Here is a 57,052-nt window from a genome sequence, read left to right on the forward strand (position 1 = left end):
CGGCCGTCGGCCTCGACCGGCCCGCGCCGGCTCCAGCCGTCCGCCCGGGCCGGCGACTTGGCCCGGCTGCTCGACCTCGGGCCCACCGACGTCCCGGTCGACCCGGGCGAGGTGCGCTACCCGGCCAACAACGTGCTGGTCGCGGCGTACGGCGCGACCGGATCCGGTCCGCGCTCGGTGCTGTTCGTCGGGGTGGACGGGATGACCGGGACCGACGGCAAGCGGCTGGAGCACATGGTCCGCGGCATGGTCGACTACGTGAACGGGAACGGTGGCAGCGTCCCGGACGGGGTGACGATGAAGGGCTACGATGCCGGCCCGCTGGGCGGCACGCTGGAATGCATGCCGGCCTCGGTCGCGCAGCCGGCGGCGATCTGCGGGTGGGCGGACCGGTACTCGACGGCCGTGGCGTACTTCGAGCAGTTGTCGGCGGACCGGGCCGCGGCGAAGTTCAAGGCGATGCGCGCGGATCTGGAGCGGTAGCGGCGACGGGCCGGCGGTGGCCGTGGCAGTCGGCTGTGCTCGTGGGGCCGGCGACAGCCTCGGGATCGGCGGCTCGGGGTCGAACGCCGGTTCGTGCGTCGCCTCGCGGCCGGGTCGTCGTTGTACCGGGTACCGATGACGTTCGGCCGAACCGCGGGTGGTGGGGGCGATGGGCGACGGATATGGCGGGTGGCAGGGGCCCGGGACCGGCGGGGCGGGGTATCCGACCGGGCCGCCGGGTGCCGCGCCGCCGACGCAGAGCCGCTCGCGGGACCGGATCGCGATCCTGGTGGGCGTACTGGGCAGCGTGGCGGTGGTGGTCGCGGCGGTGGTGGTCGTGGTGCTGTTGCTCGACTCCGGCGGCGGTGCGCCCGAGCCGCGCGGGCTGCCGACCGCGCCGGCGGGCACCCGCGGCGCCGGACCGCTCGTCATGCCGGCCACGATCGAGGCCCGGGGCCCGATCGCCCGGACCGCGCTGCCCTCGACGGTCGCCGATCTGGACGCGACGATGGCACGTACCTTCGCGGACGTCCGCACCGAGGTCTTCGGCGGTGGGCAGAACGCCGAGACGGTGCTGCTGACCCTGGCCACCCGGCGCGACCGGGCACCCGCCGAGTACGTCAGGGGCTTCGTGCCGGCCGTCCCGGTGACCGAGGACCCGGCCGTCCCCGGCCCGCCGGGGCTGCTCCGCTGCTGGAGCAACCCCACCACGGCGATGTGTCTGTGGGGCGACGACCACGACCTCGTCTACGTCAGCGACGGGGCCGGCGTCGCACACGCCCGACTGGTGATCGCGAACGTGTACGCGGGCAGTGCCCGCTAACGGAACCGACACGCCCGCCGGCCGGAACGTGGCCGACGCGCCGCCCGCTCGACTCGGGCGCGCTTGCCGCTCGTCTCAGGCGCTCTTGTCGCGCCGCTCGCGCTTGACCACCTCGCGCGGCACGAGCGTGGGGTTGACGTGCTTGAGGACCACCTGGTCGGTGACCACGACGCGGGCCACGTCCTTGCGGGACGGAACCTCGTACATCACCGACTGGAGCACCTCTTCGAGGATCGCCCGCAGACCGCGCGCACCGGTGCCGCGCATGATCGCCTGGTCGGCGATCGCCTCCAGCGCCTCCATCTCGAAGTCCAACTCGACACCGTCGAGTTCGAACAGCCGGCGGTACTGCTTCACCAGCGCGTTCTTGGGCTCGGTCAGGATCTGGATGAGCGCCTCGCGGTCCAGGTTGTGCACCGAGGTGAGCACCGGAAGCCGACCGATGAACTCGGGGATCATGCCGAACTTGAGCAGGTCCTCGGGCATCACGTCGGCGAACGAGTCGGCGCTCTCGACATCGCGCTTGGAGCGGATCTGCGCGCCGAAGCCGATGCCCTTGCGGCCGACCCGGCCCTCGATGATCTTTTCCAGCCCGGCGAACGCACCGCCCACGATGAACAGCACGTTCGTCGTGTCGATCTGGATGAACTCCTGGTGCGGGTGCTTGCGCCCGCCCTGCGGCGGCACACTCGCGGTGGTGCCCTCGATGATCTTCAGCAGCGCCTGCTGGACACCCTCACCGGACACATCGCGGGTGATCGACGGGTTCTCGCTCTTGCGAGCGATCTTGTCGACCTCGTCGATGTAGATGATCCCGGTCTCGGCCTTCTTGACGTCGTAGTCGGCCGCCTGGATCAGCTTCAGCAGGATGTTCTCGACGTCCTCGCCGACGTAGCCCGCCTCGGTGAGCGCGGTCGCGTCGGCGATGGCGAACGGCACGTTCAGCATCCGGGCCAGGGTCTGCGCCAGGAGCGTCTTGCCGCAGCCGGTCGGCCCGAGCAGCAGGATGTTCGACTTGGCCAGCTCGACGCCGTCGTCGCGGGACGTCTTGGCCGACTCACCGGCCTGGACCCGCTTGTAGTGGTTGTACACGGCCACCGAAAGCGCCTTCTTGGCGACTTCCTGCCCGACCACGTAGCCGTCGAGGAACTCGTAGATCTCCCGTGGTTTGGGGAGCTCCTCGAACTTCAACTCGGAGGACTCGGAGAGTTCCTCCTCGATGATCTCGTTGCACAGGTCGATGCACTCGTCACAGATGTAGACACCCGGACCGGCAATGAGCTTCTTCACCTGCTTCTGGCTCTTTCCGCAGAACGAGCACTTGAGCAGGTCGCCACCGTCACCGATGCGTGCCACGAGGTGCATCTCCTTCGCCTGGGCCCCGGATGTCCCGGACCTGGTGCCTGGTCTTTCGACGGTACCCCGCCGGAATCTCCGATCCCCCGGTTTTGACCATCAACCGGTCACCGTTGTCCGGTCGGCGGCAAGCCGCCGACCGGGCGGGGACACTAGCCGATGACCTTCCGAGGTGCGGTGATCTCGTCGATGAGGCCGTACGCAAGCGCCTCTTCGGCCGTCAGAATCTTGTCGCGCTCGATATCGTCGCGCACCTGCTCGATCGGCCTCGTGCTGTGCTGCGCGAGCATGGTTTCCAGCATGGTGCGCATGCGCTGGATCTCACGAGCCTGGATCTCCAGGTCGCTGACTTGCGCGCGCCCGGTTTCACTGTACGGCTGGTGGATGAGAATGCGGGAGTTCGGCAGCGCCATTCGCTTGCCCGGAGTTCCGGCGGCGAGCAGAACGGCGGCGGCGGAGGCCGCCTGACCCATGCACACCGTCTGGATGTCGGGGCGCACGAACTGCATCGTGTCGTAGATGGCGGTAAGCGCCGTGAAGGAACCGCCGGGCGAGTTGATGTAGATCGAGATGTCCCGATCGGGGTCCATCGACTCGAGCGTCAGGAGCTGCGCCATCACGTCGTTCGCGGACGCGTCGTCGACCTGGACGCCCAGGAAGATGATGCGTTCCTCGAACAGCTTGGTGTACGGGTCCTGCTCACGGAAGCCCTGCGACGTGCGCTCGATGAAGCGCGGCAGGACGTAACGGCTCTCGGCGCTGCGCGAGGCCGACGGTGCCAGGCCCTCGGGCCGGTGGAACAGATTGTCATTCATGGAAATCTCAGCCCTCCGGGACTGCGGACTCGACTCAGTGGCTGGGCGACCGAAAGCTGGATCGGCTCTTTCCCAGCAGCTCTTTCGGCTGGGATCAGCTGTGTGCGGCCGCCGGTGTCAGCTGGTGCTGCCGGTGTTGGGAACCTCGGCCGCACTGCGAACCACGTGGTCCACCAGGCCGTATTCCTTGGCCTCCTCGGCGGAGAACCAGCGGTCGCGATCCGAGTCGTGCTCGATCTTCTCGGGGGCCTGCCCGGAATGGTGCGCGATCAGGCGAGTCATCTTGCGCTTGGTACGCAGGAGCTGCTCTGCCTGGATCTTGATGTCCGACGCCGAACCACCGAGACCGGCGGACGGCTGGTGCATCAGGATCTCGGAGTTGGCCAGCGCGATGCGCTTGCCGGGGGCCCCGGCGGTCAACAGGAACTGGCCCATGGAGGCGGCCAGGCCCATCGCGACGGTCGCGACATCGTTGCTGATCCACTGCATCGTGTCGTAGATCGCCATGCCGGCGGTGATGGAGCCACCGGGCGAGTTGACGTAGAGCCAGATGTCCTTTTCCGGGTCCTCTGCGTTCAGCAACAGGAGCTGGGCGGAAATCGCGTTGGCGATCTGGTCCTCGACCACCGAGCCGAGGAAAATGATCCGCTCGCGCAGCAACCGGTTGTAGACCTGGTCGTCGAGCCCCATCCCACCCGGCTGAGATGCACGCGAAGTGGGCACCGCGAGCCCCGGAGTCACGATCTGCGGATTCGTCACGTATCCACCTGCTCGTTTCCGACGGCAATCCCGAGCCGTCACGAAGTCGACCTTGGGAGGCACCTGCGTTCGTGGCGGGTGACCCCCTTCGTACAGCGACCCTAACGCGCAGATCGTCGCAGGCCATCCCAGACTCAGGACTGTTCGCCCAGAGCGCAGCAAGGCGGTATCCGGGCGGTATCGGGGTAGTCGCGTGGATCGAGCGAGGCCGCGGCAACGGCCCTCCGGGCCGGCGAGGCCGCGCAACGGGCGGTACGGGTGGGGGCCCGGCGCGCGGGAGGGCGGCGAATGCGCGGGCGGGCGGCACATGGGTCTGGGGTGTGCCGGTGGCGCAAGTCGATCGGAACCGGCCCGGGACCGGGGAGGTGAACGGGCGGCTCGGGGCGGGCCGCGTCGGGGCCGGTCGGCTCTGGGCGGGGCGGAGGAGGTGAACGAGCGGGTCGGTCGGCTCGCGTCGCCCGGCTCGGGGGGCGGGGGCGGGTGCGGGCCACGGCGAGCGGCCGGTGTGGGGCCGGGACCGGGACCGGGGCGAGGCCCCGGGCGGCCATGAGCCACATGCCCCCGCCGTACGAGGGCAGGCTCGCCGCCGGCGAGGGCAGGAACGGCTGCCGTGAGCCACTGATCCGACAAGCCCGACATCGGAACACCGACTCGGTTCGCGCGGAGGCTCCTCGGGGCCGTCGAAGGCGTCTCCGTACCCAGCCACATCCCGGCCCGCCGCCGACCACGAGACCGGCTCCGCTCGGCACTTCGCCCGCGCGAGCGGGTGCCCGCAGCCGGTGATCCGCCGAGCGCACCCCGTCGCCGGATAGAAGCTTGGCGCCCGTACCGACCGTGGGACCGGCTTCAGGCCCACCCCGAGCCTCGAAACGCCCTTCACATCGCACGCCGTGCCCGCGCCCGCCCGAAAGACACTCGACCGGTGGGACGTGGGACTCGACTCCCGGCCTTCTCCGGGCGTGGGAACCGCTCCCCCGCCCACACGTCCCGCGCCCGAAACGCACACGGGCCCGGTCCCCGCCGAAGCGGGGACCGGGCCCGATGTGTCAGGTCCTACGCGTACCGCGCGGGCCGCGGATCACCCCGGCCATCGCGGATCGCGCGGGTGTCGCGCGGGTGGGGATCAGGCCTCGGCCTTGTCCTCCGTGGCCTCGTCCGACGCGGCGACCTCTTCGGTCTCGGCGTGGTCGTGGCCCTCGTGGTCGTCCGCGCCGTCCGCGTGCAGGTCGACGCCGAGGCTGACCTCGTTGCCGGACGCGTCCTTGGCCTTGGCGCCCTTGGCGATGACCTCGAGCGCCTTGCCGCGAGCGACCTCGCCGACCAGGACCGGCACGTAGCCGGACTGCATGACCTGCTGCGCGAACTGGTCCGGGCTCATGCCGGACTGCTGCGCACGCTGGATGAGGTGCTGGGTCAGCTCTTCCTGGTTGACGGAGAGCTGCTCCTTCTTCACGACCTCGTCCAGCACGAACTGGGCGCGCATGCCCTTGCGGACGCTGTCCTGGAGCTCGGTCTCGTACTCCTCGGCGGTCTGGCCCTGGATCTCCAGCCACTTGGCCAGGTCCATGCCCATCATGCCGAGCTGCTGCTCCAGCTGACCGCGACGCTGCTCGATCTCCTCGGTGACGACGCTCTCCGGCAGCGGCACCTCGATCTGCTCGAGAAGGGCTTCCAGAACCTTGTCCCGACCCTCGTTCTGCTGGTCGTGCAGCTTCTGGTGGTCGAGCTTCTCGCGCAGGTCGGCCTTCAGCTCGTCCAGCGTGTCGAACTCGCTCGCCAGCTGCGCGAAGTCGTCGTCGAGCTCGGGGAGCTCCTTGGCCTTGACGGTGGTCACCAGAACCGACACCTCGGCCGTCTGCCCGGCGGCGCTGCCACCCTGGAGCTCGGTCTCGAAGGTCTTGGTCTCACCGGCCGACGCACCGATGACGGCGGCGTCGAGGCCGTCCAGCATCGTGTCGCCGCCGATCTGGTACGACATCGCCGTGGCGACGCCGTCCTCCAGCACCTCGCCGTCGACCTTGGCCTCGATGTCGATGACGACGGTGTCGCCCTCGGCTGCGGCCCGCTCGACGGTGTTCAGCGCACCGAAGCGGTCACGCAGCTCTTCGATCTTCTCGGCGACGTCCTCGTCGGTGACGGTGATGTCATCGACCTCGACCTCGATGCCGGCGTAGTCCGGCAGCTCGATCTCGGGCCGGGTGTCGACCTCTGCGGTGAACTTCAGATCGGCGCCGCCGGCCAGCTCGGTCACGTCGGTGACCTCGGTGACCTCGGGCTGGCCCAGGACGCGCAGCTCGTTCTCCTCGACGGCCTTGCCGTAGGAGGAGGAGAGGATGTCATCGAACGCCTCGACGAAGACGGCCTCACGGCCGAAGCGCTGGTCGATGATGCGAGCAGGGATCTTGCCCTTACGGAAGCCCGGGACCGTCACCTGCTTGCCGATCTTCTTGTACGCCGCGTCGAGGCTGGGCTTCAGCTCCTCGGAGGGAACCTCGACGGTGAGCCGAACCCGGGTCGGGTTCAGCGTCTCGACGGCGCTCTTCACGGTAAGGGTCTCCTTGCTGCGGGCTGTTCTTCCGGGCCTGTGCATCTTGCCTGACGGCACACTGAAGGTTCAGAACCGGTGGTACCGATCCATCCTGCAGCGAATCCATGATGTGGTGGTCGGGGCGGGGAGACTCGAACTCCCGATCTCCTGCTCCCAAAGCAGGCGCGCTAGCCACTACGCTACGCCCCGTGGCGCCCGATGAAGTCTAGAGGACGACACGCTAGAGTCTGCACTGGCCGCGCACCAATCCGCTAACCTAGGCGCCACGTGCACGCCACACCAGCTGCGGGTGTAGCTCAATGGTAGAGCCCTAGCCTTCCAAGCTAGTGGTGCGAGTTCGATCCTCGTCACCCGCTCCAAAGGTAAAGGCCCAGGTCAGAGGTTGTTTCTCTGAACTGGGCCTTTGTCGTACCCGGGCTCTTTCGAGGGGCGCGCACCAGATGCGCACCAGATGGTCCCGGCGGTCTAGTCCCGGTCGGAGCGCTCCGAGGCCGGTTTCTTGACTCGATTCTTTGCCGTCTTCCGAACGGGCTTGGGCGCACCGACCGGTTTCCGCGCCGCCTGGATCTTGGCACTGACGGCGGCAGCGATCTCTTTGTCACGTTCTGCGGTCGCGTGCTGGTAGATGAGCGCCGCACGGGTCGAGGAGTGCCCCATCCGTGCCATCAGCTCACGCAGGCTCGCGCCGGTAGAGGCCGCAAGTGTGTTCCCAGTGTGCCGAAGGTCATGAAAATGGACATCTTTGGTCCCGGCTTTGCGAAGGGCCCGCTTCCAGATGCGGTTGAAGTTGTTCCGGCGGATCGCGCCGCCGCGCGGGCCAAGGAACAAGAGCGCGTCCGGCTCCTTGCCCGTGAACTCGTCCAGGTGAATCTTGATCTCCGGAAGGATCGTCTCCGGGATGGTGACGCTGCGCCTGCTCGCCGTGCTCTTGGGATCCTTCTCGTACAAAGTCCCTTGTTGGTCTGGCCACTGACCCGGCGGACGTGGATCAGCTCGTTGTCCAAGTCGACGGAGTTCCGGCGGAGGCCGGCCAGCTCACCAAGGCGGAATCCGAGAAACGTCGCGATCAGGACCATGGCGCGGCAGCGAGGGTCGATCGCTTCCGCGACGCGGAAGACCTCATCCAGGGTCAGCGTCGGTCGTTCGGGCGAGTGCTCGTCGCCGCCGCCCTTGATCCGGCACGGGTTGCGCTTGATCACACCGTCGTCGGCCGCGGTGTACAAAATCGCGCGCAGGAGTCGGTACGACTTGGCCACGGTGACTTGGCCGACGCCACGCTTGAGCAGGCCGGAGCGCCAGGCCCGGACGTTGGGCTCCTTGATGGCACGGAGTTCCTTGTCCTGGAAGGTCGGGCCGATGTGGAGCCGGAGCAGGATTTCGTACAGCTCGCGCGTGCTCACCGCGAGCTTGGGGTGATCGGCCACCCACTGTTTCGCGTACGGGCCGAAGAGCACCTTGCCCGCGTCGGGGTCGATCCAGCTCTCACGTGTGATGTCCGCTTCGACCTGCGACAGCCAGATCTCGGCGTCCTTCTTGGTCTCGAACGTCTGAGGCGATCGGTGTTCGGTGCCTTCGGGGCCGAGGTAGCTCGCGGTCCATCGACCCGAACGGTATTGGCGGACAGCGCCGAACCGGCGACGGCTCCCCTTGTTGTTCGGCATTACGCGGCCCTCCCCCACGGCTGAGCGGATCGGGGCAGGAGGGGCTGAACGGTGCCGGCACCGATGAGCGCGTCAACGGCGTCGACCGGAACGCGGACGTGACGACCGACACGGACGAAGGTGATACGCCGCTCGGAGATCAGTCGCCGGACGTATCGCTCTTTGACGTTCAGACGCTCGGCGGCTTGGGGGACGGTCAGGAGCTTGCGCGGCTTGGGTGCCTTGTCGGTCATGCGGCCCTCCCCCGGGCAGTTGCCGAATTGTTGAGCGGTCCGTCTGCGCGGGCTTTCGCCTCGTCCATGGCGGTGCGCCAGCGGACGCGTTCGGCGACCGCGCGGAGGAGGCGGTGGGACAGCGGTGCGACGTCCGGGTCGTCTCGGCCGACGGGTTGCCACATGAAGCGGTTGGGATCGGGGGCGTCGGTGGGTTGGCCGATGAGGTCGAGGACCCAGGCCCGACGCTCCGTCTTGTGGTCGGCCATGGTCTTGCCGGACCACTTGCGGGAGACGAGGACGCGCCGGCCGCCGTAGCCGAGGTGGGTGCGTCGGTGGGCTTTCGCCTTGCAGCAGCCGGGACGCAGGCCCGCGCGAGCGTTCTTCGGCTGGACCCCGTACAGCAGCCAGTTCGCGCAGGTGGGCGAGCAGGGCTCGTAACGCAGGGCTTCCACAAGTCGGTCAACGTGAGCGTGCTGCGCGCCGCTCTGGGCTTCGTGGGACTCGTGTGCGGACTTGTTGAGGTACTTGGTCAGGTAGCCGATGCAGCGACGTGCGTCCGGCGAGCCGACCAGGACGCCCTTCGCGTCGACTTGAGTCCCGAATCGGGCGACGTGAATCGGCTCCGCGTCGTCGGCCAGGTCGTCCAATGCCTCGTCCCAGGTGGGCAGTTCAGCGCCGCTCGCGGGGTCGAGATACGCACCAATCTCCGTGTCCCAGACCGGCGGTAGGTCGGTCGAGTAGACCGGTTCGTCGCAGGCCGGCCACCACACTTGGTGGTAGGTGGCCGCCGCGACCTGGCGCAGTTCGGCCCGTGAGACCGTGCCGCGGATCGCCAGGTGGATATGCGGAGCCAACCGCCGCTGATACTCCACCGCGGCGAAGTACTGCACGTCGAAGCCGACCAGGCGCCGCAGGTTCTGCACGAACCGGTCGACCAGCTTCGAGAAGTGCAGCGCGTCCCGAGCCGCCGCCCGATAGTCGTACGCCGAAGCATCGACCGGTGTCCCGTCGCGGCGTACACGCCCGTACGAGGGCAACGTCAGCGTCACGAACAGCGACGGCCGGAACACCTTGCCATCGGGCGCGGTGTACGCCTTCCCGACCGTCCGCGCGTCGACCTCACGCCGGGGCAGATCCGGGGCATCCTGCCGCCGCCGGGTCGACCGCACCCGCCGGGTGACCGGGTCCGGGTCGATGTTGCCGCGTACGCCCGAGTCGGCCAACTCTTCGTCCACGGCCGCCAGGTCTTCCGCGAGTTCGGCCTTCTCGTCGCCGCGCGCCAGGTCGTGCTTCTTCGTCCAGTCGGCCCGCAGCTCTGCGAGCAACCGCTGTTCGTCGGTCGGGTCGTCGGCTTCCTGGATCGGTTCCTCGGTCAGGTGCCATCCCTCCCGACACTGCGCCATCCGAAGCCGCCGTTTCCGCTCGGCGCAGGTCGGGCACACGCTCGCCAGCGTCGCCCCGCACGGGACGTCGACCACGGTCGTCTCACCGGTCATCACGTCGGTGCGTCGAAGCGTGATCGGGCGGACGCAGACGCCGTGCTCTTGGGCCACGGCCCGGACGACTTCGCGCGCGAGGGGCATGCGGGAGCGTTCGGCGCGGGTGCTCATCGGGTGCTCCCATTGAACGTAGTCCACACGGTCACCCGGTGACCGTGGATGGTGCCCGCGATCTCGACCCGGGTGTGTTCGCCGATGTACTCGCTCGTTCCTTCGATGCGTGTGGTCACCGGCGCGTCCAGGGCCGAAGCCCAGCGCTCCATGTCGTGTTCGGTCCCGCCGAAGACGTGGATCTTGACGGACCACACGAGATGCGTCTGCGACCATCCCAGGTCCACCGAGGTGACCGGCGGAAGGGTCGGCCGGCAGGCGATGAAGTCCGCGATGCACCGCAGGACGATCACGCTCCGGGCCATGTCCGCGTCGTACTCGGTCCGCGTCATGCCGCACCCCCGAACCCACCCGAGGACCGGCCGTAGTCGCGCACCATCGCGTCGATTGCGTCGTCGGAGACGAACGCCGCCCTCACTCGCACCGGTTCGGGCTGTGTCTCGCGCTTGACGTAGCCCACGCCCGCGCCGATCTCCGGGTCCGGGGAGATCAGGTCGGCCGCCGCGCCCCGCTCTCGGGCGCCGTTGCCCAAGACCATGTCGACCTGGTTCGGCTCGTCCAGCCGCAGCGCGATCCGGTCCGGGAACAGGTTGCGGATGTTCATCACTTCCTTGCGGGGATCCTGCAAGGCCCCGATCACGCAGAACCCGACCGAACGACCCTGGGACGTGAGCGTGGCGATGGCGGCATCCGCCCGCTTCCGCAGGTCCCGATCGGGCTGATATGCCGTCAGGAACGCCAGTTCGTCCACGATCACCACGACGAACGGGCAGGAGGCCGAGGGTTCGTGCTTGCGGACCTTTCCCGCGAACGTCTGCGCGCGGGCATTCATCTCCGCCGCTGCGGCTTCCAGCAGTTCGACCATCGCCGCCGGCTCACAGGCGTATCGCTGGAACAGCGATCGCCCGTACGAGAGTTCCATGCGCTTGGGATCGCACGCCCAGAGCTGCACAATGCCCACCCGCGTGGCGGGCAGCAGTGCGCGCACGACGCCCCACATCACCGAGCCCTTACCGGCCCCGGTCACGCCCGCGACCAGGACGTGAGTGCCGTGCAGCCGCAGCCGCCACGGCGACCCGTCGTCACACCGCCCGATCTCCACCGACGCGAACTCAGGCCGCCACGGGTCCTCCCTCTCGGCCGGCGCCTTCCCGTACTTGATCGAGGCCAGCCCCGCGGCCCGCTTGACGACGTCGCCCAATCCGGGCATCGGGGGTGCCTCGAACGGTTCCGCCAGCGGGTCCGCGAACCAGGCCCGCAGGACCACCACGCCACGCCCGGGGGACGATGCCTCGACCCGGAAGACGCCCCACGTGTGGGCGATGCCCTCCACGTGATCGCCGAGGTTCTTCGGCGTCTGCCCCGGCAACAACGACACCGTCACGTCGAAGCCCAGCTCATGCCGGCGGATGCGCAGGATCCGCGGATACCGGTACTCGAACGTCTCGTCGATCCGCGACACCGGCTCTTGCTGCCACACCCCGATCGCCTTGGACAGCGCAGGCCACCCACGCCGCACCCGGGCCGCGAAGGAGAACAGCCACCACCAGACGGACGCGACCCCGACCGTCACATACACGAACAGCAGCAGGGACGAGGCGACGACACCGCCCCGGGCCCGCACCACCTCGAACACGACGTACAACACCGCGAGCAGTAAGGCCCCGATCCGCACCACGGGCCTGTGGAAGACATGCATGATGGACGTACCCCTTCGAAGATCACTTGTGTCGTTCGGATGGGGAGCGGCCCCGGTGCGACGAACCCGCCAAAGTCAGTCCGCACCAGGGCCGCGCCTGTCTTGCCCTACGCCGACGAGCCGTCAGGCCGCCGCCGTCTTGATCGCGCTCTTCAGCGGCCCACCCGGGGCCCGCAGGCCCGACGCGCGGTAGGAGAACGCCACACGGTTGGTGGACTGGTTGAGGTACGCCGTCACCGTCAGGCCCTCGAACTCCACCGGCCGAAACGGCAGCCCCGGCAACGTGTCCGGCAACACCGGCTCCGCGTCCGCCGCGACCTTCACCTTCACCGTGGACTCGTTCGCGTCCGGGTCACCGTCGACCACCGACACCGCCCACACCGGCAGCCCCGTCACCTTGTCCCGCGCCTGCACCTTCACCCCGCCCTTCGACGCCTCGAAATCGGCCACCGGAGCCACCGACTTCGCGAACGCCCCGAACGGGAACACCGCCGCGAAGGACACTGGGATCGCACCTTTGATTGCCACGAGAAAGCACCTTCCAAGAGTCTCGGTCTAGCACCCGTAGTACGGGTGCTATCCAGATTGCTACCCGTAGTACGTCTTGTCAAGGCGGTTGCCTTACGAGATGCTTCCAGCGGGCGACATGCCCGGAACAACACGGGCGAGAGGGAAGGAAACGGGCCATGGAGAAGTCGCCGCGCAAGCCGCGCTACCAAGAGGTGGCGGACTACCTACGGGAGGGCATCCTCAACGGGACCTTCCCCGCTGGCCAGGCGCTCCCGTCCGAGGAGATCCTGTCCAAGGAGTTCGGCGTCTCCCGCCCGACCGTGCGCCAAGGCATCGCGGAGCTTCGCGCGGCCGGCTTGGTCGAGGTCCTCATGGGTCGCGGGATGTTCGTCCGCTCGCCTAACGCTCGCCCGAACATCACTCGCCCGCGGGGGATCCGGAAGGATCGCGAAGGCCGCTACGTCGAGGCGGACGCCATCCAATGGACGTCCAACGACGAGCCGATCGCCACCCGCACCGACGCCCCCTTGGCACTCGCGGATCTTCTCCGCATCCCACCGGGCGAGCCGATGTTCACGTACGACGAGCTGCAAACGGCAGAGCGCGGCCGGCTACGCCAGTCCCACCGCACCTACGTGCCCTTCTCCCCGCTCATCGGGACGCCCTTCGAGGAAACGGCGCCGCCACCGGCACCCGCTCTCTACGTCGAACTCGAACGTCTCGGACATGTCCTGCACTGGACCGAGAGCGTTCGCGCCCGCATGCCGCTGCCGGACGAGGCGACCGCTCTCCGCCTGGTCGATGGTGTGCCGTTCTTCCAGGTACTGCGCCTGACGCTCAATCAGCACGACAAGCCCCTCGCACTCGAAGAGTTCAAGATTCCGAGCGACGACCTAGAGATCACCTACGGATTCGGAACGGTCTGACCCGGCCATTCGGCCCCGGACAGGTCCGATCGGAAACGCAAGAATCCCCACCCGTTGACCAATCGGGCGGGGATTCTCTCGTTCGACAGACGGAGCAGCGAAAGTGCCGCCCCGTCAATCGAAGCTTGGTGTCAGCTCGTCGGAGACACGCCGTCAGCGGGATCCACGGCTTCGGACACGTGCGCGATCTCCTCACAGACACCGCGCAGCAGGGCCTGCAAGAGGACCCGCCCCGCGTCGGCCGTGACCCGTTCCAGCCGGACGAAGCCCTGTCCGAATCCGTTGACGTCGGCCTTGAGATAGGCGAACGCGTCTTCCAGGCCCAGAGCCCGCAGTTCGACCACGAGTTCCTCGGTCGCCGCACTCGCGTCCGCCCAGCCGCGCACGTACGGAATCTCGGGGTAGAGGTTTTCGGCCCGCGCTTCGAAGTCGTCAGTCATGATCACACCCCACTTGCTCCGTCGGCCCGTTCACCGTCACCGCCGCTGCCCAGGCCCCGAGCGAATTCCTCGTCGCCGAGCGACTCGCGCGCCACGCGCAGGAGCTGAGCCAGCCGACGAGCCGCAGCCGGAGTCGTGCGCCCCAGGACGACGATTCCTTTGCCGAACGCGTTGATGTCGGCCTGGAGGTACATGAACGATTCCGCGAGATTCGCCGCCAACAGCACGTCCCGCAACTCCGAGACGACCACCCGCGCTTCGTACCACGCATCGCCCGAAAGGCTGTCCTCATCGGAGTTGTCAGTCATCGGATTCGCCCGCTTCCTGGCAGCTGCCGAACGCCCGTGCCGATGCGACCGTCTTGCTGGCCGCAGCCAGTTGTGTGGCCAAGTCGCCCACCGCCGAGTTCAGTTCCTCCCACGACCCGGAAGGTGGCTTCACCCACGCGTAGCGATTGCCGGACCAGGCTCCGGGCCCCGCGATCACCACGAAGCCACCAACCCCGAGATACCGGTAATCGACCCTCTCGACCGCTCCTGCTTCGCGCAGAGCGGCGCGGATCGTGTCGCTCGACTCGACGGGTACCAGGAATGCCACCCGACTACTGGCGTAGTCCACCAGCGCAGGGCAACAGGTCGAGGAAGACGACTCCATGAGCAGAAGCGAGAGCGTCTCGATCCCGAGGCGGTAGTGCACGCTTACCACGTCGAAGGTTCGGCCAGTGGGCAGAACCTGCGACATGAGCGGGTTGACCAACCACTGCCTGCGGCACTCCTTTGGATCGTCCGCAGCGTCCGATAGCCATGTCGGTGCTTCCAGGGATTGCCAGTTCACATGCGCTCACCTCATCCGTCCGCCCAGTCGGCGATCTTCGATCGAAGCGCGATATCGCTCGACCTGACGAACAGCGTTGACCTGATCCGCACGTAGTCAGAAGATGACGACAGGTGACGGGGGATGACGGGGCGCGTGTCACCCCTCCCCGCGTCGTCCACCCCAGTACGGAGGAGACCGATGACCACGGACAATGCTCCGACCGGGCCGCGGCGTCCCCTCGCGGAAGCGCGAGCCGCGCACGGGTGGACCAAACCGCAGCTCATAGCCCGTCTGCGCCGTGCAGCCGCCGCCGACGAACGGACGTTGCCGCACGAATCGAGCCTGGCCCGGTTGCTGGCCTTCTGGGAGAACGGGCACCGTGAGCCCGACCAGATGTACCAAGCACTGCTGTGCGAGGTCTACGCAGCCACCCCGGTCGAGCTTGGGTTCGCCCAGCCGCCCGGCCAGTCGTACCAAGGCGACCCCGACGATTTCGCGTTCGAGTTGCTGACCCGCCTGGAGACGTCCGCTCGCGTGGACGCAGGTCTCGTCACTCTGCTCCGCGATCAGACGCACAACATCCGCCTTCAAGACCGCAGGTTGGGCGCCGCCGCGGTGTCCGACCAGATGCGCGCCCACATCCGCCAGGTCGACGACCTCTTGCAGCACACGATCAGCCCGAACCAGCGGGCGGACTTGGCGGGAGTACTGGCCGCAGCATCGACGTTGGCCGGATGGCAGGCCATCGACACGGGCGAACTCAAGGAAGCATGGGCCCATTACGAGCGAGGCAAGACAGCCGCTCGCGAGGCGGACGATGTAGCCGTACTCGCCCATGCCACGGCCGAACAGGCTTACGTACTGATGGACTTGGGTCGCGCTGATGCGGCCTTGGCCGTCATCGAGCACGCCCACCAGCGGGACCAGGCGAAGCTGCCGCCCGTGCTGCGGAGTTGGCTCTACGCAGCAGAAGCCGAAGCACACGCAGCCAACAACGACGAGCGCAACGCGCTGCGAGCCATGGACGCGTCGGCCTCCATCCTGCCGAGCGACGCGGAGAACAATCCCGAGGTGCCCTACGTCTCACTCAACCTGGCCCACTTGGCCAGGTGGCGCGGCAACTGCCTTGCCCGACTCGGCGACGAGACCGCCATCTCGGACCTGACGGACGCCCTCCACGACATGGACGGCACCTTCACGCGCGCGGAGGCCGCGCTCCGGTGCGACTTGGCTATGGCCCTCCTAGCCAAGGGCGAGAGCACCCACGCCCGCCAAGAGGCGGCCCGCGCCCGGCGCTTGGTCGCCGTCGTCGGCTCAACACGCCAACGACGGCGACTGGACAACCTCACGCGCCGCTTCTAGTCCTCGTCGCCCGCCAGACCGGCCCGGATGAGCTGAGTCTGCATGAGCCCGACGAGCGTCCCGGAACTCCAGATCTCCCCGCGGCGGATCATCCGAGGAATCTCGCTCAACGGCACCCACTCGTTCCGCTGGGACTCCGTCACCTCAACGGGATCCCCCACCTTCTCGGCACCTTCGCAGAGGTACACGTCGTGCCACGAGTCGACCATGCCCACCATGGGCTGGAACCGAGAGATGTGCCGCATCGACCGACACCGATAGCCGGTCTCCTCGATCAGCTCCCGGATCGCGGTGTCCTCGGGATCCTCCCCCTCGTCGACCAGGCCGCCGGGCAACTCCCAGCCCCACCGATCCGACACGAACCGGTGCCGCCACATCAGCAGCACCCGTTCCTCGTCGTCCACTAGGACCATCACGGCCGCCGGCTTGAGCTTCACCACGTGATGCTCGAACCGATCCCCATCCGGCAGCTCAACATCCGTCAGGAAGACCCGGATCCACTCGTTGTCATAGACGACCCGTTCACCGTGAACCCGCCAGGCCGTCGAAGTGTCATCGTCAGTAGCCACGCGACGACGCTACCGGCCGAACGATCTACGGGCCGGCCCCAGCAAGGATCAACACCGCCGCAACCACTGCCGAATTGAGCTGTACTGGATCAAGCGGCGCGCTGTGCGCGCCGATCGGTCGGGCCGGGGGCGCGCCGCGCGTGCGGCGTGGCCGCCGTTCACGGCGCGCCCCCGGCCCGACCGATCCCTTAGCCATCTGCTTTGCGCAAGCCACTTTGTTCGGAAGATGCCGATTCGGAACGAACCGCATTCTGGGCGACCGAATAGCTCCTGATATTAACGGGAATATCGACGGTCTTTACGTTCGGCCATTCCCTTCCCGCACCTACGCCAACCCCGGCCGCACCGATCGCATCGAGATACTTTGCGATTTTCCCCGCACCCATTCGCCCAAGAACGTGCGTAACCATTCTGGCAACGGGATCTGAATAATAAGGAGAGTCCTTGATCTTTGATTGATCCTCATGCTGACCCATGTAAACAGTCTCGACCATTCCGCCCCAGAGCATAGGGAAGTTCAACCAGGTTCCTAGGTCCGCTACGCAAAGAAAATCAAGAAGCTCTGCGGGAGACTCGCTGTAGCCGTATCCCGCCGAGAAGGCGGACTCGATCACTCCAATGGGGTTGGATTTCGGACCTTGCCACGAATGAGAGTGGGCAAGCATCCCATAAAAGAACTCTCCAGCCCTCCGTCCTTCGAGGCGCATCATCCTTTCCAGAATGGCAGAAGTTTTAAGAGCCTCATCAATATGCAATGACCTCAAAGTCAATTTGCACTCGAAGGCTGCCACCACAGCGGGCGCCAGGTAAAGTTTGTCGGAAATCAGACCCACGGGGTAGCTCGGATCGAGCACAACGATGTCAATCTGGGGGCTCATCTGACCGTCAGAGCCGAGAATGATACCTTTGGTTTCGACCCGATACCCAACTGGGATCCATTTTCTGAGAAGCTCGGCCCAACTCTCTTCGGCTCGGTCGCCCGCAGTACCAGGATCCGAATTAGACATGCGTTTAATAGATTTCGAATCCTCCAAGATTTTTTCAGACATTCTTTCCAGGAACAGCCTAACCTCATGCTTATTATCCATATTTCCCCATTTACAACTCTATATAAACTTTTCTCACCCACGATACCATCAATGAATTTCGGGGGAGGCTAAATTTCACTTACTGATAATGGTGCGCTTTTCCTACTGGACTGCGAGCCGACTGGGAGCTGGCCACGCGACCTTTGGCCGCGACCAGGGCACGCTCGTTGCGTTGGGCACCCGTCGGTGCTCGGTTTTGGGAGTCGGGCCGCAGGGGCCGAGCCTCCGGGTTGTTGGTTGAGTTGCAAGGCCCGCGCACATAGGCCACGGCATGCCACCGGCTCCGAAGCTGCGGCCGATCTGAGTGACAGCCGCGGGGCTCTGCCCCGAACCCCGGCCCTCTCTCGGAGGGGTTGGCCGAGCGGAACGCTGCGGTTTGCGGGTGGTCTTAGGTCTGGGGGTTCCCTCCTCGATCGGGCACCGGAGGCGTACCCGGAACCCCGGAGGGGCGCAACGGCCGAGCGCGAGCGTCACGGTGTGAGCCGTTGCGCCCCTCCGGGAACCCGGGTCCGTGCGGGCATGCCCGATCGAGGAGGGAACCCCCAGACCGACCACCCACTTGTGGAGCGAGGCAGGCCCCGCTTGCGCACCAGATGCGCACCAGAACGGGGTGCGGCTCAGCGGTCCTGACGGGCACTCAGGGGATGAGTGAACGCGCGGCGGCAGGTGGGTGGTTGCGCAGTTCGGGACCAAGATCGCGGGCAACCCTTCCAAGCTAGTGGTGCGAGTTCGATCCTCGTCACCCGCTCCAAAGGTAAAGGCCCAGGTCAGAGGTTGTTTCTCTGATCTGGGCCTTTGTCGTGCCCGCGCTCTATTGGGGGGCGCGCCGGACGGCCGGGGTCCTTGGTCCCGCTTGTGGGCGACCTTGGTCTCGTCTTTTCGGGCTCTCGGGGGTGGTTTTCGGCTGACGCCGGACCGTGGAGCACCCGCGAGCGGGCGCCGGGGATGTCGGGAATCTCACGATCATGGGTGATTTTCGGCGAGTGCGGTGACGATCGATGGCAGGGCTTTCGGGCCGTGTTTCGCATCGGGCCGCGTCGAGCCCGGTCAGGTCCGGTCGATCAGGTCCGGTCAGGCCTGGTGGGTGGCGATGAGGGAGGCTACGGCTTCCAGGTGCGCGCGGTCCGTCTCGGGGGACTGTAGGCGGGTGGATTCGCGGTAGCGGGGGTCGAGGAGGACGTGGTCGACGCCGAGGGCGGCGACCGCGGCCAGGTCGGTCTCGATTTGGCCGAGGGTGCCTTCGCCGGGGAGGCGGTCGGCGTCCGGGAGCGGCGTGGTGGTCACTCGGAGCGGGGTGCGCAGGGCGACCGTGGGGGTGGGACGGGCGGCCTGTTCCGCGGCGGCGCGAAGTGCCGGGAGGCCCTGCTTTTCGAGCCACTGGGTGGTGACGCCCAAGGGGTGCCAGGTGTCGCCGTGGCGGACCGTGCGGCGGATGGCGGCCGGGCTGTTGCCGCCGATCCATACGGGTGGGCGCGGAGACTGGAGCGGACCCGGGCCCGTGTGCACGTCGTGGAAGGACGAGTACGTGCCCTCGAACGACGCGGGGTCCTCGGCCCACAGCGTGTGCAGTGCCGCGAGGTATTCGTCGGTGATCCGGCCGCGCTCGGCGAACGGGATCTTCAAGGCGGCGAATTCGTCCTCGGCCCAGCCGATACCGACGCCCAGGACCAAACGGCCGGTGCTGTATCGGTCGAGGTTGGCGGTGACGCGCGCGGTGAGCAGCGGGTCGCGGTAGGGCAGGATCAGCACGGTCGTGCCCAGCCGGATGCGCTCGGTACGACCGGCCAGCCAGGCAAGCGCGGTCAGCGGCTCGTAGAACGGGGCCGGGTACTGGGCCGCGACGTCCGGGGTGACCGCGATGTGGTCGGACAACATGGCCAGGTCCAGGCCGAGATCCTCGGCGTGCCGGACCGAGGCGAGCATCGCGTCGGGGCTCGCGGTCGGCCCGTAGTTGGGGATGTTCACGCCGAATCGCACGTACGCCTCCGGTGGGTCGATCGGTCGACGGCAACGATTCGACCGTAGGGCCTGACACCCGGGTGAGGGCCCGAACGCGAAGACCTACGGAATATTGATCGCCGTGATTCCCCCGAGAACCAGGACCGTCGCGGCTATTCGATATCGGCCGTAGGTCTCGTGAAAGATCAGCGTCCCGATGATCGCGCCGACGACGACCGACGTTTCGCGCAGCGCGGCGATCGTGGCCAGGGTGCCTCGGGTCTGGGCCCAGATGACGAGCGTGTAGGCGGCGAGGGACATGGCGCCGCCCAGCAGGCCCCAGACCCGTTGTCGGTTGGGCTCGGCGGCGGGGTCGCGGCGGCGGCGCAGGACCAGGATGGTCGGGGCCGATTGGAGAACGAACAGCCACGCCGCATAGGACATCGCCGAGCCCGAGGAGCGTGCGCCGACGCCGTCCAGGACGGTGTACAGCGCGATCGCACAGCCCGTGGCCAGTGCGGCGAGCACCGCGGCGGCCTCGGCGCGGCGCGGGATGCCGCCGGCCAAGGCGAGGACGAGCATGCCGGCCGAGATCACCACCACACCGACGGTCTGCGTCACGGTCAGGTATTCGTGCAGCAGGGTCACCCCGATCAGCGCGGTGACCCATGGGGAGGTGCCGCGTGCGATCGGGTACACCTGGCCGAAGTCGCCCAGCCGGTAGGTCTCCATCAGGAGCAGGTTGTACGCGACGTGCAGGGCCGCCGAGCAGAGCAGCCACGGCCGGGCGCCGGCGGCCGGGACGCCGACGAAGGGCAGGCAGGACAGGCCGATGCCCAGGCTCGCCACCTGAATCATCACCATCGTCCCGAGGCGGTCCTTCAGTCCGTGCGCCAGCGCGTTCCAGGCCGCGTGCAACCCGGCCGAACCCAGTACGGCGGCGGTGACCGCCGGGGTCACGCGCGGCCGCGAAGCGGACGGGTCGACCCGAAGGGCGCCTCGGGAGCCGGCCCGCGCGCCGGGGCGGGGCCGAGGTCAGGGGCGGCCGCCCCGGGTCGCCGATCGGCCGCCGTCGGCAGGTGGTCGGCCGTCGGCGGAGCCCCGTGTGTGCGCAACTCGGCGGTGGGGTCGACCATCTGATGGGGCGTCATTCGGGACATCCAAGCATGCGAACCGGAATAATGACCGCCCATATGACGCACACCTCTTCCGCCCTCGCCTCGCTCCGCGGCCTCGCCCTCGGCGACGCGCTCGGCGCCCAGTTCTTCGTCCCCGACAACCTCCCACACCTGGCCGATCGCAGCCTGCCGAAGGGCAGTTGGCCATGGACCGACGACACCGAGATGGCCTGCGTCCTGCATGCCGCGTTGACCCTGCGCGGCACGGTCGACCAGGACGAGTTGATCAAGTCCTTCGCCCGCCGGCACGACTTCGATCGGGGCTACGGGCCGACCACCAACCGCATGTTGCGGCTGGTGCGGCAGGGCGGCGACTGGCGTGCCCTGGCCGCCGCGCCGTTCGACGGGCAGGGATCGTGGGGCAACGGAGCCGCGATGCGAGTCGCCCCGTTGGGCGCGTGGTTCGCCGACGACCTGGACGCGGTGGTGGCGCAGGCCGCGTTGTCCGCCGAGGTGACGCACATCCATCCCGAGGGCATCGCCGGCGCGGTGGCGGTGGCCGTCGCGGCCGCGGGTGCGGCGACACTGGACCGGCCCGGCGCGGGCGACTTCGTGAGCTTCGTCCGGGATCGCACGCCCACCGGCCTGGTGCGCGAACGGCTGGGCGCCGCACTGGATCTGGTGGGTCGTCAGGACTCGCGCGAGGTCGGCCGGCTGCTCGGCAACGGCCGCGAGGTGAGCGCACCCGACACGGTCCCGTTCGCGGTGTGGTCCGCGGCCCGGCACCTCGACGACTATGCGGCGGCCTTCTGGTCCACCGCGACCGCGGGCGGTGACGTGGACACCACATGTGCGATCGTCGGTGGAATCGTGGGCATCCGAGCCGAGTTGCCCGCCGAATGGGCGAGCCGCGTGGAGGCGCTGCCGACGTGGTGGCGGGAGGCGGCCGCCCCGGCGCCGCATAAATAGTTGGCAAAGTCGGCTGCGCTGCATCATGATGAGCGCGCTCTCGTCACTCGGGCACCGACACCCCTTCGTTGCAGGGCGGTTGGCGTCGCACCGAACGGGAGCCCTCGGCCTCTTCGCCGTCGGACGCACGTCTCGTGGGGGGACGTCGATCGGCACGCGGTCGCTGCCACCGCTTTTCCCGACGGCCGATCACATCCCGTTCATCCCCGTCTCGTGCGCTCCCTCGTACGACGCGGTGCCGCCCTGGATGCAGCCGACACACCCCGGAGGATTCCGTTTTCATGCGCAAGTCCCTGTTTCGACTGAGTACGGTTGCGGTCGTCGGTTCCGTGCTGTTCGCGGCGACCGCCTGCGGTTCCGACGACGACAAGAAGGACAGCGGGAAGCCGGCCGCGAACACCACGGCCACCAACCCGCCGGCCGCCGCACCCTCGCCGAGCGCGGTGGCACCGAGTACGCCCGCGCCCGTCTCGTCGGCCGCTTCCGCGGGAACTCCGCTGACCGCCGCCCAGTTGGAGAAGGCAGTACTCGCGGCGTCGGACCTGCCGCAGGGGATGTACCTCACTCGGGAACCGAGGGGGGCCGCCGAGCGGGTGACCGCGACGTCGCCCGAATGCCAACCGCTCACCGACCTGCTCCTGCCGCGGCAGGGCGCCACCAAACCGGTCGGCGTGGCCCAGGCCGCCGTGACGATCGGCGCCCCGACGCCGTCGACGGTGATCGCCACCGAGCTGTTCTCGTACACGGGAACCGACGCGGAAACGATTCTGGGCAAGGCGCGTACCGCGCTCGGGAAGTGCGGCTCGCTCTCCACCAAGGACGCCGAGGGCGAGGCCTCGACGGTCAAGCACGCCGAGGCCACCCATCCCAAGCTGGGCGACGACACCCTCGCTATCACGAGCACCCCGGCGGACGGCGGCGCGGGCGGGCAGGTCGTGGTCCGCGTCGGCTCCACGTTGATCGTCGTCAGGGTCGTGGAGGTCACCGGCACCACGCCCAAGCTGCCGGACACCGCGCTGGTGACCAAGCAGGTCGAGAAGATCGTGGCGGCGGCCAAGGGCTGACCCGAGCCGGTGGGTCGGTCGGCGTCCGTCGATCGACCCACCGCGCCACCGTGTCCGTCCGAGATCGAATCAGGCGATCGTCAAGGCTTTTTGACGGCCGATCAGAATCCGCCGCGGCCGACCGAGCCGCCGGCGCCGGCGGTTGGCAAAGCCGAGCGGCGTCCGCGATGATGAGCCCCTCGCGTCGCCGATTCGACGCCGCACCACCCCGCACCGCACCGGACGCCATGGTTCCGGGGCAGGACGAGAACCCACACTGCGCCGCCTTGAGAGTCGCACGGTCGGCTCGTGGGGTGGGACGAGCATGTGGCCGGCGTTCGCGGGTTCGTGTCCTGATGGCCCATCGGATCCCCGTCGGCCCGATCGTCCGCTTCCCGGCGGACGAACCCGCGGCGGGCCGGGCCCGTTGCTCCGGAGGAAGCCGCGTATGCGCAAGATCGTGATCCGGTTGGGCACGGCGGCGATCGCCGGGACCCTGCTCCTGGCGGCCACCGCGTGCGGCCGTGACGAGGAGGCGTTGGCGCGCGAGTACGCGAGCGCGCCGACGGCCACGCCCGAGACGACCACCGCGGTGACCCCGGCGCCGGCCGGGAGCGCGCCGGCGGGTGCCGCCCCGCCGGGCGCCGCGCCACCCACCGCGGCCTCCTCCCCCGGCGAGCCCCCGCCCGCACAACCTCCCACCGACGAGTCGGCCGCCCCGTCCGGAAACGGGAACGGAAACGGAGGCGGGAACGGAAGCGGGAACGGCTCCGACCAGGCCGCCCAATCCCGTCTCGACGCGGCCCTGTTGACGGCTGCGGAAATGCCCGCGGGCGCCTACGAGGTCAACCCCGACGGCACCGAGACCCGGGAGACCGCCCGGGACGCCGGCTGCCAGCCCCTCATCGACCTGTCGCGCCCCGGCCAGGCCGCCTCGGGGCCGGCCGCGTCCGCCCAGGCGTCGGTGACCAGGGGCGATCCGACGCCCACCGGCTTCACCATCGTCGAGTTGTTCTCCTTCGCCGGCACCGGCGCGCAGGACCTGTTCGCCAAGGGCCGGGCGGCGCTGTCGAACTGTACGTCGGTCACCTCCACCGACTCCGACGGTGCGACAAGCACCGACGCCTACGCCGCGATCCCGCACGCGAGCCTCGGCGACGAGTCGCTGGCCATCGGGATGACTCCCCAGGCGGGCGGCGCACTGGGCCTGATCGTGGTCCGGGTCGGCCCGACGATCGTGGTGGTCAGCAACGCGGATCTGTCCGCGGCCACGCCCGGCCTGCCCGCCGACGACCTCGTCGCCCGTCAGATCACCAAGCTCCTGGCGAGCTCGCGGCAGTAGGCACCTCGCCCCCGCTCCCGGTCGGCTGGGCGTGGACCCACATCCGCGCCCCGCCGCCGGATCAGCTCGAGTCCCGCGCCCGCAAGGTCGCCTGCCACAGCGTCAGATCACCCTGGACGGCCCCTTCGCCGGCCGCGACGATGGCCGCCGCCACCGCGCTCATCGGCATCAGTTGCTCGAAGGCGACCGAGGTCAACCGGGGACGGACCATCTCGCACAGGGTCAGGTCGTCCGTGCCGACCATGGCGACCTGCTCCGGCACCCGGACGCCGACGTCGGCCAACGCGCCGAGCAGCAGTGCCGCGTATTCGTCGTTGTAGCCGTACACCGCGTCGGGGCGGCCCTCGGCCCGCCACTCCCGCGCGATCCGCGCGGCCTCGGCGGGATCCTCGGCCATCTCGACCACCCGCACCGTGCCGCCCGCGGCCTCGGCCGCGGCGCGAAAGCCCGCGAGCCGCTCCAGGCCCAACTCGGTCAGGCCCGGCTCGCGCGGCACCACCACGGCGAAGTCCCGTCGGCCCCGCTCGATCAGGTGCTCGGCGGCGCGGCGGCCCGCCGCCACATGATCGATCTTGAGGCCGAGCGCGACCGGGGCGGAACTCCTGCCCATGGCCACCACGGCGATGCCACGCGCGGCCAGGTACTCGACGCCCTCGGCCGACATCCGCTCCGGCAGGACCAGCACCGCCGCCGGATTCAGCGCGCCCCACGCCTTCGCCGCCTCGACGCCGTGCGTGGCGGGATTGCCGTGGATCACCAGGGTGTGTCCCACGGCGTGCAATTCGCGGGCCAGGCCGTCCAGGAAGCGCTGGAGCAGTTGTCCGAAAGGCACCTCGTAGGTCGGCACGAGCACCAGGTCGGTCCGCCCGCGCCGAAGCGATCGGGCGTCCGAACGCGGCTCGTAGCCCAGGCCGGCGGCGACCTCGCGGACCCGGCGCCTGGTCTCCTCCGGGATCCGACTGGTCTGGACGTCGTTCATCGCGTACGACACGGTCGCGCGCGAAACGCCCGCGGCACGGGCCACATCGGCCCCGGTCGGGGGGCGTCTCGTTGTGCTCATGGGGCGATTGTCGCCCAGGTCGCGACCGCGCCCGGCACGTGGGCCGCCTCGTGGACTTCGTGTCGAGGTACTCGTCCCGAATGGCTGACTATGTGTCAGGAAGGCCCGGCCGCACCGCGACCGGGCCTTGCACGACCATCCGACGAACCTCACCCGACGAAGACGAGCCTCACCCGATGAAGGTGATCCGGTCCGCCGCCGGCGGCGCAAGCGGCGCGCTCGCCGAGGAGTGGGCCGCGAAGTAGGCCAACAACGCGTCCAGGTCGGACGCGCCGATGCGCTTGTTGGTGCCGGTCTTGAAGGCCGCGAAGCCGTCGCCGCCGCCGGCCAGGAACTCGTTCGCGCTGACCTTGTAGGTGGCCGCCGGGTCGATCGGCACGCCGTTCAGCTTGACGCTGCCCGACACGATCCTGGCCGCGCCGGTCTGCGACCGGTCCACCGTGTAGGTCAGGCCCTTGGAGATCTGCAGCACCTTCGGATTGCCTGCGTTGCCACCCGTGTACTGCTGCGCGAGCAGGTCGAGCACGGCCTGACCCTTGAGGTCCAGGGTCTGCATCATGTTGGTGAACGGTTGCACCGTGAACGCCTCGCCGTAGGTGACGACGCCGTCCCCTTCGCTGCCGGCCGCCGCGTATTGCAGGTCGGACCGGATCCCGCCCGGATTCATGAACGCGATCTGTGCGCCGCCCTTGTCGGCCGGTGCGGTTGCCTCCAGTTGCGCGTCGGCGATCACGTCGCCGAGCGGGGACTCGGGCGTGGTCGCGCCGCGGCCGCGGATGTCGCCGCTGATGTACCCGATCGAGCGGTTGGAGACCGGAGCCGCGAGCTTCTGCCAGTCGGCGAGCAACTGCGTCAGGTCCGGGGCCTTCGGGGTGTCCCGGCGAACGACCGTGTTCTGCGCCTTGACCGACGTCCGCACGATGTCGCGGGTGCGCTTGTCGTAGGTGGCGTCGATCCTGGTGTACATCTTGCCGAACGAGGACGCGCTGGTGACCATCCGCGGCTGCCCGGCCGGGTCCGGGATGTTGCACGAGTACGCCTGGTGCGTGTGGCCGGTGACGACCATGTCGATCGCCGGGTCCAGGCCCTTGGCGATGTCCACGACCGGGCCGGACAGGCCCAGGTTGCCACCCGCGTTGCAGTCGTAGTTGTACGCGTTGCTCGTGGGCAGGCCACCCTCGTGCAGCAGCACCACGATCGACTCGACGCCGATCAGGCGCAGCCACGGCACGATGCTGTTGGCGGTCTTGATCTCGTCCTTGAACTTCAGGCCCTTGACGCCCTCGGCCGTGACGATGTCCGGCGTGCCCTCCAGCGTCATACCGATGAAGCCGACCCGCGCGCCGCCCACGTTCTTGACGGTCACCGGGGCCAGGATCGGCAGCCCGGTGCGCTCGTCGAGCACGTTCGCGGCGAGGTACTGGAAGTCGGCGCCCTTGAACGTGCGTCCGGGTGTGTAGCACCCCTCGGTCGGGTGACAGCCGCCCCACTGCATGCGCTGCAGTTCCTTCTTGCCCTCGTCGAACTCGTGGTTGCCCACCGAGGTGACGTCCAGGCCGACCTTGTTCAGCGCCTCGATCGTCGGCTCGTCGTGGAACAGCCCCGACAGGAGCGGGCTCGCGCCGATCATGTCGCCGGCCGCGATGGTCAGCGAGTTGGGGTTCTTCGCCCGCTCCGCGCGCAGTTGGGTCGCGAGGTGCTCGATGCCGCCGGCCGGGATCACGACGGGCTTGCCGTCGGGACCGAGCTCGGTGACGGTGCCGGCGGAACCCTGCGGTTCCTCCAGGTTGCCGTGCAGGTCGTTGAGCGCGAGGAATTCGAGGTCCGTCGTGCCGGAGGGCCGACCGTGACCGGCGCGGGCGTCGGCCATGGCCGGGCCGCTCATCGCGAGCAGGCTCGCGGCGACCAGGCCGGTGAGGGCGAGGCGACCGCGGCGTCGTCTGTTCCCGAGCATGGGATCCCTTCGGATGGCGCGCTCAGTGGTGACGCGCGTAGAAGTGGGGACTGAAGGTGTCTCGCAGCCAGAGATTAGGGGCAGTTCCCCGACCGGCACGAGACCTCACACGAAACCGATGCGTGAAACCGCTGTGAACTTATGTGGCCGCTACCGGGGACAGGGCATGATCAACCACCGTTTCCCACCCCCGAGGGCTGGGCAGCCGTACGGCGTGGCACCTAAAAGGGAGGGATGTCCGCGATGCGCGTGGAATTCGCGACAGAACCGGGTCATCCGGGCAAGCCGAACGAGGATTTCATCGTCGCGGGACCGGCGACGATGGTGCTGCTCGACGGGGTGACGTCCGGTTCGGACAACGGCTGCAAGCACGGGATCCCGTGGTTCGTCGAGCGGCTGGGCACCGCACTGTTCACGCACAGCGGCGGACGGCCGGACCGGTCCCTGGCCGAGTGCCTGCACGACGCGATCGAGGACACCTCGGCGCTGCACGTGGACGGTTGCGACCTGGGCCGGCCGGATGCGCCCGCCGCGACGGCGGTGGTGGTGCGGGTGGTCGAGGATCGATTGGAATACCTCGTTTTGTCCGACTCGACGCTGCTGATCGAGCGCGACGAGGATCTGACGGTGGTCACCGACGATCGCCTGGACGTGATCGGGGTGGCGGCCCGGCGACGCCGGGACGCGCATCCCGTCGGCACCCCGGCCTACCTGACGGCGCATCAGGAGTACGAGAACACCCTGCGCGCGGCCCGGAACGTGGCGGGCGGCTACTGGGTGGCGGCGGCCGATCCCGCAGCGGCCGGCGAGGCGCTCACGGGAGGTCTGGCGCTGGGCGAGGTACACGCGCTCGCCGCGCTGAGCGACGGGGCCAGTCGGCTGGTCGACCGGTACGGACTGAGCGACTGGGACCGGCTGATGACCACGCTGCGACACTTCGGGCCGGCTGAGTTGTTGGCCCGAGTGCGGGCCGCGGAGACCTCCGACGCGGACGGGTCCAGGTGGCCGCGCGCAAAGATCTGCGACGACGCGACCGCCGTCTGGGCGCTGGTGTAGGTCTGCCGCACGGGACGCCGGCTCCACCGAAGCCGCTCCGCGATGGGCCCGCTCCGCCGAAGTCCCGCCGCGATGGGCCGGCTTCGCGCAAGACCCGCCGCGCGGGACACCTGCTCCCCCGGGGCCCACGAACGCCGGCCGGGCCCCCGACGACCCGACCGGCGTTCGACCCGCCCACCGAGCTATTTCGGCAGCACGCTCTCGATCGCGGCAATCAGATTCGGGTCGTGCGGGTCGGTCTGCGGACGGAACCGGCCGACGATCGCGCCGTCGGCGGAGAGCAGGAACTTCTCGAAGTTCCACTGCACGTCACCCGAGCCGCCCTCGGCGTCGGAGGCCGCGGTGAGCACGTCGTAGAGCGGGTGCCGGTCCGGGCCGTTGACGTCGATCTTCTCGGTCAGCGGGAACGTCACACCATAGGTGGTGGAGCAGAACTCGAGGATCTCCTCGGCACTGCCCGGCTCCTGGCCCATGAACTGGTTGCACGGCACGCCCACCACGGTGAAGCCGCGTGCGCCCAACTCCTTCTGCAGTTCCTCGAGGCCGGTGTACTGCGGGGTCAGGCCGCACTTGGACGCGACGTTGACGACCAGTGCGACCTTGCCCTCGGTGACGCCGCCCAGGGTCGTGCTCTCCCCCGCCAGCGTGGCGATGGGGGTATCGAGAATGCCCATGATCGTTGTCCTTCCTGCGTGGTGCCGCTCGCAGCGACGCGATCCGATGACGTGAAGCGCTTCGAGACGGCGCGAGTAAGACCTGAAGACTCGACGCTATCGAGCACAGCCGTAGGCTGCCCGACCCGGTCAGGCCGAATCACCGCGCCGGGCGGCGTGGACATCCGCCAGCCCCGCACGCCACCCCACCGCACACGGCCCGGTGATCGCCGCGCGCCTGGCGGTGTCCTGCACCTGTCCGCGCAGCGTGCCCGGCTGCTCACGGACCACCACCTCGGCGGGCAGCCCGCTCAGGTCGGCCATGTGCGCCGCCCACTCCTGCACGCTCACCGGCTCGTCGCCACCCCAGTTGACCACCGTCGCGGGAGTGGACGCCGCGTCCAGCAGGGCCGCCGTCTGGCTGTTGATGTCGTCCTGGTGGATCGGGCTGTACATACACGGATCCCAACGGGTGACGATCGGCTGCCCGGCCAGCACGGCGTCCAGGTGCATGGTCGGCAGGCCGCCGCGGGGGCCGTAGGAGGCATTCATCCGGGCGATCACCACCGGGAGGTCGAAGGCGCGGGCACAGTAGCGCGACACGGCTTCCTCGGCGGTCTTGGAGACCGAGTAGGTCGGTGCGTGCGAGACGTTTGCGTCGCCGAGCGGGTCGCTCTCGTGGAAGACGTGCATCGGGTCCGGGTGCGGCTTGAGCACCGACGCCGTGGACATCACCAGCGCCGCCTTGGCCCGGCGACAGTGCTGGAGCAACAGCCCTGTGCCCTCCGCGTTGACCCGCAGCGCCTCGTCGTAGTCGAGGCCGGGGCCCTGGAAGGTGGCCAGGTGCAGGACGTAGGTGAAGTCCTCGGGCAGGTCGTCGAACGTGCCCGCCCCGAGGTCGACGGCGCGTGTGGTCACGCCCAGCGCGTCCACCCGCTTGCGGTCCTCGGCGTTCGAGAAGCGGGCGATGCCCCACACTTCGTTGTCCCGGGCCAGGTACTCGGTCAGCGGGTAGGCGATCTGGCCCGCGGGACCGGTGATCAGGATCTTCTCGCCGGACAGCATGCGGCTCCTCGGAGGGCTCGGGTACGCGATCCGTACGGGATCCGGCTGCGATCCGTACGCGATGTACGACGTCGAGATCGACGGTACATCTGACGTACCGTCATATCCGAGACGGTGCGGGGAGACCAGGGCGTCCGCACGTGTCGCCGGACACCCCGATGGCGCCCTCCGCACGGGGGTGGCGGAGAGCGCCGGGGGTATCGAGGATGGGCCTGCGTGCCTCGACGGCTTGCCTCGACGCGTCGTCGAGGCACGAACTCAGACCTCGATCTCCTCCTCGACACGCTTGAGGCTGTGTCGGGCCAGCGCGAGGTTGGCGCGGTCCTTCATCAGCACGAGATACAGGAACAGGCCCTTGCCGGCCCGTCCGGTCAGCGGCCGGATCAGGTGGTATTGCTTGCCGAGCGTGATCAGGATGTCCTCGATCTGATCGCTGATGTGCAACATCTCCATCGTGCGCATCTTGGCGCGCATCACGTCGGTGTTTCCGGCGGCCGCCACGTTCAGGTCGAGTTCCTTGCTGCCGCCGAGAATTCCCAGCGCCATTCCGCTGGTGTAGTCGACCAGGGCCACACCCACGGCGCCCTCGATCGTCATTGCTTCCTTGAGGGCCGTTTCCATATTGGCCATGATTGCCTCCGGGGCGATCGGCGGTGCGGCTTTGCGGTGGACTCCGACAGGCTCGTCCTCGGGCGGTACGACACCCGGGGTCGGCGCGGCGACCGGGACCACCTCGGTCGGTTCGGTGTCGCCGGCCGGAAGGGGATCGGCCTCGATTGCTTCGATGACATCCGCCTCGGTCACAGCACCCCGCTCGGTGTCGGACCCGGCCGGCGGGTCGCCTGATCTGCGTCGGGACGGCCTCGACCGCCTCGGGGGTAGTGCCATCTCCGACCGGCTCCTCGCCATCGGGCTCCGCGACGTCGCACCCGGCGCGAGCGACCCTCGCCTGCCCGAATCCGCCCGGACCCGGTCCGTCCTGGCCCGGGACACCGCGGGATCGGCCCGGCCGAACCCGGGCGCCGCGGGCGCCCGTGCGCCGATACCGACGACCTCGGTCGAATTCACGCCCCCGCCGCTCAACTCACGCGCCCCTTCCCCTTTGTATGCGCCCGTCTTTTTGCACATCACCCGCAACCATGCGCGTCGCCCATGACTTGGCGCATCGCTGTGCGGGTCCGGTAATTCGAGTTCGACTGCTTCGAACTCGACCTCCCGGACTCGCTGAACGGCAGCGTAGAAGCAGCCCGAAGCGGATCGCGGGCAATATTCGCTTAATTTCCGGAAACCCGACCCGGACCGCGATGGGGCGCTAAAATCCACGGCTTCGTGCGAACGCACGTCCGCCCGGGGCTGTCCTCGGATGTGACTCGCCGGTAGCGTCGGCCGAGATCCCGCGCGACCCGAGTCCGAGGAGATGGACATGTCCGGCACCGATGCGCAGCAAGCCCAGGACGTGCAGGCTCAGCAGCCGACCCCGCCGCGGCCGGTGTCGCCGGCGGACCTGAGCTTCGCGCTGCCGCCCACGTTCGAGACCGTCGAACAGGAGCGCCGGCACCGCAAGGAACGATTGACCGCCGCGCTGCGGCTGTTCGGCCGATTCGGCTTCGAGGAGGGCGTGGCCGGGCACATCACCGCACGCGACCCGGAGCTCACCGACCACTTCTGGGTCAACCCGTTCGGGATGTCGTTCAAGCACATCACCGTGGACGATCTGATCCTGGTCAACCACGAGGGACAGGTTGTCGAGGGCCGCTTCCACGTGAACCAGGCCGCGTTCGCGATCCACTCGCAGATCCACGCGGCCCGCCCGGACGTGGTCGCCGCGGCGCACAGCCACTCAGTGCACGGGCGCGCGATCTCCGCGCTCGGCATCAGGCTCGAACCGATAACCCAGGACGTGTGCCCCTTCTACGAGGACCACGAGCTGTTCGACGACTACGCGGGCGTCGTGCTCGACGCCGAGGAGGGCCGCCGGATCGCCAAGAGGCTCGGCCCGCGCAAGGCGCTGATCCTGCGCAACCACGGCCTGCTCACAGTCGGGCAGTCGGTCGACGCCGCGGCCTGGTGGTTCATCACCATGGAGCGCTCCTGCCAGGTACAACTGCTCGCCCAGGCGGCCGGCGAACTCAAGCCGATCTCGCCGGAGAACGCGCGGCTGACCCGGGAACAACTGGGCAACGACACGGTCGCCTGGATCAACTACAAGCCGCTGTACGACGTGATCAGCCGCTCCGAGCCGGACCTGTTCGGGGCGGACGGTCCGATGACGATCTGATCACCCGGTATCGGGCGCGGCGCCGGGCCTCCGGGCATCAGGGCCACCGGGCCACCGGCGCATGCTCTTCGATCCATTCCGGTGACCGCTCGATCACCCGCCCGGTGCCCGGTCGGCCCTCATGTCCCTCGACCGGGCGCAATCTCGGCGATATCCGGCCGCGCCGGGAGTCAACCCGCCCGCTTGCGGAAAGTACAAGGACATGTACGAACGCAGCCTTCCGCAGCACTTCGCGCGCTCGGCGCGGCCCGCCCGGTCGGGTGCCCGGTTGTGGCTGCCCGATGTCGAGAGCCCGCTCGACTCCTCGGTGCCGTGGCGCCGAATCGGCCAGTTCCTGGTGGACGTGGTGGCCTCCGCACTGTTGCTCGGGACCGCGATGTTCCTGTTCGTCCTGCTGCCCACCCACCCCGACGGTTCGATCCGCAGCGGTCCGTTGACCGCGACGATCACCGCCGGCGTGGTCGTCGTCGCGGTCGCGATCCTGCTCTGGTACTGGGTGCTGCGACCCGCAGAGCACGACGGGCGCACGTGGGGCATGCAGGTGTTCGGCATCCGCGTCGTGGACGTGTCCGGCGGGCGAGCGGGCCGGCGCCAACTGGGGATCCGCTGGCTGCTGTTGGCCGTCGACACGTTCGCACTCGGCGCGATCGGGCTGACCGCGATGCTCACCGACGGGCGCCGCCGGCGGGTCGGCGACCGGGCGGCGGGCACCCTGGTGGTCCGCGGTCGCGGCCCCGGCCTGGACTGAGTCCGCCGCGAAGCACTCGTGCTCGCCTTCGAGCACCTCGGTCGCCTTCCCGCGGCCCGCGCCGGCGCGTCGACCGCGTTCCGGAATGCGGCTATTGCTCGGCCGCTCCGCCCGCATTGTGGTCTTGCGCACGGTTTGCAAAAGCCACCTTGTCGCCATGTCCATCCGACCACTAGTGTCGGCTCGCCGTGGTGTTCGGGAAGCCGGTTCGATGCCGGCGCGGCCCTCGCCACTGTGATCGGGAAGTTCTCCTCCATCCCCGCGGAAACGTTGATTCGTCGCCTCGGGGAAGCCACTGGGACCGCTTGCGCGGCCCCGGGAAGGCGGAGACGTGAACGTACGACCCGTCAGCCAGGAGACCGGCCACGGCGATCGTCCGTCCACGAGGTGTTGGAGAGGGACCCTTCCTCATGCATATCGCCGAGGGCTATCTGCCCTGGGAACACGCCGCCGCCTGGGGCGTCGCGTCGGCCCCGTTCGTCGTCCACGGCGCCCGCGCGCTCACCCGCGAGGTGCGCGACCGCCCCGAGAACACCCTTTTGCTGGGCGCCTCCGGTGCGTTCTCGTTCGTCCTGTCCGCGCTGAAGATCCCTTCCGTCACCGGGAGTTGCTCGCATCCCACCGGCACCGGGCTGGGCGCCATCCTGTTCCGACCACCCATCATGGCCGTGCTGGGCACGATCACCCTGCTCTTCCAGGCGCTGCTGCTGGCACACGGAGGGTTGACCACGCTCGGCGCGAACGCGTTCTCGATGGCGATCGTCGGCCCGTGGGCCGGCTACGGCACGTATCGGTTGGCCCGCTCGCTGCTCGATCGACGCGGCGGCACGATGCCGCTGGACATCGCGGTGTTCCTGGGCGCGTTCGTCGCGGACCTGAGCACGTACTGCGTCACCAGCGTGCAGTTGGCCCTCGCCTTCCCCGACCCCGACAGCGGATTTCCCGGTGCCCTGGCCAAGTTCGGCGGCATCTTCTCGCTCACCCAGATCCCGCTGGCGATCAGTGAGGGTCTGCTGACCGTCCTGGTCGTGCGCTTGCTGCGGCAGTCCAGTCGAGGCGACCTGATCCGCCTCGGTGTGGTCACGGACGCGCGGGTCGCGGGCGAGGAGGAGAAGACCAAGTGAAGCGCTCGACGAAGATCAACCTGCTGATCGTGCTGGCCGTGGTGCTGCTCGCGGCGCTGCCCGTGGTGTTCGGGATGGGCGATCACAAGGACGAGCCGTTCGCGGGCTCCGACACCCGGGCCGAGACCGCGATCACCGAGAACGACCCCGACTACGAGCCGTGGTTCAGCCCGCTGTACGAACCGCCGTCCGGCGAGATCGAGTCCGGGCTGTTCGCGTTGCAGGCCGCCCTGGGCGCGGGCGTGGTCGGATACATGTTCGGCGTCAAGCGCACCCGTCGCAGGCTTGCGCCGGAGGCCGCGGACACGCCCGACGAGCCGGCGGGCGCGGCCGACGAGGCACCGGTTTCGGCATCGGGTCGCTGATCCCGTGCTGCCGATCGATGCGGCGGCGCATGCGAGTTCGTGGCGCCGCCGCCATCCCGCCGACAAGGCCGTGCTCTCCTTCGGGCTGCTCGGCTGCGCGGTGGCGCTGCCGCCGTGGCCCGGCGCGGTGCTGGTCGCCGGGACCGTCCTGGTCATCGCGTTCGGGTTCGCGAAGGTGCCCGCCCGGCGGCTGTGGCGGGCCGTCCGCGCGCCGCTGGGCTTCGCCGCGACCGGCGCCCTGACGCTGCTCGTGGGCGTCGGCGCGGACGGCGTCGTCTGGGCCGAGGAAGGCCCGCGGCACGCGGGCGAATTGCTGGCCCGCTCCACTGCCGCCGGCCTCGCGATGTTGTTGTTCGCGTTCACCACACCGCTGTCGGACGTGCTGCCCAGACTGACCCGGGTGGGAGTCCCGGCCGCCGTGGTGGACGTCGCGGCGGTGATGTACCGCATGTTGTTCCTGCTCTACGACACGACCGCGCGGATCAACCAGGCGCAGGCCGGCCGGCTGGGCCATCGCACCCGACGGGCCCGGTGGCGCTCGGTGGCCGGGCTCGGCTCGGCGGTGTTCGTGCACGCGTTCGCCCGCGCCCAGCGCTTGGAGGCGGGCCTGGCCGGGCGTGGCTACGACGGGCGCCTGCGGGTGCTGGTGGACGAGGTACCGATCTCGCGCGTCTTCGTGGCGGGCTCCCTGTCCGTGGTGGCGGCGGTCGTCGCCGCCACCCTTCTCCTGGTATCGGTGGTGCCGTGAATCCGTTGCGGGTACGAGAGATCGGATACGCCTACGAGGACCAGCCGCCGGTGTTCGCCGGGTTGTCCCTGACCGTTTCGGCCGGGCGCGCGCTGGCCCTGCTCGGGCCGAACGGGAGTGGCAAGACCACGCTGCTGCGGCTGTTGACCGGCGGCCTGGCGCCGGACTCGGGACACGTCGAGTTGCACGAGGCGCCGATTCGGCACGACCGCAAGGGGCTCACCGCGCTGCGCCGGGTCGTGCAGTTGGTCGTCCAGGATCCCGACGACCAGTTGTTCTCCGCGTCGGTGGCCCAGGACGTCTCGTTCGGACCGCTCAACCTGGGGCTGGATCCGGCCGAGGTGCGCTCGCGCGTGGCCGAGGCACTGGCCGCGCTCGGGATCACCGCGCTGGCGGAGCGGCCGGTGCACCTGCTGTCCTTCGGCCAGCGCAAGCGGGTCGCCATCGCCGGGGCGATCGCGATGCGGCCCGAGGTGCTGGTACTGGACGAGCCGACCGCGGGCCTGGACCCGGCCGGGCAGGAGGCCCTCCTGGAGACCCTCGCCGAGTTGCGTGCGGCCGGGACGACGGTGGTGATGGCGACGCACGACGTGGACCTCGCGCTGCGCTGGGCCGACGATGCGGCCGTGCTCGCCGACGGGCGCCTGCACACCGGGCCGGCGGAGGTGCTGCTCGCGGACACCGCGTTGCTGGCCGCGGCGAGCCTTCGGCCGACCTGGGCCCACGCGGCCGCCGCGGTGCTGGCCGCACACGGGCTGATGCCGGCGGGCGGGCTGCCCCGCACCCCGGCCGAGCTCGCGGCCCTGGCAGTTCGGCCGACCACCCCCGAAACCCACCCGAACTGACCGGGTGCCCCGGGGTGGTCATCCGCCGCCGGCCGGCCCGCCCGGGCCGGTCAGCGCCGACGCAGCAACACCACCGCCCGGTCGTCCCCGACGTTGCGACCGGCCGCCGCCACGATCCGCCGCGCCGCGTCGCGGAAGTCGTCCCGGACCATGCGCTCGGCCTCGCCGAGGAAGCGGTCGATGCCGGTGGCGATGTCCTCGCCGGGCATCTCCACCATGCCGTCGGTGAACAACAGGAGCGCGTCACCGGGGCCCAGCCGGCCCTTGACGCCCTCGAAGCCGGCGTCCTCGATCACCCCCAGGAGCGGGCCGACCGCCTCGATCACCTGCCACCGGCCGGACCCGGCGATCCAGTGCACGCCCGGCGGGTGACCCGCCGAGATCAACTCGTACTCACCCGACTCCAGGTCGAGCACCACGTGCACCGCCGTCGCGAAGCCCTCCGCCCATTCCTGGCGCAACAGGTAGTCGTTCGCCGCCGGCAGGAAGTCCCGCGGGGGCAGTGACCCGAGCAGCCCGCCGAACGCGCCGGAGAGCATCAGCGCGCGCGAGCCCGCGGCCAACCCCTTGCCGGAGACGTCGACGAGCACCACCTCCAGCACCCGCCCGCCGCCGGCCCCTCGGGAGGCGACCAGGAAGTCACCGGAGAACGACTGCCCACCGGCCGGCCGCAGCACCACCTCGGTATGCCACTGCGGTGGCAGCACCGGCATCTCGCCCTGCGCCCGCAACCGGTCGCGCAGGTCGAACAACATCGACTCGCCGCGCGTCCACTGCACCCCCAGCCGGGTCCGCATCCGGGCCATCAGCAGCACGATGCCCGCGATCGCCCCGACCACCAGGACGGTGCCGCCGGTGACCTCGTCGGGATCGTGCACCTGGTGCTGGGCGACCAGGACTCCGGCGGTGGCCGCGTACAGGAGCAGCAGGCTGGGCATCCGCAGCACCAGCCCGCCGATCAGGATGGGCACCGCCGCCATGGTCGCGGGAAACCAGGACGCGTCCACGTCCGACAGCAGGCCGCACGCGGTGACCGAGGCCAGCAGCCCGGCCAGGGCGAACCCGTCCGAGGGCAGGATCCGATGCCGCAGCCAGGACACGACACGCCGAGCGGAGCGCGCCAGTGCCGCGCGCCTCCCGGTCCTGCCCACCCGGTTTCTGCTGCTCGTCGGCGCGGCCACCCCGCGACACTACCGAACGGTCATCAACCGGAGGTTACGCCGACGGCTGACAGGTGGGACACCAGAACAGATTCCGGCCGACCAACTCGGCGGTCCTGACCTCGGTTTCGCACACCAAACAGGGCATGTCGGCGCGCCGGTAGACGTAGACCTCGCCGCCGTGATCGTCCTTGCGCGGCTCGCGGCCCATCGCCTCGGGGGTGTGCTCGGGCCGCACAGTGTCGATCCGGCCCAGCCGCACGCCCTCGCGCATCAGCAGCACCAGGTCGGCCCACATCGCGTCCCACGTCGCCCGCGCGAGCCGGCTGCCGGGCAGCCTCGGGTCGACCCCGAAGCGAAACAGCACCTCGGCGCGGTACACGTTGCCCACGCCGGCGAGCACGTCCTGTTCCATCAACAGCGCGCCGATCGGCTTCGCGCTGCGCTGGATCCGGCGCCACGCCGCCGCCGGGTCCGCGTCCGCCCGCAACGGGTCGGGGCCCAGCCGGGCGTGCACCGCGTCCTTCTCGGCCCGGTCCAGGAGCCGGCACGCGGTCGGCCCGCGCAGATCCGCCCAGGCCGCCCCGCCCGGCACCTTCGCGGCCAGCCGCAGTCGGACCTGGCCGACCGGGTCGGGCAGCTTGTCGCCCTCGCCGAAGGAGAACTGTCCGTACAGGCCCAGGTGCACGTGGATGAAGCGCTCGCCGGAAAACTCCAGGAACAGGTGTTTCCCGTGTGCGTCGGTGGAGACGAGTCGCTCGCCGTCCAGCAGCGCCGCGCTCTCCGCGAAGCGCCCCTGCGGGCTGGTCAGCCGCAGCGGCAGTCCACCGAACCGCTCCTGGTGGGTGGTGGCGAGACGGTGAATGGTGTGGCCCTCGGGCACGCGGCCTCCAACGCAGCGACGACGGTCGGATGGGATGCGGGGTGGTGTGACACCTCAACGCTAGCGACCCGCACCGACACGCCGACGCCCCCGACCGGGCGCACCGATCGGGGGCGGGTGGGTACGGCGTGGACTACGGCAGGGTCGGCAGTTCGCCGGTGTTCTCGTACTTGGTGAGCATGTTGATCCGGCGGGTGTGCCGCTCGGCCTCGCTGTACGGGGTGTTCACGAAGACCTCGAGGAATTTCGTGGCGTCCTCGGGCGAGTGCATGCGCGCGCCCATGGAGATCACGTTCGCGTTGTTGTGTTCGCGGGCCAGCGACGCGGTCTCCTGGCTCCAGACAAGGGCGCAGCGCACACCCTTGACCTTGTTCGCCGCGATCGCCTCGCCGTTGCCGGAACCGCCGAGCACGACGCCGAGGCTGCCCGGGTCGGCGGCCACCCGCTCGCCGGCCCGCAGGCAGTACACGGGGTAGTCGTAGGAGTCGGCCTGTACGGCCGGGCCGCAGTCGACGGCCTCGTGGCCGTTGGCGTCGAGCCACGCGATGAGGTGCTGCTTGAGGTCGTAGCCGGCATGGTCGGAGCCGAGGTAAACGCGCATGGGCCGCAGTCTCTCAGGCGCGGTCCCGAACGTCCCATCAGGGCCGGTATCCACCGGGTGGCGTGTCCGGCGCACCGGTCGGCCGAGGCGGCGCGGAGGGCGGCGGGCCGGCCGGTCGGATGGTGGTGGGGGCGTCGTACGGCGACCTCGGCGGGAAGCCGGGGCCGACGTTGCCCGGTGTGCCGGGCGGGCCGTACGCGGCGGCTTGGCCGTAGACGGTCACCGGCGGCGGCGGGTAGTCGGTCGGGGGCGCCGCCCGGCGCGACGCGGCGTAGCCGGCCACCGCGGCCAGGCCCACCAGCCATCCGGTGAGCAGACCGAAGTAGGTCCCGGCCTGGATCGTGGTCATCGCGTCCTGGAAGCCCGATCCGCCGGGCCTGCGCCCGGCTTCGTCGTGCACGATCGTGAACACGGTCAGCGCGTGGAGGGCGCCGCCGAGCACCAGCGCGAACCAGCCGAGGATGAACGCCACGAACCCGCCGGCGCGCTCGTTCAGGCCGCGCGCACCGAACGCGAGCACGGCCGCGACCACCACGAACAGCACCGCGATGCCAACGTAGCCCGCGGTGACGTCCCTGGTGGTGAAGCTGAAGCGGAATTCGTCGCCGAGATCGCCCTTGTCCGCGATCCACAGCGGATGGCCGACGATCCGCAGCAGCACCATGTACCACTTGCCACTGTCACTGCTCCGGCCCCAGGACTCCTTGAACACCCACTGGTTGCCCAGCCCGGCCACGATCAGGAACGCGACGACGGTTCCGCTGACGGCGATGCGCTTGGTTGCCCCCGGTCTCATGGCACGAGACTAGGCGCCGGCGGTGGCCGCTCGCCAAAGAAATCGGACCCCGTTTCCCCCTGTGCGCGGGGAAACGGGGTCCGATCGGTGACCGGGGGCGTCAGCCGCGCCGGCCGACCAGCTTCCAGGCGGCGGGCAGCAGCGCCATCGCCAGGGCGATCTTGACCGCGTCGCCGAAGAGGTAGTTCTGCATGCCGATCTCGTACGCCCTGGACATCGAGATGCCCAGGTCGTGTGCGAGGTAGGTGAGGCCGGCCGCGTAGATCACCGCGTTGCCCAGCACCATGGTGCCGGCGGTGCGCAGCGGGCTGCGGTCGGTACCGCGCTGGGCCAGGAAGCCGGCCACGGCCGCCGCGAGCACCATGCCGAGCACGTAACCCAGGGTCGGGAACCCGGTGCCGGAGGTGCCCTCCGCGAACCACGGCATACCCGCCGCACCCAGACCCAGGTAGAGCACCATCGCGGCGAGCCCGCGCCACGCGCCGAGCGCACTGCCGGCGAGCAGCACGGCGAAGGTCTGGCCGGTCACCGGGACCGGCGAGCCGGGCACCGGGACGGAGATCTGGGCGGCGAGGCCGACGAACGCGGACGCGCCGACGACCAGCGCGGCGTCGCGCACGGCGGCGCCCTTGAAAACCTGGGCCGGGACCAGATCGGCCAGGACGGGGCGGCGCGCATCGAGAAGGGCAGTGCTCACAGCGGACTCCACACTCTTGTGTTGCGGGACCCGATGAACTTAACCAATCGGACATCGCACGATCACGGGGGTGTCCGACAAGGTACCGATCCGTACTTTGTCGAACACCACCGAAAACGTCAGTCCCGGGTCACAGTTGCAGCGACTTGACCTCCAGGTACTCCTCCAGGCCGAAGCGGCCCAACTCGCGCCCATTGCCCGACTGCTTGTAACCGCCGAACGGGGCAAGCGGGTTGAACGCGCCGCCGTTGATCTCCACCTGGCCGGTACGCAGCTTGCGCGCGAACGCCACCGCGGCCTCCCGACTCGGTCCCCACACCGCGCCGGACAGGCCGTACGGGGTGTCGTTGGCGATCCGCTCGGCCTCCTCCTCGGTGTCGTAGGGCAGGATCGACAACACCGGGCCGAAGATCTCCTCGCGCGCGATCGTCATGTCGCCGGTCACGTCCGAGAAGACCGTGGGCCGCACGTGGTAGCCGGTCTCCACCCCCTCGGGCAGGTCCGTGCCGCCGGTCACCAGGGTGGCGCCCTCCTCGATGCCCTTGGCGATGTAGCCGCGCACCCGCTCGAACTGGGTCGCGTTCACCAGCGGGCCGAGCTTGCCGGTCATCGCCTGCGCGGCCTCCCCCGCGACCTCGACCGCGCGCGGCAGGTCGTCGCGGTGCACCAGCATCCGGGTCAGCGCGCTGCACGTCTGCCCGCTGTTGCGGTACGCGCCGCCGATGCCCGCCCGCACCGCCTTCTCCAGGTCGGCGCCGGGCAGGATCACGTTGGCGGATTTGCCGCCGAGTTCGAGCGCGACCCGCTTGACCGTCGCGGAGGCGAGCTCGGACACGCGCGTGCCGGCCCGGGTCGAGCCGGTGAACGAGACCATGTCGACGTCCGGGTGCGACGCGATCGCCTCGCCGACCACCGGGCCGGTGCCGGAGACCAGGTTGACCACGCCCGCCGGGAAGCCCGCGTCGTGCAGGATCTCGAAGAACAGGTGTGCGGCCTGCGGCGCGACCTCGCTGGCCTTGAGCACCACGGTGCAGCCGGCGACCAGGGCCGGGCCGAGCTTGTTGGTGATCTGGTGCAGCGGGAAGTTCCACGGGGTGATCGCCCCGACCACGCCGACCGGTTCGCGCACCACCAGCGAGGAGCCGATGGTCTCCTCCCACTCGAACTCGGCGGCGAGCTTGACGTAGCTGCCCAGCACGATCAGCGGCAGGCCCAGGTGCACCCGCTCGACCAGGGTCGCCGGGGCGCCCATGTCCGCGATGATCACCTCGGTCATCTCGGCCGAGCGCTCGGCGAGCAGGTCCCGCGCCTTCGCGAGCAGCGCGGCCCGCTCGGCCGGCGGGGTCGCCGCCCACCCGGGGAAGGCGCGCTTGGCTGCGGCCACGGCCAGGTCCACATCGGCGGGCGTGCACTGCGGCACGGTCGCCACGACCTGCTCGGTGTTGGGGTCGACGACGTCGATGGTCTCGGTCGACGAGGGCGTCGTCCACGCGCCGTCGATGTAGATCGTGTCGTAAGCCTTGGTCATGCCGCCGAACTCCTCGCCGCTTGCCACTGGGACATGGCGCCGCGGCCGGGAACGTTCACCGGTGCTCGGCCACGACACCCGCCGAGGGTACGTCGACACGTGTGCAATCCCCAGAGCCGGGCCGCCCCGATTTCCCCACACCCACAGCGCAACCACACAGGTCAGGGGCGCCACGACCGGACAGGATCAGCCGGGGAGCGCCCGGCTCTCGAAGCCGTGCGGCCCGTTCGAGGTCCACACCAGTTCGCCGCTCCGGCCGGTGACCGGGAATTCGCGGGCCAGACCGACCTCGTGCAGGAGCGCGAGCGGCGTGAAGGACACGCCGTATTCGCCCGCGCCCTTGTCGAAGCCCCAGTCCTTGTACACCTCGACGCGATACACCAACCGCACGTCGGGCAACACCGGCGAGCCCGGGATCGCGGTGACGCCGGGCAATACCTCGATCCGGCCGGTGATCCGATACTGCAGGCCGCGCATGGCCAGCCACCAGTCGGTGTCGTCCGCGCGCCGGATCAGCACCCCGTGCCAGTGCGTGGTGGTCTCGAAGACGCTCTCGAGGCCGCCGCTGTCGTGCCAGCGGATCGCCGCGAGCGCCCACCACTCCTCGAAGTGGGTGAGCGCCGCGCGGCGGAACGGCTTGGCCCGCAGCGGCTGGGCCGGGTCGATCACCAACGGCGCGCCACGCCCGATCAGGTAGTGCCGCAACAAGGCGGCTCCCGTGCGCAGTCCCACACACCGCCACAGCGGCACGACCGCGCGCAGCCCGAAGGCGAGCGCGCGGTCGCGCAGCCGCGGCATGCGGGAGCCGTAGGGGGCGTTGCCGTTGGGCGTGCGTGGATCCGGTCGCCCGGTACGGGAGGTGTGGATCACGCTGCTCTGGCGCTCCGGAGCCGTCATTTATCCAGATTAATTAGCTTTGCTTTGCTTTGTAGCCGATTCCGAGCCGGACCCGACAGGTTTCATCCGGTCAGTCGAAACCGGTCAGTCGAAGATCGGTCCCTGGTCACGGGTGCGCTTGATCTCGAAGAATCCCGGCGTGCCCGCGACCAGCACCACACCGTCCCAGAGCTTGCCCGCGTCCTCGCCCTTGGGTGCCGGCGTCACCACCGGACCGAAGAACGACACGCCGTTGACGCTGATCACCGGGGTGCCGACGTCCATGCCCACCCGGTCCATGCCGTCGTGGTGCGACTTGACCAGCGCCTCGTCGTACTCGGTCGAGTCGGCGGCGTCGGCGAGTTCGGTGGGCAGCCCGGCCTCGGTCAGCGCGGCCTCGATCATCTCGCGCGAGAACTCCTCGCCGCCCGGGTGCCGGCGGTTGCCCAGCGCGGTGTAGAGCGGCAGCAACACTTCGTTGCCGAACCGCTGCTCGGCGGCGATGCACACCCGCACCGGACCCCAGCCGCGCTCCAACATCTCCTTGTAGGCCTCCGGGATGTCGTCCCGACCGCTGTTGAGCACGGACAGGCTCATCACGTGCCACTGCACGTCCACGGGGCGAATCTGCTCCACCTCGAGCATCCAGCGCGACGTCATCCATGCCCACGGACACAGCGGGTCGAACCAGAAGTGCGCTATGTCGCGGGCCGGTCCGTTGTCCTTGGTGGTCACTGCGGGTTCCTCTCGATCCTGATGCCTGGTCGCGATGCCTCGCGCCCGGCCGTCGATGACTGTGCAACCCCCGACCGCACCCCGTCATTCCTGGATTCCGACCGAGGATCCGGCCGAGAACCGGGCCGACACAGCCGCCCCCGCCGTGAAAGGATCGCCCGGACCGCAGCCAACCAGGGAGTGATCCAGTGCCCGGCAGGAATCTGACCCGCGAGGAGGCCCGCACGCGGGCCCGGATCCTGAGCGTCGAGGACTACGACGTCAGGCTCGATGTCACCACCGACAGCACGGAGACGTTCCGCTCCGAGACGGTGCTCCGTTTCGGCTGCCGTGAGGCGGGTGCGGCCACGTTCGTGGACCTGCTCGCCCCGGACGTCCACGAGGTCGTGCTCAACGGCCGCGCGCTCGACCCCGCACAGGTCTTCGACGGCACCCGCGTACTGCTCGACGACCTGGTCGAGGGAGCCAACGAACTGCGCGTGCTCGCGTCGTGCGCCTACAGCCGCACCGGCGAGGGCCTGCATCGCTTCGTCGACCCGGTCGACGATCGGGTCTACCTCTACACCCAGTACGAACCGGCCGACTCGCGGCGGGTCTTCGCGAACTTCGAACAGCCCGACCTCAAGGCCTCGTTCCGGTTCTCGGTGACCGCGCCGGCCGACTGGCACGTGGTGTCGAACTCGACCACGCCGGACCCGGTGCCGGTCCGCGAGGGGGTCGCGCGCTGGGACTTCGCGCCGACGCCGCGGATCTCCACCTACCTGACGGCGGTCGTGGCCGGCCCCTACCACGCGGTCTTCGACACCTACACCGGCCCGGACGGCCTGGTCGTCCCGCTCGGCGGGTTCTGCCGCGCGTCGCTGGCCGACGCGTTCGACCACGAGGAGATCTTCGAGGTCACCCGGCAGGGTCTGGACCTGTTCCACGACCGGTTCGACTTCCCGTATCCGTTCGGGAAGTACGACCAGCTCTTCGTGCCCGAGTACAACCTCGGCGCGATGGAGAACCCGGGCGCGGTCACCTTCACCGAGGACTTCGTCTTCCGCTCCAAGGTCACCGACTCGGCGTACGAGAACCGCGCCTGCGTGATCCTGCACGAGATGGCGCACATGTGGTTCGGCGACCTGGTCACCCCGCGCTGGTGGGACGACCTGTGGCTGAAGGAGTCCTTCGCGGACTTCATGGGTTCCTACTCGCAGGGCGTGGCCACCCGCTGGACCGACGCCTGGACCAGCTTCGCCGCCCGCCGCAAGGACTGGGCGTACCGCCAGGACCAGTTGCCCACCACCCACCCGATCGTGGCGGTGATCAACGACCTGGAGGACGCCAAGCTCAACTTCGACGGGATCACCTACGCCAAGGGCGCCTCGGTGCTCAAGCAGTTGGTCGCCTACGTGGGCGAGGACGAGTTCTTCGCGGGTGCCAGGTCGTACTTCAAGAAGCACGCCTGGGGCAACACCACCCTCGCCGACTTCCTCTCCGCCCTGGAGGAGACCTCCGGACGCGACCTCAAGTCCTGGTCGGCGGACTGGCTGGAGACCTCCGGCGTGAACACGCTGCGCCCGGCGATCGAGACCGACGCGGACGGCGTGATCACCTCGTTCGCGGTACTCCAGGAGGCCGCGCCGGCGTTCCCGACATTGCGCCCGCACCGGATCGCGATCGGCCTGTACGACGGCGCCGAGCGGGTCGCCCGGGTCGAGGTGGACGTGGTCGGCGCCCGTACCGAGGTGCCCGAGCTGGTCGGCCGCGTCCGCACGCCGCTGATCCTGCTCAACGACGACGACCTCACCTACGCGAAGGTGCGCTTCGACCCGCGGTCCTGGCAGGCGGTGCTCGACTCGCTCGGCGAGCTCGACTCCTCGCTCGCCCGCGCGTTGTGCTGGGGCGCGGCGTGGGACATGACCCGGGACGGCGAACTGCCCGCGCGCGACTACCTGGCCCTGGTGCTGCGGCACGCGGGTCGGGAGAGCGACGTGGGCGTGGTGCAAAAGCTCCAGGTACAGGTCAAGACCGGCCTGGACCGCTACACCTACCCGGCCTTCAGGACCGAGGGCCTGCGGCTGCTCGCGGCCGGCTCGCTGACCGAGCTGAGGGCCGCGGCCCCGGGCGGCGACCATCAGCTGGCCTGGGCCCGCTGCCTGGCCTCGGCCGCCGCCACGCCCGAGGAACTCGCCTTCCTGCGCGACCTGTTGACCGGTGATCAGGAGGTCGCCGGGCTGGCCGTGGACACCGAGCTGCGCTGGGCGATGTTGCGCGCGTTGTGCGCGGGCGGTGCCGCCGACGAGCCCGACATCGCCGCCGAACTGGAGCGCGACGGCACCGCGGCGGGTCGCCGGCACGCGATCGAGTGCCGCGCCGCACGCCCCACACCCGAGGCCAAGGCCGAGGGGTGGCGACTCGTGGTGGAGACCGACGAACTGCCCAACGCGATGCTCAACGCGGTCATCGCGGGCTTCTCCACGCCCGGTCAGGAGGAGCTGACCGACCCGTACACCGACCGCTACTTCGCGGCGATCGCGCCGGTGTGGCGGGACCGCTCGATCGAGATCGCCCGCCGGGTCGTGGTCGGCCTGTACCCGTCGGGTCGGATCGACGCCGACACGCTGCGGCGCACCGACGACTGGCTCGCCGCGACCGAGCCGGTGCCGGCGCTGCGCCGGCTGGTCCTGGAATGCCGCGACGACGTGACCCGCGCGCTCAAGGCCCGCGAGCGCGACCAGCGGCACTGAACCACCCCCTCGGACCCCGCCGGCATCCCGAGCGGGGTCCGATCCGTCGGCCGCCCTTCCCCGGCGGCGCCCATCCCACAAGGAGCGCAGCGTGCCCGGAACCAACCTGACGCGTGACGAAGCCCGCGAGCGGGCCCGGATCCTGTCCGTCGACTCGTACGACATCACCCTCGACCTGACCGGCACCGGTGCGACGTTCCCGTCCACGACCGTGCTGAAGTTCGGCTGCACCGAACCGGGCGCGACCACGTTCGTCGATCTGATCGCCCCCGAGGTGCACGAGATCACCCTCAACGGCAAGGCGCTCGACGTCGCCTCGGTGTACGCGGACAGCCGGATCGCGCTGACCGACCTCGCCGAGAGCAACGAGCTGCGGGTGGTCGCGTCCTGCGCGTACATGAACACCGGCGAGGGCCTGCACCGCTTCGTCGACCCGGTGGACGGCAAGACCTACCTCTACACCCAGTTCGAGGTGGCCGACGCACGCCGGGTCTTCGCCAACTTCGAACAGCCGGACCTCAAGGCCACCTTCGCCTTCAGGATCAGCGCGCCGAGCGAGTGGCACGTGGTCTCCTGCTCGCCCACCCCCGAGCCCTCGGCCGGCGCCGACGGCACCTCGGTGTGGGCGTTCGAGCCGACGCCCAGGATCTCCACGTACATCACCGCACTGGTGGCCGGCCACTACCACGCGGTGCGGGACAGCTACACCGCCGCGGACGGCACGGTCGTCCCGCTCGGCGTGTACTGCCGGTCCTCGCTCGCGCCGTTCCTGGACGCGGACAACATCTTCGAGGTCACCAAGCAGGGCTTCGACTACTTCCTGGAGCAGTTCGACTTCGCGTACCCGTTCGCCAAGTACGACCAGCTCTTCGTACCGGAGTACAACGCGGGCGCGATGGAGAACGCGGGCTGCGTGACGATCCTGGAGGACTACGTCTTCCGCTCGAAGGTCACCGACACGTCGTACGAGACGCGCGCGGAGACCATCCTTCACGAGCTCGCGCACATGTGGTTCGGCGACCTGGTCACCATGCAGTGGTGGGACGACCTGTGGCTGAACGAGTCGTTCGCCACCTACGCGTCGGTGCGCTGCCAGGCCGAGGTGACCCGCTGGTCGCACGCGTGGGCCACGTTCGGCAACCGGATGAAGACCTGGGCCTACCGGCAGGACCAACTGCCCTCCACCCACCCGATCTTCGCCGACATCCGGGACCTGGAGGACGTCGAGGTCAACTTCGACGGCATCACCTACGCCAAGGGCGCCTCGGTACTCAAGCAGCTCGTCGCCTACGTGGGCAGTGAGAACTTCTTCGCGGGCGTGCGGACGTACTTCAAGAAGCACGCGTGGGGCAACAGCCGGCTGGCCGACCTGCTCGGCGCGCTGGAGGAGACCTCGGGTCGGGACCTGAAGGCGTGGTCGCGCGAGTGGCTGGAGACCGCGGGCGTGAACACGCTGCGGCCCGCGATCGAGACCTCCTCGGACGGCGTGATCAGCTCCTTCGCGGTGCTCCAGGAGGCTCCCGAGGCGTGGCCGACGCTGCGCTCGCACCGGATCGCGATCGGCTTCTACGACCGCACCGACGCGGGCCTGGTCCGCACCCACCGACTGGAGCTGGACATCACCGGCGCCCGGACCGAGGTCGCGGATTTGGTCGGCCGGACCCGGCCGGACGTGGTGCTGCTCAATGACGACGACCTGACCTACACCAAGATCCGGCTCGACGAGGACTCGCTCGCCTTCGTCACCGATGCGATCGGCGAATTCGTCGACCCGCTGCCGCGGGCGCTGTGTTGGGCCGCCGCGTGGGACATGACCCGCGACGCGGAGATGGCGGCGCGCGACTACCTCAAGCTCGTGCTGGCCGGCGCGGGCAGCGAGAAGGACATCAACATCGTCCAGTCACTGCAGCGGCAGGTCACCAGCGCGCTGGAGCTGTACACCGACCCGGCGCACCGCGAGCGTTCGCTGGCCGAACTGGCGGTCGCGTCCGAGCGCTTCCTGCGCGCGGCCGAGCCGGGCAGTGACCATCAGTTGGCCTGGGTGCGCTGCCTGGCGTCGGTGGCGGCCCGCCCGGACCACCTGGCGATCCTGCGCGGTCTGCTCGACGGCAAGGAGCAGATCGAGGGTCTGGCCGTGGACGCGGATCTGCGCTGGGCGCTGCTGCTGCGCTTGTCCGCGACCGGGGTGGCCACCGACGCCGACGTGGACGCCGAGTTGGAGCGCGACTCCACCGCGGCCGGCCGTCGGCACGCGGCCGCGGCGCGGGCGGCGCGGCCGACGACCGCGGCCAAGGACGAGGCGTGGGCGTCGGTCGTCGAATCCGACGCGCTGCCCAACGCGATCCAGGCTGCGGTGATCGGCGGCTTCGTCCAGCCGGCCCAGCGCGACCTGCTCGCGACCTACACCGAGCGGTACTTCGCCGCGATCGCGGACGTCTGGGCGACTCGCACCAACGAGATCGCCCAGCAGATCGTGATCGGCCTGTACCCGACCCTCCAGGTCTCCCCGGACACCCTGGACCGCACCGACGCGTGGCTCGCGACCGCCGAGCACCCGGCGGGCCTGCGGCGCCTGGTGGTCGAAAGCCGCGACGGGGTGGCGCGGGCGCTTCGGGCGCAGGCGCGCGACGCGCGGTAGCGCGCGGGGTCGGCCGGCCTGCGGTCTGGCGTCCTCGAGCGCCGGACGGGCTGATCGGCCTCGAACGCCGGCCGGGCTGTCGGTTCAGCCCGGCCGGCGTTCGCGGCCACCGGTTGGCGTTGGAGGCGGGTGGCCGGGAGGCGGGCGGTTTTCACGGAAGGGTCAACCCGGTGCGTGCGTTCGCCCACCGGCCCGGTAGCGTGGGTTTCGTGGTGAACAGGAATGCACTTCGCGCCGGGGCCGTGTCGGCCGTTGTCACGCTCATGTCGCTGATCTCGGCGCCGGCCTTCGCGAACATCCGCGACGACGGCGACGACCCGGGTCCCGGCATAGGTATCGGCGAGACCCTCGCGGTCTTCGTCGGCATCCCGGTCCTGGCCTTCGTGGTCATCGCGGGCCTCGTGATGCTTCCGGACATCATCAAGAAGAAGCACTGACTCTCCTCCGAAGCCGCCGACCGGGTCCACACCCGCTCGGCGGCTTCGGCATGTCCCGCCCTCCACCGGACGCGACTGCACCGACCGCGGCTCACCGACCGCGGAAGGCCCGGGCCAACGACACCGCACGCGGGTTGACCGGCAGGTCCTCCAGGTAGACGTGCCGCCCCTGGTCGTCGGCCACCGGCAGCAGCCAGTTCGGGTACTGGTTCCAGGTGCCCGGCAGGTTCTGCGGGCGACGATCGCCCACTCCGTCCGGCAGCCATACGCCGAGCATCCGGCACGGCGTCGCGGCGAGCAGACGGTGCAGCGCCTCGACCGTCTCCCGCTCGCCCGCGCCGGGTCGCAGGTAGCCGCGCCGGCGCAGCAGTTCGAGCCACTGCTCGCGGTCGGCGAGGTCCTCGGCCCGTTCGGTGTCCGCATCCCGCACCAGCAGGTGCAGCCGCTCCCACAGGTCGATGTGCTCGCCCGCGAGCCGGGCCGCGGTGGGCGGCAGGTCGTGCGTGGTCACCGTGGCCAGTGAGCCGGCCCGCCACTGCTCGGGCGGCAGCGGGCAGCCCTTTTCGTCGCGTTCGAACCACAGCACGGACGTGCCCAGGATGCCGCGCTCGGCCAGGTAGGTGCGCACCCACGGCTCCACCGTGCCCAGGTCCTCGCCGATCACCACCGCACCCGCACGGTGCGCCTCCAGGGCCAGGATGCCGACCATGGCCTCGTGGTCGTAGCGCACGTACGCGCCTTCGGCGGGGCTGTTGCCCTTGGGTACCCACCAGAACCGGAACAGTCCGAGCACGTGGTCCACCCGCACCGCCCCGGCGTGCCGAAAGACCGCGCGCAGCAGTTCCCGGTACGCCGCGTATCCCGTCTCGGCCAGCCGCAGCGGATGCCACGGCGGCTGGTTCCAGTCCTGCCCGATCTGGTTCATCGCGTCCGGCGGCGCGCCGCCGGTGGCGCCGAGCGCGAGCACCCGGCCGCCGCGCTCCGAGCCGAGCACCCACGCGTCCGCGCCGTCGGGATGCACGCCGACCGCGAGGTCGTGCACGATGCCCACCGACATGCCCGCGTGCGTCGCCGCGTCCTGTGCGGCCTGCGACTGGTCGGCCAGCACCCACTGGGTCCACCGGTGGAAGTCGAGCGCGCCGGCGAGCCGTTCGCGCTCCGCGGCGACCTCGGCCGAGTCCGGGTCGTGCAATTCCGCGGGCCAGTTCCGCCAGGACGGGCCATACTCCTCGACCAGCGCGCACCACGTGGCGAAGTCGGTCAGCCACCGGCCCTCGCGCGCGACGAAGGCGCGGTAGTCGGCGTCCCGACCCAGGCCGCGCGGCACCTTGTGCACCAGCGCGAGCGCTTTCCGCTTGGCCACCCGCACCGCGTCCCGGTCCAGGTGCTCGGCCCCGTCGTGCCCGTCCCCAGCCTCGGCCCGGAGTTCCTCGGCGACCGCCCGCTCGACCGGGGTCAGGTAGGCGAACTCCGGGATGGCCTCGACCCGGACGTACATCGGGTCCGGAAAGCGCCGACTGACCGGCAGATACGGCGATGGCTCCACCGGCGGCACCGGCGAGGCCGCGTGCAGCGGGTTGACCAGCACGAAGCCGGCGCCCTGGGTACGCGCCGACCACACCGCCAGGTCGGCCAGGTCGGCCAGGTCGCCGATCCCCCACGAACGGCGCGAAGGCAGTGAGTACAACTGGACCATGTATCCCCACGCGCGCTCCGTGGGTGTGGGCAGCACCGCCGGGGTGATCGCGACCGGGCACGAGGCGCGGCTGTCCTCGCCGGTCGCGCTCGGCACGCCCCCCGAGCCCAGCGACTCCTCGGGTTCGGGTGAGCAGCGGGCGTGCAGGGTGTGCCAGCCCAGCGGCAGATCGGCGGGAATCCGGTGTGCGCCGACCGGGTCGCCGAGCGGCCCGAGGTCGGGCCCCGCGCCGAGATCGCGGCGGATCCCGCCGTCCTCCAACTCGATCCACAGCTCGACCCGATGCCCGGCAGGCACATTGACGATGAAGCCGGCCGCCCGACCCGAGCGCAGCACCAGCACCGGCGGCAGCAGCCGGGTCCGGCGCAGTTGCTCGTGCGCGGCGAGCGCGGCCCAAGCGGTCTCGGGTGTCGACGCGTCCACGCCGAGCGCCCCGAGCACCGCTGTCAGCGTCGCCGGGTCGGCGTGCACGGCCTCGCCGCGCCACCCCTGATACTCCGTGGCCACTCCGAACGCGGAGGCGAGCCGGACCAATTCGGGAGACAACTGCGATACGCGTGGTTCCTCCATGCCCGCGAGCATCGCACCCGAACGGTCTCGGTGTCGGCGTGTCCGACCGACACGCGAGCAGGCGTGTCGGATCCGGACCGCGGCTCCGGAGAACCCGTCGAAACAAAAACGGCGACGGGCTCCCCGGAGGAATCCGCCGCCTTCTAGGCGCTCGCGACCTGGTCGAAATGGTCGAAGCCCGCCTCCAGCGCACCGTACGGCGCCAGGTATGGCTCCCAGCGTGGATCGCGGAAGCCGGTGCCCAGGATCCGCCACGCCAGACCGGTGGGTTGGGATGGGGTGCGCGGCATTCGCCAGCCCAGCTCGGCGATGTACCGATCGCTCTTGACGTGATTGCAGCGACGACACGCGGAGACCACGTTGTCCCATGTGTGTTGCCCGCCCCGGCTGCGGGGGACGACGTGGTCGACGCTGGTGGCGGCGCTTCCGCAGTAGACACAACGCCCTCCGTCGCGGGCGAACAGCGCACGACGGGTGAGCGGTACTTGGCCCCGAAAGGGGATACGGACGAAACGGGTCAGTCTGATCACACTGGGTACGGGAATCTCGGTGGTGGCGCTGTGCAGGATGGTGCCTGTTTCTTCCAGGCACATTGCCTTGTCGTTCAGCACGAGGATCAGTGCGCGGCGAACGGGCACCACGCACAGGGGCTCGTACGACGCGTTGAGGACCAGCGAATGCGGCACGTATGCCTCCCTGTGACGCCGACAGCGCGTGGCTCGCGCCGGGGACGATCGGCCTCCAGTGTCCATGGCGGGATACCCCCCGCGCTACCAGGAATCGACAAGGTCACAGAGCGTTCACCTGCACGGGTGGCCCCGCGTGGCCGAGTGGTGACGGTGCGCACCGATGGGGCCGGGCGTCTAGGGTGCGCCCATGACGCGCTCTGTGCAGCCTGCGGAACACGCCCCCCACGAGACCCCGCGCGCCCCCGCGGCCGCCCGTGGCGACACGGTCGACGTGCTGTTCGGGCGCTCCGTCCGGGACCCCTATCGAGACCTGGAGGACCCGGACGCGCCGGCCACCCGCGCCTGGTCCGCCGCACAGGACGAGTGGTTCCACGCCCATGTGGACCATCTGGCCGGACGCGATCGACTGCGCGCGCGGCTGGACGAGCTGCTCGCCACCGGCCTGACCGGGCTGCCCTGTTGGCGTGGCGACCGGCACTTCCTGATTCGCCGCGACCCCGGTCGCGAGCACGCGGTGTTGTTCGTGGTCGAGCCGGACGGGACCGAGCGCGCGCTGGTGGATCCGGTCGCGATCGACCCGACCGGCACCACCACGCTGGACCAGTGGACGCCCTCGGACGAGGGTGACCGGATCGCCTGTCTGCTCTCCACCGGCGGCGACGAGGAATCCCGCCTGTACGTGCTCGACGTGCGCACCGGCGACCGCATCGAGGGCCCGATCGAGCGGGTGCGCGACACCTCGATCGCCTGGCTGCCCGGCGGTGACGCGTTCTACCTGGTGCGCCGGCTGCCGCCGGAGGCGGTGCCCGCAGGCGAGGAACAACATCACCGCCGGGTGTATCTGCACCGGGTCGGCGCCGACCCGGCGGCGGACGTCGAGGTGTTCGGCGCGGGCAGCGAACCGGCCACCTACTTCGGCGTCGGAGTCAGCCGGGACGGCCACTGGCTCACCGTGTCCGCGTCCGCGGGCACCGCGCCGCGCAACGACCTGTGGCTGGCCGACCTGCGGGCGCGTACGCCGGAACAGCCGCAGCTGCGCCCGGTGGTGGTGGGTCTGGACGCACTCACCGGCCTGCGGGTGGGCCGGGACGGACGGCTGTACGTGTTCACCGACCTGGACGCGCCGCGCGGTCGGCTGTGCGTGGCCGACCCGGCGGCGCCGGGGCCCGAGGGCTGGCGCGACCTGGTACCCGAGGAGCCGGACGCGGTACTCACCGGGTTCGCCATCCTGGACGGCCCGCAGGCGCCCCGGCCGACGCTGCTGCTCACCCGGACCCGGCACGCGGTTGGCGAGCTGACCGTGTGCGACCTGGCCTCCGGGGAGGTACTGGCCCGGCCGGCGACGCCCGGCGGCTCGCCCGGTTCGATCGGGGGTCTGGCCGAGCACCCCGAGGGCGGGCACGAGGCGTGGTTCGGCTGGTCGGACTACACCGCGCCGTCGGCGGTGCTGCGCTACGACGGGCGCACCGGCGCGGTCGAGACCTGGGCGGGGGCGCCCGGCACCGCGAGGCTGCCGCGCGTGCACGTACGCCAGGAGTCCTACCGCTCGGCGGACGGCACCCCGGTCCGGATGTTCGTGATCGCGCCGACCGTCGCCCCGGACCGACCCAGGCCCACCGTGCTGTACGGCTATGGCGGTTTCGGCATCGCGCTCGGCCCCGCCTACTCGGCGGGTGTGCTCGCGTGGGTGGAGGCCGGCGGCGTGTACGCGATCGCGAATCTGCGCGGTGGCTCGGAAGAGGGCGAGGAGTGGCATCGCGCGGGCATGCGTGGGCACAAGCAACGCGTGTTCGAGGATTTCCACGCCGCCGCGGAGCACCTGATCGCCCGGGGCTGGAGCACGCCCGACCGGCTGGCCGCGTCCGGCGGCTCCAACGGTGGGCTGCTCGTGGGCGCCGCGCTCACCCAGCGGCCGGAGCTGTACGCGGCGGTGGCCTGCTCGATGCCGCTCCTGGACATGGTCCGCTACGAGCGGTTCGGACTGGGCCGGTTGTGGTCCGACGAGTACGGCAGCGCCGAGGTGGCCGAGGAACTGGACTGGCTGCTGGGCTACTCGCCATATCACCACGTGCGCGCGGGCGTTGCCTACCCGGCCGTGCTGTTCACCGTGTTCGACGGCGACAGCCGGGTGGACCCGCTGCACGCACGCAAGATGTGCGCGGCCCTGCAGGACGCGACCGCGAGTGGGCGCCCGGTGCTGCTGCGCGCCGAGGCCGAGGTCGGCCACGCGGCCCGCTCGGTCTCGCGCACCGTCGAACTCAGCGTGGACACGCTGTCCTTCCTGGCCGGCCGGACCGGTCTGGACCTCCACACACTCGGCGACGAGGCCGGCGAAGACAGCGAAGGCGGGGATCGGTGATATAGCGGTGATCAGCGACAGAAGGTACGAACAAGAGGTATCGCACGAGGCTCCCAGGCCCCGTGACTACTGTGGGGAACCGATCCCCCGCCGCGGGGGGAGGCTCCTCCGCTCGTCGTCCGAAAGGTCTCGTACGTGTCCGCGCCCGTCCCCGGAATCCTGCTGTCGCTCGACGTCGCCCAAGGCGACGGCAAGGTGTCGTCCTGGTTCGACCGACACGGCGAGTCCCTCGTGGTGACGCCGATCCGCATCCTCGTGATCATCCTGGTCGCGCTCATCCTGCGGGCGGTGACCCGGAAGCTGATCACCCAATTGGTCGGCCGGATGGCCAACAGCGGCACGGACAGCAGCGGGCGGCCGGTGACCGGCTTCCTGCTGAACGCCGAACGGCGCCGTCAGCGCGCCGAGACGGTCGGTTCGGTGCTGCGCAGCACCGCGTCCTTCGTGATCCTGGGCATCGCCGGGCTGATGGTGCTCGGCGAGTTCAAGGTCAACCTCGCACCGCTGCTGGCCAGCGCGGGCATCGCCGGCATCGCGCTGGGCTTCGGCGCGCGCAACCTGGTCACCGACTTCCTGTCCGGAATGTTCATGATCCTGGAGGACCAGTACGGCGTGGGCGACCTGGTCGACGCGGGCGCCGCGACCGGCACGGTGGTCGAGGTGGGCCTGCGGATCACCAAGCTGCGCGACGTGGACGGCACCGTCTGGTACATCCGCAACGGTGAGATCAAGCGGATCGGCAACAAGAGTCAGGGCTGGGGCACCGCCAAGGTGGACGTCCAGGTCGGCTACCACGAGGACGTGGACAAGGTGCGCGCGGTGATCTCCTCGACCGCCGAGGCGCTGGCCGAGATCGAGCCGTGGAACGAGCGGATGTGGGGCTCGGCGACCGTGGTCGGGATGGAATCGGTGACGCCGGACGCGGTCGTCCTCCAGGTGCAGATCAAGACCATGCCGGGTCAGGAGCTGCCGGTGGCACGCGAGCTGCGCGGGCGCCTCAAGCGCGCGTTCGACGACGCGGGCATCCGGATCAGCGAGCCGGTCGCGAGCGCGACGGGGCCGGCGAGCGACGAGGGCCCCGCACCGGCTCCGGCCGAACCCGCACCGGTCCCGGTGACCCCGCCGCCGACCCCACCGCTGCCGCAGGCGCCGGGAGCGCCGGGGGCCCCCTGAGCGGGGGCCGGGCGGCGGGCGGTGGTTCGAGGGTCGGCGTCAGGACCGAATGGGTCACCGTCGGGCGCGCCCGCACGGGTCCGTCCCGTGTGTCGCCGAGACTGGGTCGGGTGGACTCTCCCCTGTGTCTGGTCACCGGCGCCACCGGCTATCTCGGCGGCCGGCTCGTACCCGAACTGCTCGCGGCCGGCTATCGCGTGCGCTGCATGGCCCGAAGCCCGGACAAGCTGCGCGACCATCCGTGGGCCGAACGCGTCGAGATCGTCCGCGCCGACGCGCTCGACCCGACCGAGGTCCGCCGCGCCCTCGACGGCGTGGACGTCGCCTACTACCTGATCCACGCGCTCGGCAGCGGCCCGCGATTCGCCGTCACCGATCGCGAGACCGCACGCACATTCGCCGCCGCGGCCGAGAACGCGGGCGTCGGCCGGCTGGTCTACCTGGGCGGTCTCGGCCCGGCCGACGGCTCCGCCGCCCGCGACTCGTCCCCGCATCTGCGCTCGCGCGCCGAGGTCGGCGAAATCCTGCTCGACTGCGCGGTGCCCACGGCTGTGCTGCGCGCCGCGGTGATCATCGGCTCGGGGTCGGCCTCCTTCGAGATGTTGCGCTACCTGACCGAGCGGCTGCCGGTGATGGTCACGCCGCGCTGGGTCGCTTCGCGGATCCAGCCGATCGCGGTCCGGGACGTGCTGCACTACCTGGTGGGCTGCGTCGCACTGCCCCCGGAGGTCGACCGCGCCTTCGACATCGGCGGCCCCGACGTGCTCACCTACGAGCAAATGATGCAGCGCTACGCGGCGGTGGCGGGCCTGCGCCGGCGCCGGGTACTGCCGGTGCCGATGCTCACCCCGTCGTTGTCCAGCCACTGGGTGGGCCTGATCACTCCCGTGCCCGGTGGCCTGGCCCGACCGCTGGTGGAGTCACTGCGCAGCGAGGTGGTCTGCCACGAGCACGACATCGCGCGCTGGATCCCGGACCCGCCGGACGGCCTGACCGGCTTCGACCGCGCGCTCGAACTGGCCCTCAAGCGCATCCGGGACGCGGACGTGGCCACCCGCTGGTCCTCGGCGGCCGTGCCCGGCGCCCCGAGCGATCCGCTGCCCACCGACCCGGACTGGGCGGGTGGCTCGTTGTACGAGGACGTCCGCGAGGCGGAGCCGGCCGCGTCCCCGGTGGCCGTGTGGCGGGTGATCGAGGGCATCGGCGGCGAGAACGGCTGGCACTCGTGGCCGCTGGCCTGGTCGGTGCGCGGTGCGCTGGACCGGATCGCGGGCGGCGTCGGGCTGCGCCGCGGCCGTCGGGACCCGCATCACCTGCGGGTCGGCGACTCGCTCGACTTCTGGCGGGTCGAGGAGGTGGTGCCCGGCGAGCTGCTCCGGCTCCGCGCGGAGATGCGACTGCCGGGCCTGGCCTGGCTGGAATTCGCCATCTCGTCCGAGGGCGGCCGGACGCACTACCGCCAGCGCGCGCTGTTCCACCCCCGAGGACTGCTCGGG

52 protein-coding genes, 2 tRNA genes, 1 pseudogene and 1 riboswitch (1 of these 56 cut by a window edge) are annotated in these 57,052 nt (G+C 70.1%); of the genes and pseudogenes, 21 read left to right on the plus strand and 34 right to left on the minus strand.

Translation table 11 applies throughout. The features are described from left to right. A partial coding sequence (locus ABZS54_RS14420; protein ID WP_355534667.1) for a hypothetical protein occupies positions 1-483 on the plus strand: 483 nt, incomplete at its 5' end. 169 nt (positions 484-652) lie between these two features. Then, on the plus strand, positions 653-1,306 hold the full coding sequence (locus ABZS54_RS14425) for a hypothetical protein (RefSeq protein WP_355534669.1): 654 nt from the start codon (positions 653-655) through the stop codon (positions 1,304-1,306). A gap of 75 nt (positions 1,307-1,381) precedes the next feature. On the opposite strand, the gene clpX is transcribed toward ABZS54_RS14425, so the two are convergent. The 5 genes from clpX to ABZS54_RS14450 all read right to left on the minus strand — a co-directional run bounded on the left by clpX (position 1,382) and on the right by ABZS54_RS14450 (position 6,973). Next, positions 1,382-2,662, minus strand: a complete 1,281-nt coding sequence (clpX, locus tag ABZS54_RS14430; protein ID WP_355534671.1) for an ATP-dependent Clp protease ATP-binding subunit ClpX — start codon at positions 2,660-2,662, stop codon at positions 1,382-1,384. A gap of 152 nt (positions 2,663-2,814) precedes the next feature. After that, positions 2,815-3,477 carry an ATP-dependent Clp protease proteolytic subunit gene (locus ABZS54_RS14435; protein WP_020550725.1) on the minus strand — a complete coding sequence of 221 codons (663 nt, stop codon included), beginning with the start codon at positions 3,475-3,477 and terminating at the stop codon, positions 2,815-2,817. A gap of 117 nt (positions 3,478-3,594) precedes the next feature. After that, positions 3,595-4,167 carry an ATP-dependent Clp protease proteolytic subunit gene (locus ABZS54_RS14440; protein WP_355534673.1) on the minus strand — a complete coding sequence of 191 codons (573 nt, stop codon included), beginning with the start codon at positions 4,165-4,167 and terminating at the stop codon, positions 3,595-3,597. Between the two features lie 1,192 nt (positions 4,168-5,359). After that, positions 5,360-6,781, minus strand: a complete 1,422-nt coding sequence (gene tig, locus ABZS54_RS14445) for a trigger factor (protein ID WP_355534675.1) — start codon at positions 6,779-6,781, stop codon at positions 5,360-5,362. A gap of 116 nt (positions 6,782-6,897) precedes the next feature. Next, positions 6,898-6,973, minus strand: a tRNA-Pro gene (locus ABZS54_RS14450). Between the two features lie 96 nt (positions 6,974-7,069). Between ABZS54_RS14450 and ABZS54_RS14455 the strand changes: the two genes are divergently transcribed. After that, positions 7,070-7,143: transfer RNA gene (locus ABZS54_RS14455), tRNA-Gly, on the plus strand. 106 nt (positions 7,144-7,249) lie between these two features. Here the strand turns inward: ABZS54_RS14455 and ABZS54_RS14460 are convergent. The 7 genes and pseudogenes from ABZS54_RS14460 to ABZS54_RS14490 form a co-directional block, all read right to left on the minus strand. Then, positions 7,250-7,732 (minus strand): tyrosine-type recombinase/integrase, encoded by a 483-nt coding sequence (locus ABZS54_RS14460; RefSeq protein ID WP_355534677.1) that lies wholly within the window; start codon positions 7,730-7,732, stop codon positions 7,250-7,252. A gap of 395 nt (positions 7,733-8,127) precedes the next feature. After that, a pseudogene (locus ABZS54_RS14465) lies at positions 8,128-8,445 on the minus strand (site-specific integrase); the annotation flags it as partial. Continuing rightward, complete coding sequence (locus ABZS54_RS14470) at positions 8,445-8,678, minus strand: helix-turn-helix domain-containing protein (RefSeq protein WP_355534679.1); 234 nt, start codon at positions 8,676-8,678, stop codon at positions 8,445-8,447. The pseudogene ABZS54_RS14465 and the gene ABZS54_RS14470, both read right to left, overlap by 1 nt. Continuing rightward, a complete protein-coding gene (locus tag ABZS54_RS14475) occupies positions 8,675-10,270 on the minus strand; it encodes a replication initiator (protein WP_355534681.1) in 1,596 nt (531 codons plus the stop codon). The genes ABZS54_RS14470 and ABZS54_RS14475 overlap by 4 nt, the downstream gene beginning before the upstream one ends. Next, entirely contained in the window at positions 10,267-10,602 is a 336-nt protein-coding gene (locus tag ABZS54_RS14480) for a hypothetical protein (protein WP_355534683.1), read from the minus strand. Before ABZS54_RS14480 ends, ABZS54_RS14475 begins: the two co-directional genes overlap by 4 nt. Beyond that, positions 10,599-11,969, minus strand: coding sequence for an FtsK/SpoIIIE domain-containing protein (locus ABZS54_RS14485; protein ID WP_355534685.1), 1,371 nt, complete (start codon positions 11,967-11,969; stop codon positions 10,599-10,601). Before ABZS54_RS14485 ends, ABZS54_RS14480 begins: the two co-directional genes overlap by 4 nt. A gap of 123 nt (positions 11,970-12,092) precedes the next feature. Beyond that, on the minus strand, positions 12,093-12,497 hold the full coding sequence (locus tag ABZS54_RS14490; protein ID WP_355534687.1) for a plasmid replication, integration and excision activator: 405 nt from the start codon (positions 12,495-12,497) through the stop codon (positions 12,093-12,095). A 158-nt stretch (positions 12,498-12,655) separates the two neighbouring features. On the opposite strand from ABZS54_RS14490, the gene ABZS54_RS14495 reads away from it, so the two are divergent. Then, positions 12,656-13,405: a GntR family transcriptional regulator gene (locus ABZS54_RS14495; protein WP_355534689.1), complete on the plus strand. Its 750-nt coding sequence runs from the start codon at positions 12,656-12,658 to the stop codon at positions 13,403-13,405. 131 nt (positions 13,406-13,536) lie between these two features. Here the strand turns inward: ABZS54_RS14495 and ABZS54_RS14500 are convergent, their stop codons facing one another. From ABZS54_RS14500 to ABZS54_RS14510, 3 genes are read right to left on the minus strand one after another with little or no spacing between them, the layout of a single operon-like run. Then, positions 13,537-13,845: a hypothetical protein gene (locus tag ABZS54_RS14500; protein WP_355534691.1), complete on the minus strand. Its 309-nt coding sequence runs from the start codon at positions 13,843-13,845 to the stop codon at positions 13,537-13,539. Positions 13,846-13,847: 2 nt separating this feature from the next. Then, positions 13,848-14,153: a hypothetical protein gene (locus ABZS54_RS14505; RefSeq protein WP_355534694.1), complete on the minus strand. Its 306-nt coding sequence runs from the start codon at positions 14,151-14,153 to the stop codon at positions 13,848-13,850. Further along, positions 14,146-14,679, minus strand: coding sequence for a bifunctional DNA primase/polymerase (locus ABZS54_RS14510; RefSeq protein WP_355534696.1), 534 nt, complete (start codon positions 14,677-14,679; stop codon positions 14,146-14,148). Before ABZS54_RS14510 ends, ABZS54_RS14505 begins: the two co-directional genes overlap by 8 nt. Positions 14,680-14,859: 180 nt before the next feature. Between ABZS54_RS14510 and ABZS54_RS14515 the strand changes: the two genes are divergently transcribed. Further along, positions 14,860-16,023 carry an XRE family transcriptional regulator gene (locus tag ABZS54_RS14515; RefSeq protein WP_355534698.1) on the plus strand — a complete coding sequence of 388 codons (1,164 nt, stop codon included), beginning with the start codon at positions 14,860-14,862 and terminating at the stop codon, positions 16,021-16,023. Here the strand turns inward: ABZS54_RS14515 and ABZS54_RS14520 are convergent. The 4 genes from ABZS54_RS14520 to ABZS54_RS14535 all read right to left on the minus strand — a co-directional run bounded on the left by ABZS54_RS14520 (position 16,020) and on the right by ABZS54_RS14535 (position 20,578). Then, on the minus strand, positions 16,020-16,592 hold the full coding sequence (locus tag ABZS54_RS14520) for an NUDIX hydrolase (RefSeq protein ID WP_355534700.1): 573 nt from the start codon (positions 16,590-16,592) through the stop codon (positions 16,020-16,022). The genes ABZS54_RS14515 and ABZS54_RS14520 overlap by 4 nt on opposite strands. Before the next feature lie 188 nt (positions 16,593-16,780). Then, on the minus strand, positions 16,781-17,641 hold the full coding sequence (locus ABZS54_RS14525) for a DUF6602 domain-containing protein (RefSeq protein WP_355534702.1): 861 nt from the start codon (positions 17,639-17,641) through the stop codon (positions 16,781-16,783). A gap of 1,110 nt (positions 17,642-18,751) precedes the next feature. Beyond that, positions 18,752-19,657, minus strand: a complete 906-nt coding sequence (locus tag ABZS54_RS14530) for a TIGR03619 family F420-dependent LLM class oxidoreductase (protein ID WP_355534704.1) — start codon at positions 19,655-19,657, stop codon at positions 18,752-18,754. Between the two features lie 84 nt (positions 19,658-19,741). Then, the gene (locus ABZS54_RS14535) at positions 19,742-20,578 is read right to left on the minus strand and encodes a DMT family transporter (RefSeq protein WP_355534706.1); all 837 of its coding nucleotides are present in this window, start codon (positions 20,576-20,578) and stop codon (positions 19,742-19,744) included. 233 nt (positions 20,579-20,811) lie between these two features. Here ABZS54_RS14535 and ABZS54_RS14540 point away from each other — a divergent pair, with 233 nt between their 5' ends. From ABZS54_RS14540 to ABZS54_RS14550, 3 genes are all read left to right on the plus strand, one after another. Continuing rightward, a complete protein-coding gene (locus ABZS54_RS14540) occupies positions 20,812-21,705 on the plus strand; it encodes an ADP-ribosylglycohydrolase family protein (RefSeq protein ID WP_355534708.1) in 894 nt (297 codons plus the stop codon). 281 nt (positions 21,706-21,986) lie between these two features. After that, a complete protein-coding gene (locus ABZS54_RS14545; RefSeq protein ID WP_355534710.1) occupies positions 21,987-22,769 on the plus strand; it encodes a hypothetical protein in 783 nt (260 codons plus the stop codon). A gap of 427 nt (positions 22,770-23,196) precedes the next feature. Continuing rightward, a complete protein-coding gene (locus ABZS54_RS14550; RefSeq protein WP_355534712.1) occupies positions 23,197-24,090 on the plus strand; it encodes a hypothetical protein in 894 nt (297 codons plus the stop codon). A 61-nt stretch (positions 24,091-24,151) separates the two neighbouring features. Here the strand turns inward: ABZS54_RS14550 and ABZS54_RS14555 are convergent, their stop codons facing one another. Further along, positions 24,152-25,150 (minus strand): LacI family DNA-binding transcriptional regulator, encoded by a 999-nt coding sequence (locus ABZS54_RS14555; protein ID WP_355534714.1) that lies wholly within the window; start codon positions 25,148-25,150, stop codon positions 24,152-24,154. A gap of 169 nt (positions 25,151-25,319) precedes the next feature. Continuing rightward, positions 25,320-27,035: a bifunctional metallophosphatase/5'-nucleotidase gene (locus tag ABZS54_RS14560; RefSeq protein WP_355534767.1), complete on the minus strand. Its 1,716-nt coding sequence runs from the start codon at positions 27,033-27,035 to the stop codon at positions 25,320-25,322. 312 nt (positions 27,036-27,347) lie between these two features. Here ABZS54_RS14560 and ABZS54_RS14565 point away from each other — a divergent pair, with 312 nt between their 5' ends. Beyond that, positions 27,348-28,160 (plus strand): integrase, encoded by an 813-nt coding sequence (locus ABZS54_RS14565; RefSeq protein WP_355534716.1) that lies wholly within the window; start codon positions 27,348-27,350, stop codon positions 28,158-28,160. A gap of 182 nt (positions 28,161-28,342) precedes the next feature. Here ABZS54_RS14565 and ABZS54_RS14570 read toward each other — a convergent pair whose 3' ends face one another. From ABZS54_RS14570 to ABZS54_RS14580, 3 genes are all read right to left on the minus strand, one after another. Continuing rightward, positions 28,343-28,834, minus strand: coding sequence for a glutathione peroxidase (locus ABZS54_RS14570; RefSeq protein ID WP_020550715.1), 492 nt, complete (start codon positions 28,832-28,834; stop codon positions 28,343-28,345). Positions 28,835-28,963: 129 nt separating this feature from the next. Continuing rightward, positions 28,964-29,878, minus strand: a complete 915-nt coding sequence (locus ABZS54_RS14575; protein ID WP_355534718.1) for an NAD(P)-dependent oxidoreductase — start codon at positions 29,876-29,878, stop codon at positions 28,964-28,966. 258 nt (positions 29,879-30,136) lie between these two features. Beyond that, the gene (locus ABZS54_RS14580; protein WP_355534769.1) at positions 30,137-30,508 is read right to left on the minus strand and encodes a hypothetical protein; all 372 of its coding nucleotides are present in this window, start codon (positions 30,506-30,508) and stop codon (positions 30,137-30,139) included. Between the two features lie 793 nt (positions 30,509-31,301). Between ABZS54_RS14580 and ABZS54_RS14585 the strand changes: the two genes are divergently transcribed. The 6 genes from ABZS54_RS14585 to ABZS54_RS14610 all read left to right on the plus strand — a co-directional run bounded on the left by ABZS54_RS14585 (position 31,302) and on the right by ABZS54_RS14610 (position 35,986). Beyond that, on the plus strand, positions 31,302-32,156 hold the full coding sequence (locus ABZS54_RS14585; protein WP_355534720.1) for a class II aldolase/adducin family protein: 855 nt from the start codon (positions 31,302-31,304) through the stop codon (positions 32,154-32,156). A gap of 202 nt (positions 32,157-32,358) precedes the next feature. Next, positions 32,359-32,904: an RDD family protein gene (locus ABZS54_RS14590; RefSeq protein ID WP_355534722.1), complete on the plus strand. Its 546-nt coding sequence runs from the start codon at positions 32,359-32,361 to the stop codon at positions 32,902-32,904. Positions 32,905-33,076: 172 nt separating this feature from the next. Beyond that, positions 33,077-33,287, plus strand: a riboswitch (cobalamin riboswitch). A gap of 27 nt (positions 33,288-33,314) precedes the next feature. Next, the gene (locus tag ABZS54_RS14595) at positions 33,315-34,028 is read left to right on the plus strand and encodes an energy-coupling factor ABC transporter permease (RefSeq protein ID WP_355534724.1); all 714 of its coding nucleotides are present in this window, start codon (positions 33,315-33,317) and stop codon (positions 34,026-34,028) included. Next, positions 34,025-34,393 carry an energy-coupling factor ABC transporter substrate-binding protein gene (locus ABZS54_RS14600; RefSeq protein WP_355534726.1) on the plus strand — a complete coding sequence of 123 codons (369 nt, stop codon included), beginning with the start codon at positions 34,025-34,027 and terminating at the stop codon, positions 34,391-34,393. Before ABZS54_RS14595 ends, ABZS54_RS14600 begins: the two co-directional genes overlap by 4 nt. Positions 34,394-34,397: 4 nt before the next feature. Beyond that, positions 34,398-35,141 carry a cobalt ECF transporter T component CbiQ gene (cbiQ, locus tag ABZS54_RS14605; protein WP_355534728.1) on the plus strand — a complete coding sequence of 248 codons (744 nt, stop codon included), beginning with the start codon at positions 34,398-34,400 and terminating at the stop codon, positions 35,139-35,141. Then, on the plus strand, positions 35,138-35,986 hold the full coding sequence (locus ABZS54_RS14610; RefSeq protein ID WP_355534730.1) for an ATP-binding cassette domain-containing protein: 849 nt from the start codon (positions 35,138-35,140) through the stop codon (positions 35,984-35,986). The genes cbiQ and ABZS54_RS14610 overlap by 4 nt, the downstream gene beginning before the upstream one ends. A 50-nt stretch (positions 35,987-36,036) precedes the next feature. On the opposite strand, the gene ABZS54_RS14615 is transcribed toward ABZS54_RS14610, so the two are convergent. The 8 genes from ABZS54_RS14615 to ABZS54_RS14650 all read right to left on the minus strand — a co-directional run bounded on the left by ABZS54_RS14615 (position 36,037) and on the right by ABZS54_RS14650 (position 43,187). Continuing rightward, the gene (locus ABZS54_RS14615) at positions 36,037-37,086 is read right to left on the minus strand and encodes a PP2C family protein-serine/threonine phosphatase (protein WP_355534771.1); all 1,050 of its coding nucleotides are present in this window, start codon (positions 37,084-37,086) and stop codon (positions 36,037-36,039) included. Positions 37,087-37,201: 115 nt separating this feature from the next. Further along, positions 37,202-38,029, minus strand: coding sequence for a DNA-formamidopyrimidine glycosylase family protein (locus ABZS54_RS14620; protein ID WP_355534731.1), 828 nt, complete (start codon positions 38,027-38,029; stop codon positions 37,202-37,204). Positions 38,030-38,162: 133 nt separating this feature from the next. Then, positions 38,163-38,630, minus strand: a complete 468-nt coding sequence (locus ABZS54_RS14625; protein WP_355534733.1) for a ribose-5-phosphate isomerase — start codon at positions 38,628-38,630, stop codon at positions 38,163-38,165. 37 nt (positions 38,631-38,667) lie between these two features. Continuing rightward, positions 38,668-39,426: a hypothetical protein gene (locus ABZS54_RS14630; RefSeq protein ID WP_355534735.1), complete on the minus strand. Its 759-nt coding sequence runs from the start codon at positions 39,424-39,426 to the stop codon at positions 38,668-38,670. A 100-nt stretch (positions 39,427-39,526) separates the two neighbouring features. Beyond that, the gene (locus tag ABZS54_RS14635) at positions 39,527-40,123 is read right to left on the minus strand and encodes a biotin transporter BioY (RefSeq protein WP_355534737.1); all 597 of its coding nucleotides are present in this window, start codon (positions 40,121-40,123) and stop codon (positions 39,527-39,529) included. 130 nt (positions 40,124-40,253) lie between these two features. Further along, positions 40,254-41,651: an aldehyde dehydrogenase family protein gene (locus tag ABZS54_RS14640; protein WP_355534739.1), complete on the minus strand. Its 1,398-nt coding sequence runs from the start codon at positions 41,649-41,651 to the stop codon at positions 40,254-40,256. Positions 41,652-41,837: 186 nt separating this feature from the next. Then, positions 41,838-42,548, minus strand: coding sequence for a hypothetical protein (locus tag ABZS54_RS14645; RefSeq protein ID WP_355534741.1), 711 nt, complete (start codon positions 42,546-42,548; stop codon positions 41,838-41,840). An 84-nt stretch (positions 42,549-42,632) separates the two neighbouring features. Further along, a complete protein-coding gene (locus ABZS54_RS14650; protein ID WP_355534773.1) occupies positions 42,633-43,187 on the minus strand; it encodes a disulfide bond formation protein DsbA in 555 nt (184 codons plus the stop codon). A 263-nt stretch (positions 43,188-43,450) separates the two neighbouring features. Here ABZS54_RS14650 and pepN (ABZS54_RS14655) point away from each other — a divergent pair, with 263 nt between their 5' ends. From pepN (ABZS54_RS14655) to ABZS54_RS14665, 3 genes are all read left to right on the plus strand, one after another. After that, the gene (gene pepN / locus ABZS54_RS14655) at positions 43,451-45,994 is read left to right on the plus strand and encodes an aminopeptidase N (RefSeq protein ID WP_355534742.1); all 2,544 of its coding nucleotides are present in this window, start codon (positions 43,451-43,453) and stop codon (positions 45,992-45,994) included. A 91-nt stretch (positions 45,995-46,085) separates the two neighbouring features. After that, entirely contained in the window at positions 46,086-48,632 is a 2,547-nt protein-coding gene (pepN, locus tag ABZS54_RS14660; protein ID WP_355534744.1) for an aminopeptidase N, read from the plus strand. A gap of 200 nt (positions 48,633-48,832) precedes the next feature. Next, the gene (locus tag ABZS54_RS14665; RefSeq protein WP_355534775.1) at positions 48,833-49,069 is read left to right on the plus strand and encodes a hypothetical protein; all 237 of its coding nucleotides are present in this window, start codon (positions 48,833-48,835) and stop codon (positions 49,067-49,069) included. Between the two features lie 91 nt (positions 49,070-49,160). On the opposite strand, the gene malQ is transcribed toward ABZS54_RS14665, so the two are convergent. After that, positions 49,161-51,335 carry a 4-alpha-glucanotransferase gene (gene malQ, locus ABZS54_RS14670; RefSeq protein ID WP_355534746.1) on the minus strand — a complete coding sequence of 725 codons (2,175 nt, stop codon included), beginning with the start codon at positions 51,333-51,335 and terminating at the stop codon, positions 49,161-49,163. Between the two features lie 143 nt (positions 51,336-51,478). Further along, positions 51,479-52,021 carry an HNH endonuclease gene (locus ABZS54_RS14675; protein ID WP_355534748.1) on the minus strand — a complete coding sequence of 181 codons (543 nt, stop codon included), beginning with the start codon at positions 52,019-52,021 and terminating at the stop codon, positions 51,479-51,481. A gap of 190 nt (positions 52,022-52,211) precedes the next feature. Here ABZS54_RS14675 and ABZS54_RS14680 point away from each other — a divergent pair, with 190 nt between their 5' ends. The 3 genes from ABZS54_RS14680 to ABZS54_RS14690 all read left to right on the plus strand — a co-directional run. Next, positions 52,212-54,383 carry a prolyl oligopeptidase family serine peptidase gene (locus ABZS54_RS14680; protein WP_355534750.1) on the plus strand — a complete coding sequence of 724 codons (2,172 nt, stop codon included), beginning with the start codon at positions 52,212-52,214 and terminating at the stop codon, positions 54,381-54,383. Positions 54,384-54,518: 135 nt separating this feature from the next. Beyond that, positions 54,519-55,556 (plus strand): mechanosensitive ion channel family protein, encoded by a 1,038-nt coding sequence (locus ABZS54_RS14685; RefSeq protein WP_355534752.1) that lies wholly within the window; start codon positions 54,519-54,521, stop codon positions 55,554-55,556. A 110-nt stretch (positions 55,557-55,666) separates the two neighbouring features. Further along, positions 55,667-57,052: the 5' portion of an SDR family oxidoreductase gene (locus ABZS54_RS14690; RefSeq protein WP_355534754.1), read on the plus strand. Its footprint extends 93 nt past the window's final position; only the first 1,386 of its 1,479 coding nucleotides appear in the window; its start codon is at positions 55,667-55,669; its stop codon lies beyond the right edge, outside the window.

Origin of the sequence: Embleya sp. NPDC005575 (assembly GCF_040605455.1) — a bacterium.
In the GTDB taxonomy this organism is placed as follows: Bacteria; Actinomycetota; Actinomycetes; order Streptomycetales; family Streptomycetaceae; genus Embleya.

Bases quoted from the DNA above. Each gene is read 5' to 3' on its own strand.
- ABZS54_RS14425 (WP_355534669.1), top strand. From the start codon at position 653: ATGGGCGACGGATATGGCGGGTGGCAGGGGCCCGGGACCGGCGGGGCG.
- ABZS54_RS14435 (WP_020550725.1), bottom strand. From the start codon at position 3,477: ATGAATGACAATCTGTTCCACCGGCCCGAGGGCCTGGCACCGTCGGCC.
- ABZS54_RS14440 (WP_355534673.1), bottom strand. From the start codon at position 4,167: ATGGGGCTCGACGACCAGGTCTACAACCGGTTGCTGCGCGAGCGGATC.
- ABZS54_RS14470 (WP_355534679.1), bottom strand. From the start codon at position 8,678: ATGACCGACAAGGCACCCAAGCCGCGCAAGCTCCTGACCGTCCCCCAA.
- ABZS54_RS14475 (WP_355534681.1), bottom strand. From the start codon at position 10,270: ATGAGCACCCGCGCCGAACGCTCCCGCATGCCCCTCGCGCGCGAAGTC.
- ABZS54_RS14480 (WP_355534683.1), bottom strand. From the start codon at position 10,602: ATGACGCGGACCGAGTACGACGCGGACATGGCCCGGAGCGTGATCGTC.
- ABZS54_RS14485 (WP_355534685.1), bottom strand. From the start codon at position 11,969: ATGCATGTCTTCCACAGGCCCGTGGTGCGGATCGGGGCCTTACTGCTC.
- ABZS54_RS14495 (WP_355534689.1), top strand. From the start codon at position 12,656: ATGGAGAAGTCGCCGCGCAAGCCGCGCTACCAAGAGGTGGCGGACTAC.
- ABZS54_RS14500 (WP_355534691.1), bottom strand. From the start codon at position 13,845: ATGACTGACGACTTCGAAGCGCGGGCCGAAAACCTCTACCCCGAGATT.
- ABZS54_RS14505 (WP_355534694.1), bottom strand. From the start codon at position 14,153: ATGACTGACAACTCCGATGAGGACAGCCTTTCGGGCGATGCGTGGTAC.
- ABZS54_RS14515 (WP_355534698.1), top strand. From the start codon at position 14,860: ATGACCACGGACAATGCTCCGACCGGGCCGCGGCGTCCCCTCGCGGAA.
- ABZS54_RS14525 (WP_355534702.1), bottom strand. From the start codon at position 17,641: ATGTCTGAAAAAATCTTGGAGGATTCGAAATCTATTAAACGCATGTCT.
- ABZS54_RS14540 (WP_355534708.1), top strand. From the start codon at position 20,812: ATGACGCACACCTCTTCCGCCCTCGCCTCGCTCCGCGGCCTCGCCCTC.
- ABZS54_RS14545 (WP_355534710.1), top strand. From the start codon at position 21,987: ATGCGCAAGTCCCTGTTTCGACTGAGTACGGTTGCGGTCGTCGGTTCC.
- ABZS54_RS14550 (WP_355534712.1), top strand. From the start codon at position 23,197: ATGCGCAAGATCGTGATCCGGTTGGGCACGGCGGCGATCGCCGGGACC.
- ABZS54_RS14555 (WP_355534714.1), bottom strand. From the start codon at position 25,150: ATGAGCACAACGAGACGCCCCCCGACCGGGGCCGATGTGGCCCGTGCC.
- ABZS54_RS14560 (WP_355534767.1), bottom strand. From the start codon at position 27,035: ATGAGCGGCCCGGCCATGGCCGACGCCCGCGCCGGTCACGGTCGGCCC.
- ABZS54_RS14565 (WP_355534716.1), top strand. From the start codon at position 27,348: ATGCGCGTGGAATTCGCGACAGAACCGGGTCATCCGGGCAAGCCGAAC.
- ABZS54_RS14570 (WP_020550715.1), bottom strand. From the start codon at position 28,834: ATGGGCATTCTCGATACCCCCATCGCCACGCTGGCGGGGGAGAGCACG.
- ABZS54_RS14575 (WP_355534718.1), bottom strand. From the start codon at position 29,878: ATGCTGTCCGGCGAGAAGATCCTGATCACCGGTCCCGCGGGCCAGATC.
- ABZS54_RS14580 (WP_355534769.1), bottom strand. From the start codon at position 30,508: ATGGCCAATATGGAAACGGCCCTCAAGGAAGCAATGACGATCGAGGGC.
- ABZS54_RS14585 (WP_355534720.1), top strand. From the start codon at position 31,302: ATGTCCGGCACCGATGCGCAGCAAGCCCAGGACGTGCAGGCTCAGCAG.
- ABZS54_RS14590 (WP_355534722.1), top strand. From the start codon at position 32,359: ATGTACGAACGCAGCCTTCCGCAGCACTTCGCGCGCTCGGCGCGGCCC.
- ABZS54_RS14595 (WP_355534724.1), top strand. From the start codon at position 33,315: ATGCATATCGCCGAGGGCTATCTGCCCTGGGAACACGCCGCCGCCTGG.
- ABZS54_RS14625 (WP_355534733.1), bottom strand. From the start codon at position 38,630: ATGCGCGTTTACCTCGGCTCCGACCATGCCGGCTACGACCTCAAGCAG.
- ABZS54_RS14630 (WP_355534735.1), bottom strand. From the start codon at position 39,426: ATGAGACCGGGGGCAACCAAGCGCATCGCCGTCAGCGGAACCGTCGTC.
- ABZS54_RS14640 (WP_355534739.1), bottom strand. From the start codon at position 41,651: ATGACCAAGGCTTACGACACGATCTACATCGACGGCGCGTGGACGACG.
- ABZS54_RS14645 (WP_355534741.1), bottom strand. From the start codon at position 42,548: ATGACGGCTCCGGAGCGCCAGAGCAGCGTGATCCACACCTCCCGTACC.
- ABZS54_RS14650 (WP_355534773.1), bottom strand. From the start codon at position 43,187: ATGACGTCGCGCTGGATGCTCGAGGTGGAGCAGATTCGCCCCGTGGAC.
- malQ (WP_355534746.1), bottom strand. From the start codon at position 51,335: ATGGAGGAACCACGCGTATCGCAGTTGTCTCCCGAATTGGTCCGGCTC.
- ABZS54_RS14680 (WP_355534750.1), top strand. From the start codon at position 52,212: ATGACGCGCTCTGTGCAGCCTGCGGAACACGCCCCCCACGAGACCCCG.